At 58.6% G+C, this 56856-nt stretch carries 54 protein-coding genes (1 of these 54 only partly in view); 36 read left to right on the top strand and 18 right to left on the bottom strand.

Annotation, left to right across the window (positions count from 1 at the left end; all coding sequences use genetic code 11):
• The 3 genes in view from G518_RS0121735 to G518_RS0121725 are tightly spaced (at most 32 nt apart) and all read right to left on the bottom strand, a layout consistent with a single transcriptional unit that may run on beyond the window.
• On the bottom strand, positions 1 to 745 hold the 5' portion of the coding sequence (locus tag G518_RS0121735; RefSeq protein WP_028604340.1) for an ABC transporter substrate-binding protein. The gene continues 401 nt to the left of window position 1, outside the view; the window shows 745 of its 1146 coding nt (coding positions 1-745); it begins with the start codon at positions 743 to 745; the stop codon falls past the left edge of the window.
• 32 nt (positions 746 to 777) lie between these two features.
• Complete coding sequence (locus G518_RS0121730; RefSeq protein WP_028604339.1) at positions 778 to 2256, bottom strand: indolepyruvate oxidoreductase subunit beta family protein; 1479 nt, start codon at positions 2254 to 2256, stop codon at positions 778 to 780.
• Positions 2253 to 4373, bottom strand: a complete 2121-nt coding sequence (locus G518_RS0121725) for a thiamine pyrophosphate-dependent enzyme (RefSeq protein WP_028604338.1) — start codon at positions 4371 to 4373, stop codon at positions 2253 to 2255. The genes G518_RS0121730 and G518_RS0121725 overlap by 4 nt, the downstream gene beginning before the upstream one ends.
• 215 nt (positions 4374 to 4588) lie before the next feature.
• Between G518_RS0121725 and G518_RS0121720 the strand changes: the two genes are divergently transcribed.
• Positions 4589 to 5497: a LysR family transcriptional regulator gene (locus G518_RS0121720; protein ID WP_036595587.1), complete on the top strand. Its 909-nt coding sequence runs from the start codon at positions 4589 to 4591 to the stop codon at positions 5495 to 5497.
• A gap of 74 nt (positions 5498 to 5571) precedes the next feature.
• On the opposite strand, the gene G518_RS38700 is transcribed toward G518_RS0121720, so the two are convergent.
• Both G518_RS38700 and G518_RS36305 read right to left on the bottom strand, forming a co-directional pair.
• A complete protein-coding gene (locus G518_RS38700; RefSeq protein WP_051237229.1) occupies positions 5572 to 9057 on the bottom strand; it encodes a Kelch repeat-containing protein in 3486 nt (1161 codons plus the stop codon).
• Positions 9058 to 9300: 243 nt separating this feature from the next.
• Complete coding sequence (locus G518_RS36305; RefSeq protein WP_084652106.1) at positions 9301 to 10677, bottom strand: chloride channel protein; 1377 nt, start codon at positions 10675 to 10677, stop codon at positions 9301 to 9303.
• Positions 10678 to 10913: 236 nt separating this feature from the next.
• Here G518_RS36305 and ssb point away from each other — a divergent pair, with 236 nt between their 5' ends.
• Complete coding sequence (gene ssb / locus G518_RS0121705) at positions 10914 to 11474, top strand: single-stranded DNA-binding protein (protein ID WP_028604336.1); 561 nt, start codon at positions 10914 to 10916, stop codon at positions 11472 to 11474.
• 645 nt (positions 11475 to 12119) lie between these two features.
• Entirely contained in the window at positions 12120 to 12557 is a 438-nt protein-coding gene (locus tag G518_RS0121695) for a hypothetical protein (RefSeq protein ID WP_028604334.1), read from the top strand.
• Positions 12558 to 12899: 342 nt separating this feature from the next.
• On the opposite strand, the gene G518_RS0121690 is transcribed toward G518_RS0121695, so the two are convergent.
• A complete protein-coding gene (locus G518_RS0121690) occupies positions 12900 to 13811 on the bottom strand; it encodes an alpha/beta hydrolase (RefSeq protein ID WP_245598074.1) in 912 nt (303 codons plus the stop codon).
• Positions 13812 to 13955: 144 nt separating this feature from the next.
• Between G518_RS0121690 and G518_RS0121685 the strand changes: the two genes are divergently transcribed.
• Both G518_RS0121685 and G518_RS0121680 read left to right on the top strand, forming a co-directional pair.
• A complete protein-coding gene (locus G518_RS0121685) occupies positions 13956 to 14633 on the top strand; it encodes a pentapeptide repeat-containing protein (protein WP_028604332.1) in 678 nt (225 codons plus the stop codon).
• Between the two features lie 219 nt (positions 14634 to 14852).
• Positions 14853 to 15101, top strand: coding sequence for a hypothetical protein (locus tag G518_RS0121680; protein ID WP_028604331.1), 249 nt, complete (start codon positions 14853 to 14855; stop codon positions 15099 to 15101).
• Positions 15102 to 15289: 188 nt separating this feature from the next.
• Here G518_RS0121680 and G518_RS36300 read toward each other — a convergent pair whose 3' ends face one another.
• Complete coding sequence (locus G518_RS36300) at positions 15290 to 16678, bottom strand: amidase (protein WP_169457987.1); 1389 nt, start codon at positions 16676 to 16678, stop codon at positions 15290 to 15292.
• Positions 16679 to 16785: 107 nt separating this feature from the next.
• Between G518_RS36300 and G518_RS0121670 the strand changes: the two genes are divergently transcribed.
• Together G518_RS0121670 and G518_RS0121665 are read left to right on the top strand one after the other, a co-directional pair.
• A complete protein-coding gene (locus tag G518_RS0121670; protein WP_051237225.1) occupies positions 16786 to 17994 on the top strand; it encodes a 4-oxalomesaconate tautomerase in 1209 nt (402 codons plus the stop codon).
• The gene (locus G518_RS0121665; protein WP_028604329.1) at positions 17973 to 18944 is read left to right on the top strand and encodes a Bug family tripartite tricarboxylate transporter substrate binding protein; all 972 of its coding nucleotides are present in this window, start codon (positions 17973 to 17975) and stop codon (positions 18942 to 18944) included. The genes G518_RS0121670 and G518_RS0121665 overlap by 22 nt, the downstream gene beginning before the upstream one ends.
• A 25-nt stretch (positions 18945 to 18969) precedes the next feature.
• On the opposite strand, the gene G518_RS0121660 is transcribed toward G518_RS0121665, so the two are convergent.
• Complete coding sequence (locus G518_RS0121660) at positions 18970 to 19878, bottom strand: LysR family transcriptional regulator (protein WP_169457986.1); 909 nt, start codon at positions 19876 to 19878, stop codon at positions 18970 to 18972.
• A 185-nt stretch (positions 19879 to 20063) separates the two neighbouring features.
• Here G518_RS0121660 and acuI point away from each other — a divergent pair, with 185 nt between their 5' ends.
• The 4 genes from acuI to G518_RS0121640 all read left to right on the top strand — a co-directional run bounded on the left by acuI (position 20064) and on the right by G518_RS0121640 (position 23432).
• Positions 20064 to 21050, top strand: a complete 987-nt coding sequence (gene acuI, locus G518_RS0121655; protein ID WP_028604327.1) for an acrylyl-CoA reductase (NADPH) — start codon at positions 20064 to 20066, stop codon at positions 21048 to 21050.
• A 46-nt stretch (positions 21051 to 21096) separates the two neighbouring features.
• Positions 21097 to 22014 (top strand): enoyl-CoA hydratase/isomerase family protein, encoded by a 918-nt coding sequence (locus tag G518_RS36295; RefSeq protein ID WP_084652098.1) that lies wholly within the window; start codon positions 21097 to 21099, stop codon positions 22012 to 22014.
• Positions 22015 to 22077: 63 nt separating this feature from the next.
• A complete protein-coding gene (locus tag G518_RS0121645) occupies positions 22078 to 22785 on the top strand; it encodes an SDR family oxidoreductase (RefSeq protein ID WP_028604326.1) in 708 nt (235 codons plus the stop codon).
• Positions 22786 to 22847: 62 nt separating this feature from the next.
• Positions 22848 to 23432 carry a TetR/AcrR family transcriptional regulator gene (locus tag G518_RS0121640; RefSeq protein WP_028604325.1) on the top strand — a complete coding sequence of 195 codons (585 nt, stop codon included), beginning with the start codon at positions 22848 to 22850 and terminating at the stop codon, positions 23430 to 23432.
• A 66-nt stretch (positions 23433 to 23498) separates the two neighbouring features.
• On the opposite strand, the gene G518_RS0121635 is transcribed toward G518_RS0121640, so the two are convergent.
• Positions 23499 to 25118, bottom strand: a complete 1620-nt coding sequence (locus G518_RS0121635) for a 4-hydroxyphenylacetate 3-hydroxylase family protein (protein ID WP_028604324.1) — start codon at positions 25116 to 25118, stop codon at positions 23499 to 23501.
• Positions 25119 to 25190: 72 nt separating this feature from the next.
• Between G518_RS0121635 and G518_RS36290 the strand changes: the two genes are divergently transcribed.
• Positions 25191 to 25880, top strand: coding sequence for a TetR/AcrR family transcriptional regulator (locus G518_RS36290; protein ID WP_084652096.1), 690 nt, complete (start codon positions 25191 to 25193; stop codon positions 25878 to 25880).
• A 514-nt stretch (positions 25881 to 26394) separates the two neighbouring features.
• Here G518_RS36290 and G518_RS0121620 read toward each other — a convergent pair.
• The 4 genes from G518_RS0121620 to G518_RS36285 all read right to left on the bottom strand — a co-directional run bounded on the left by G518_RS0121620 (position 26395) and on the right by G518_RS36285 (position 28341).
• Positions 26395 to 26688, bottom strand: coding sequence for a hypothetical protein (locus tag G518_RS0121620; RefSeq protein WP_028604322.1), 294 nt, complete (start codon positions 26686 to 26688; stop codon positions 26395 to 26397).
• Between the two features lie 101 nt (positions 26689 to 26789).
• Positions 26790 to 27089, bottom strand: a complete 300-nt coding sequence (locus tag G518_RS0121610; protein WP_028604321.1) for a hypothetical protein — start codon at positions 27087 to 27089, stop codon at positions 26790 to 26792.
• 24 nt (positions 27090 to 27113) lie between these two features.
• Positions 27114 to 27362, bottom strand: coding sequence for a hypothetical protein (locus G518_RS0121605; protein WP_028604320.1), 249 nt, complete (start codon positions 27360 to 27362; stop codon positions 27114 to 27116).
• A 16-nt stretch (positions 27363 to 27378) separates the two neighbouring features.
• Complete coding sequence (locus G518_RS36285; protein WP_051237224.1) at positions 27379 to 28341, bottom strand: LysR family transcriptional regulator; 963 nt, start codon at positions 28339 to 28341, stop codon at positions 27379 to 27381.
• Between the two features lie 92 nt (positions 28342 to 28433).
• On the opposite strand from G518_RS36285, the gene G518_RS0121595 reads away from it, so the two are divergent.
• The 7 genes from G518_RS0121595 (at position 28434) to G518_RS0121565 (ending at position 34128) form a co-directional block, all read left to right on the top strand.
• Positions 28434 to 29825, top strand: a complete 1392-nt coding sequence (locus G518_RS0121595; RefSeq protein ID WP_169457985.1) for a carboxylesterase family protein — start codon at positions 28434 to 28436, stop codon at positions 29823 to 29825.
• Between the two features lie 35 nt (positions 29826 to 29860).
• The gene (locus G518_RS0121590; protein WP_028604318.1) at positions 29861 to 30826 is read left to right on the top strand and encodes a Bug family tripartite tricarboxylate transporter substrate binding protein; all 966 of its coding nucleotides are present in this window, start codon (positions 29861 to 29863) and stop codon (positions 30824 to 30826) included.
• Positions 30827 to 30901: 75 nt separating this feature from the next.
• Positions 30902 to 31735, top strand: coding sequence for a VOC family protein (locus G518_RS0121585; RefSeq protein WP_169457984.1), 834 nt, complete (start codon positions 30902 to 30904; stop codon positions 31733 to 31735).
• A gap of 151 nt (positions 31736 to 31886) precedes the next feature.
• Positions 31887 to 32252: a hypothetical protein gene (locus G518_RS0121580; RefSeq protein WP_156909493.1), complete on the top strand. Its 366-nt coding sequence runs from the start codon at positions 31887 to 31889 to the stop codon at positions 32250 to 32252.
• Positions 32253 to 32505: 253 nt separating this feature from the next.
• Positions 32506 to 33027: a signal peptidase II gene (gene lspA, locus G518_RS0121575; protein ID WP_028604315.1), complete on the top strand. Its 522-nt coding sequence runs from the start codon at positions 32506 to 32508 to the stop codon at positions 33025 to 33027.
• A complete protein-coding gene (locus tag G518_RS0121570) occupies positions 33020 to 33472 on the top strand; it encodes a disulfide bond formation protein B (RefSeq protein WP_028604314.1) in 453 nt (150 codons plus the stop codon). Before lspA ends, G518_RS0121570 begins: the two co-directional genes overlap by 8 nt.
• Positions 33469 to 34128, top strand: a complete 660-nt coding sequence (locus tag G518_RS0121565) for a DsbA family protein (protein WP_156909492.1) — start codon at positions 33469 to 33471, stop codon at positions 34126 to 34128. Before G518_RS0121570 ends, G518_RS0121565 begins: the two co-directional genes overlap by 4 nt.
• Before the next feature lie 17 nt (positions 34129 to 34145).
• On the opposite strand, the gene G518_RS36280 is transcribed toward G518_RS0121565, so the two are convergent.
• The 3 genes from G518_RS36280 to G518_RS0121550 form a co-directional block, all read right to left on the bottom strand.
• Positions 34146 to 36467, bottom strand: a complete 2322-nt coding sequence (locus tag G518_RS36280) for a heavy metal translocating P-type ATPase (protein ID WP_084652092.1) — start codon at positions 36465 to 36467, stop codon at positions 34146 to 34148.
• A 134-nt stretch (positions 36468 to 36601) separates the two neighbouring features.
• Positions 36602 to 37414: a M48 family metallopeptidase gene (locus G518_RS0121555; RefSeq protein ID WP_028604312.1), complete on the bottom strand. Its 813-nt coding sequence runs from the start codon at positions 37412 to 37414 to the stop codon at positions 36602 to 36604.
• Between the two features lie 154 nt (positions 37415 to 37568).
• Entirely contained in the window at positions 37569 to 37955 is a 387-nt protein-coding gene (locus G518_RS0121550; RefSeq protein ID WP_028604311.1) for a universal stress protein, read from the bottom strand.
• 216 nt (positions 37956 to 38171) lie between these two features.
• Here G518_RS0121550 and G518_RS36275 point away from each other — a divergent pair, with 216 nt between their 5' ends.
• From G518_RS36275 to G518_RS0121530, 4 genes are all read left to right on the top strand, one after another.
• Entirely contained in the window at positions 38172 to 38705 is a 534-nt protein-coding gene (locus G518_RS36275) for a DUF2325 domain-containing protein (RefSeq protein ID WP_245598072.1), read from the top strand.
• Between the two features lie 31 nt (positions 38706 to 38736).
• Positions 38737 to 39375 carry a superoxide dismutase gene (locus G518_RS0121540; RefSeq protein WP_028604310.1) on the top strand — a complete coding sequence of 213 codons (639 nt, stop codon included), beginning with the start codon at positions 38737 to 38739 and terminating at the stop codon, positions 39373 to 39375.
• 2 nt (positions 39376 to 39377) lie between these two features.
• Positions 39378 to 40313, top strand: coding sequence for a ZIP family metal transporter (locus tag G518_RS0121535; RefSeq protein WP_425414301.1), 936 nt, complete (start codon positions 39378 to 39380; stop codon positions 40311 to 40313).
• A gap of 419 nt (positions 40314 to 40732) precedes the next feature.
• Entirely contained in the window at positions 40733 to 41362 is a 630-nt protein-coding gene (locus tag G518_RS0121530; RefSeq protein ID WP_028604308.1) for a cysteine hydrolase family protein, read from the top strand.
• A 21-nt stretch (positions 41363 to 41383) separates the two neighbouring features.
• Here the strand turns inward: G518_RS0121530 and G518_RS0121525 are convergent, their stop codons facing one another.
• Complete coding sequence (locus G518_RS0121525) at positions 41384 to 42331, bottom strand: LysR family transcriptional regulator (protein ID WP_028604307.1); 948 nt, start codon at positions 42329 to 42331, stop codon at positions 41384 to 41386.
• A 179-nt stretch (positions 42332 to 42510) separates the two neighbouring features.
• Between G518_RS0121525 and G518_RS0121520 the strand changes: the two genes are divergently transcribed.
• The 6 genes from G518_RS0121520 (at position 42511) to trxB (ending at position 47982) form a co-directional block, all read left to right on the top strand.
• On the top strand, positions 42511 to 43629 hold the full coding sequence (locus tag G518_RS0121520) for a hypothetical protein (protein ID WP_028604306.1): 1119 nt from the start codon (positions 42511 to 42513) through the stop codon (positions 43627 to 43629).
• A 42-nt stretch (positions 43630 to 43671) separates the two neighbouring features.
• Positions 43672 to 44253 carry a UGSC family (seleno)protein gene (locus G518_RS0121515; protein WP_028604305.1) on the top strand — a complete coding sequence of 194 codons (582 nt, stop codon included), beginning with the start codon at positions 43672 to 43674 and terminating at the stop codon, positions 44251 to 44253.
• Between the two features lie 26 nt (positions 44254 to 44279).
• A complete protein-coding gene (locus G518_RS0121510; RefSeq protein WP_028604304.1) occupies positions 44280 to 44585 on the top strand; it encodes a thioredoxin family protein in 306 nt (101 codons plus the stop codon).
• A 95-nt stretch (positions 44586 to 44680) separates the two neighbouring features.
• Positions 44681 to 45898, top strand: coding sequence for a CaiB/BaiF CoA transferase family protein (locus tag G518_RS0121505; RefSeq protein WP_028604303.1), 1218 nt, complete (start codon positions 44681 to 44683; stop codon positions 45896 to 45898).
• A gap of 52 nt (positions 45899 to 45950) precedes the next feature.
• On the top strand, positions 45951 to 46961 hold the full coding sequence (locus tag G518_RS0121500) for a Bug family tripartite tricarboxylate transporter substrate binding protein (protein ID WP_028604302.1): 1011 nt from the start codon (positions 45951 to 45953) through the stop codon (positions 46959 to 46961).
• A 10-nt stretch (positions 46962 to 46971) separates the two neighbouring features.
• Positions 46972 to 47982, top strand: a complete 1011-nt coding sequence (trxB, locus tag G518_RS36270; protein WP_051237219.1) for a thioredoxin-disulfide reductase — start codon at positions 46972 to 46974, stop codon at positions 47980 to 47982.
• 63 nt (positions 47983 to 48045) lie between these two features.
• Here the strand turns inward: trxB and G518_RS0121490 are convergent, their stop codons facing one another.
• Complete coding sequence (locus tag G518_RS0121490; RefSeq protein WP_028604301.1) at positions 48046 to 48831, bottom strand: GntR family transcriptional regulator; 786 nt, start codon at positions 48829 to 48831, stop codon at positions 48046 to 48048.
• A gap of 137 nt (positions 48832 to 48968) precedes the next feature.
• Here G518_RS0121490 and G518_RS0121485 point away from each other — a divergent pair, with 137 nt between their 5' ends.
• The 7 genes from G518_RS0121485 (at position 48969) to leuD (ending at position 56477) form a co-directional block, all read left to right on the top strand.
• Positions 48969 to 49973 carry a Bug family tripartite tricarboxylate transporter substrate binding protein gene (locus G518_RS0121485; RefSeq protein WP_051237218.1) on the top strand — a complete coding sequence of 335 codons (1005 nt, stop codon included), beginning with the start codon at positions 48969 to 48971 and terminating at the stop codon, positions 49971 to 49973.
• 29 nt (positions 49974 to 50002) lie between these two features.
• The gene (locus tag G518_RS0121480; protein ID WP_028604299.1) at positions 50003 to 50770 is read left to right on the top strand and encodes a maleate cis-trans isomerase family protein; all 768 of its coding nucleotides are present in this window, start codon (positions 50003 to 50005) and stop codon (positions 50768 to 50770) included.
• A 205-nt stretch (positions 50771 to 50975) separates the two neighbouring features.
• Positions 50976 to 52175 (top strand): FAD-dependent oxidoreductase, encoded by a 1200-nt coding sequence (locus G518_RS0121475; RefSeq protein WP_028604298.1) that lies wholly within the window; start codon positions 50976 to 50978, stop codon positions 52173 to 52175.
• Positions 52176 to 52307: 132 nt separating this feature from the next.
• Complete coding sequence (locus tag G518_RS0121470) at positions 52308 to 53234, top strand: hydroxymethylglutaryl-CoA lyase (protein WP_028604297.1); 927 nt, start codon at positions 52308 to 52310, stop codon at positions 53232 to 53234.
• The gene (locus G518_RS0121465) at positions 53231 to 54424 is read left to right on the top strand and encodes a CaiB/BaiF CoA transferase family protein (protein WP_028604296.1); all 1194 of its coding nucleotides are present in this window, start codon (positions 53231 to 53233) and stop codon (positions 54422 to 54424) included. The genes G518_RS0121470 and G518_RS0121465 overlap by 4 nt, the downstream gene beginning before the upstream one ends.
• On the top strand, positions 54421 to 55857 hold the full coding sequence (locus G518_RS0121460; protein WP_028604295.1) for a 3-isopropylmalate dehydratase large subunit: 1437 nt from the start codon (positions 54421 to 54423) through the stop codon (positions 55855 to 55857). Before G518_RS0121465 ends, G518_RS0121460 begins: the two co-directional genes overlap by 4 nt.
• Positions 55854 to 56477, top strand: a complete 624-nt coding sequence (gene leuD, locus G518_RS0121455; RefSeq protein WP_028604294.1) for a 3-isopropylmalate dehydratase small subunit — start codon at positions 55854 to 55856, stop codon at positions 56475 to 56477. The genes G518_RS0121460 and leuD overlap by 4 nt, the downstream gene beginning before the upstream one ends.
• Positions 56478 to 56856 lie beyond the last annotated feature (379 nt).

Here is a 56856-nt window from a genome sequence, read left to right as displayed (position 1 = left end):
TGGTGTAGAGCGGTTGCTTGATCGCAAGTTGTTGGTAGTTGCGCGCAATGATCGCGGGAGCCTGGCCGGTACCGAAGAGCAAGATAGCCTGTGCAGAAGATGACTTTGCGCGCGTCAACTGCGGCGTCATGTCGGTGTCTTTCTCGCCGTAGGTCTGGTCTTCCACGACCTTCATACCCAGTGCTTCGGCGGCCTTCAGTGTCTCGGTGCGGCCTGATTTTCCGAAGCCGCCGGTGTCAGACAGAAGCGCGAACTGCGTGAAGCCGCGCTTTTTCATGTCTTCCAGCACCTTGTAGGCCGCCATGCGGTCTGAGTGAGGCATCTTGAAGACGAAGGGCTTTACCGGTTCCACGATCACGGAAGCCGCAGCCAGCGAGATGTTGGGGATCTTGGCGGCATCGATCTGCGGCACCATCGCCATGGTTGAGCCGGTGCTTGATGCGCCCAGGATGATGTCCACCTCGTCCTGGATGATCAGTCGGCGCGCAAAGGCATTGGCCTTGTTCGCGTCACTGGCATCGTCGTACAAGACAAGGCTCAGCTTGCGGCCCAGTACGCCACCTTCCGCATTGATCTTGGCCACGTAATACTCCAGCGTCTTCTGCTGGGGATCGCCCAGGAAAGACGCCGGGCCAGTGGCGGACACGATTGCACCGATCTTGATGGGGCCGTCTGCGGCGATCGCAGCAGTAGCCAGGGATGCCAGTGCGATGCCAGCGATGAAGGTTCTGCGATTATTTTTCATGGTTGTCTCCTTTGAATCGTGAGGGTGGGGAACTAGTTGGAAGGCTTTCGTCTGATGATTTGTATAGGTCGCACAATCGGCAGCCCCACAGCCGCTGAGAGTTGGCGGCCTTCTGGGTCGGCCAGCGCGGCCACGCGTGCTGCTTTTACTTTTTCCGCTGAGGCGCCTTCGGCGACCTGCTTCAGGATCAAATCCAGATTGCGGTGGCCTCGGCGGCTGGTCTCGCCATAACCTTTGACAAGATTGCCGCACAGCGCAATCTCAAGTCCCAGAGGGGCGGGCGTGGCGGTTTCCACCGCAGCGAGCCAGAGTTCAATCGCGGCTTGCTCCTCCACATAACGGGACATGTGCCGTCGCAGCGGGCGCAAGCTTCTCAGTCCGCAGAGCATGAGGAAGCCACGAATGGTGTCGGTGCGGATATACATGCCGCGGTGCCACTGACGGCCAGCTGCCTTGCGGCGTAACCACGCCGCCAGCGTGGGGGGCAAAACGGAGGCGATCTCGTCCAGACCTGGTTTAAGAAACTCGGTCATCCGGATGGGTTCTCCCACTCGGGCGCCCACTTCGCGTCGCACACGTTGCAGGCGTTCTCGCCGGGTCTTGAGCTGGGCGACGCGAATGACATCTTCATACGACATCCACAGCGCCAGATACCTGGCGGCTTCAACGGCAGCCGCCAGGCCAGTCTCGGTCCCTTCGGCTTTGCTGACGAGCCGCTGCACACGATCCAGGTAAAAATCGGCGTAGCGCTCGTCCTGAAAATCAGTGGTCAGCGCTACCCCAGCGGTCGCCACTTCATGCAATGCTGGCGGCAGCATGGCGACCCGCGGCGAAACGGCAGGCTTGGCCTGCACCGTGGCATTGAGCTTGTCGGCAGCGGTCAGACGGCCTTGCGCGGCATCGAACCCAGCTGCGAAACCGCGCAGGCTGGCCTCCACAGCCTTGCCGGAGCGGCGGATGGCCTCTTCGCACGCGGTGCGGTCAAAAGGCAGAACACCCGAGCTCGCCATGGCTCCAAACATCACGGTGTTGATGACGGTGCCATTGCTTTGCGCGAGGGTGCGCATGTCGAATATCACGGCGCGGCGGCTGCGTTGGTTCGCTGCATCCACGATGCGGTCACTGTTGTAGCGGCCATCGCCCATGGCAGACTTCTCAGAGACCGCGTACTCTCGGTGCGTGGAGGTCACCAGCGTGGTCCGCTCGGGATCCACATAGCCTGCCTGAATGGAGCGCCCGGCTTCTACGAGTTCGGAGGCGGCCACAAGATCCAGCTGGCCCGGTGTGGGCGTCAGCGACATCACAGGCTCACGGCCGCCCAGTTCATGGCGCGGGCAGGGGTAGATCTCCACGTAGTACGTGGTGGCCCCGGTGCGCTGCGCCACCCCTGGCACGGAAGTGCTTTGCACGGGGTAACCGGCGTGCGTGGCAGCGTCTATCAGCCAATCGGCCAGCACGCCACCGCCTTCACCGCCGAGCGCGGCCACGAGAATGCAAACCGGGCGCGTCATGCCGCAAGCCTCTCAAGTACTGCACCGCGCACGCGCGCCATAAAGCGCTCGAACCGCGTAGCGTTCTGCACCACCTCCGCCTTGTAAAACGAGGGGCACAGCACGGCGGCATGCGCGTTTTCACCGCAGAGTCCACAGCCCACGCATCCGTTGTTTACCGTAGCCACCGGGTCCACGCGCAATGGACTGGGATTGGGCTTGATAGTGAGGGAAGGGCAACCTGATAGGCGGATGCAAGAGTGATCGCCTGTGCACACATCGTCGTCGATGCCGAACCGCGTTCGCACCACGCGCTCGCCGTCTTTCAGCTTTTGCGCCACTTGCGGTTTGGTCCGGCGCTGGCGCTCGAGCTGGCACTCACCATCCGCCAGAATCACCTTTAGCCCGCCTTCGGAAGTGGTCATCGCTTCGCGCAGGGTCTCTACCATTTCTTCAACGCGGTAGCTGCTGACCGTGCGGATCCACTTCACACCCACGCCTCGCATGGCTTTCTCAATGTCGAGGGTCAGTGGCTTTGCGGCTGGATGTGTCGGTGAAGATGGAATGGCCTGTGTACCGGTGGCCGAGGTGTAACCGTTCTTCAGGATGACCAACACGGAGTCCTGCCCGTTGTAGACGGCGTTGACTACGCCGCTGGTGAACCCGTTGTGCCAGAAGCCGCCGTCACCCATGATGCTGATGGTGCGGTTGGGTAGCAGTGCCCCAATGCCTGAAGAGCTGGCCAGGCCCAAGCCATAACCTAACACCGTGCTCCCCACGTTGAACGGAGGCAGTGTGCCGAAGGTATGGCAGCCGATATCGGCATTCACATGCACGTTGCCAATCTCCGTTTGCAACTGTTTGATAGCGGAGAAAACCGGGCGCTCCGGGCAGCCAATACAGAAACCTGGAGGGCGGGTGGGCACTGGAGAACCCAGCGCTTCCTTGGAACGCTCTTTGGCATCTTTCATTGCATTGGCGGCAGCGATGGCCTGGCGCGTATCCAAGCCTTCGGGCGCTGCTTTTTCCAGAAAGCGTGCAATGGCCGGCATCAGGACTTCACCGGTGTATTCACCGGCCATTGGCAGGATGCCTTTGCCGTGCATGATGGTCGCTGCGTTCGCACGGCGCAGCGCGGCTTGCAATGACTCTTCTATGTAATTGGGCTGGCTTTCCTCCACCATCAGTACGGCGCGTTTGCCGCTGCAAAACTCAAGGAACTCATCCGGCACGAGCGGGTACACCACATTGAGCACGTACAGCGGCACACGTGAAACTCCGAATGAATCGGCCAGGCCCAGCTGCTGAAGCGCGCGGATGACACCGTTGTAGAGCCCGCCCTGGACCACGATGCCCACATCACTCAGATCGCCATCGAAGTGCTCATTGAGCTTGTGCTCTCGGATGAACTTCACTGCGGCGGGCCAACGCTCTTCCACCTTTTGACGCTCGTGTTCATAGATGGAAGGAGGAAGGTTGATCCGCGAGTAATCGAAAATCGGCGCTTCAATAGGCGCCCGGGTCGAGATTTTGGGACCTCGGTTGTCCTTGCATTCAAAGGTGCCGTGTACGTGGCAGGCGCGAATGCGCAGTTGCATCATCACGGGGGTATTGCTGGCCTCGGAGAGATCGAAGCTCTGCTCTACCGAATTCACAATCGATGTGAGATTTGGCCGGGGGTCCATGAGCCACATCTGCGACTTCATCGCAAACGCATGGGTGCGCTCCTGGATGATGCTGGAGCCTTCGCCGTAGTCCTCGCCCAGAATGACCAGCGCTCCCCCCTTCACGCCAGCCGAAGCCAGGTTGGAAAGCGCGTCGGAAGCCACGTTGGTACCCACGGTGCTTTTCCAGGTCACAGCGCCACGTACGGGGTAGTTAATAGAGGCGCCCAGCATGGCTGCAGCCCCGGCTTCAGAGGCATTGGCCTCGAAATAGATACCCAAGTCGCCCAACAGGTCGCGCGAATCGCCCAGGACATCAATCAGATGGGAAACCGGTGCGCCCTGATAGCCGCCGATGTAGCTCACACCGGATTGCAGCAGCGCCTTGGTCACAGCCAGAATGCCTTCGCCGTGGAAGGTCTGGCCTTTTCCGAGTGCGAGCGACCGAACCTCTCCGGCAAATGAGCGCTCCATTTTTTTGTCTCCTGCTTTTTATTTCGTGGGTAAAACCTAGAAACGGCAGTTGACCGCTTGTGATCCTCGTGAAAGCCGCATGCGGAGTAGCTTTTTTGCTCCGATGACAACCTGCTCTGGCGCGTCCAACTGTCGTTTCTAGGTTTAAGCGAATGCTATGTTCGACCTTTCATTCTTCCTATCGATACAATGTCTGTTACATATCGATAGAATCTATGAGCGATCAAGCGCCACTCTTTGACCTCAATCTCATTCGCGCTTTCGTGGCCATCTACGAGACCCGCAGCGTGACGCAGGCAGCGGAGCGCCTGGGGCTGACGCAGCCCACCGTGAGCCACGCGCTTTCCCGGTTGCGGCAGTTCTACGGAGATCGGCTATTTGCACGTGGCGCGCATGGGTTGATCCCGTCTGCGGCCGCTGAGCGGCTCTTTGAGCAGGTCAACGTTGCGCTTTCGGCCATAGAGGGCACGTTCGAAGCCCAGCAGGGGTTTGATCCCGGCAGCTCCACGCGGCGCTTTCGCATCGCCACCTCAGACATCGGTGCGCTGTTTTTCATTCCTCCGCTGCTGAGGCACCTTCAGACCGTCGCGCCGAAGCTGCAGGCCGAGTTTGTGCAGCTGTCAGATACCGTGATGGAGGAGCTTTCGACCGGCGCGCTGGACCTTGCCTTGGGAAATCTTCCAAATCTGCACCAACACACGCGGGAAGCCCATGTTTTCACCGAGCGCTACGTCTGCCTCGTATCTGAAGAGCACCCCATGGCGCACGGCATACTGGAACTCGCAGACTTCATGCGGGCGCGCCACGTGATGGTGTCGTCGCCCAACTCGGGGCACGCCCTTATTGAAGGAGCGCTTGCGCAACGCGGCATCCGGCGCAACATCGTGGCGCTGGTGCCTCAGTTTTCAGTTTTGCCCAGTTTGGTGGAAGGCAGCGACCTGATGGTCATCCTGCCGGAGCGCGTAGCCGGGCTCTTTGCCAGCCAGAGAAAGCTTAAGAAAGTCGAAATCCCCGTGGCCTTGCCAGATTTTGAAGTGCGGGTTCACTGGCATGCACGGGCTGAAAGCTCTCCAGCCCATCGCTGGCTGCGTGAAGAGGTGATCAAGACCCTGAGCAAGCTCTGAAGTCCATGCAACAACCTGACTCGCGGTGAGCGAGCCGCGAGCCGGGGGAAGAAACCAGTTGGTTCAGAGCCCCATCACCTCACTCTGTGCGTGCGCAGAGCAAACACAGTAGCCCCCATCAACGCCAGGCACAACAGCAGCTTCTCCCACGCGCCATCAAACAAGGGAACAGCAGCAATTTTTGTGGCCACCAGGTCGACCGGGTTGACCGGGTCCACTGGGATGATGACGGCGGCCTCCACCGTGATGCTGAAAGTCTGCTCCAGCGTCGGAACTGTGGGCCCGGCCTTCAGCAAGGTCACCTCAGGCACCGTGCTGTCAGAGATGGAGACCGTGAAGGTTTGCGTCTCGGTCAGAGTCGGCGTACCGGTGATGAGGATAGAAGCGCCGTCTGGGGACATGGCCGCACTCAGACCAGCAGGTAACTGGCCGGAACTGATAGTGAAGTGGTAGGGCGCAGCGCCTCCCGCAGGTGTGATGCTGGCGCCATAGCTTTGGCCAACTCTGCCGTTGGGTAAGTTCGCGCCCCCTGGCAGGTTCACACTGACCACCGGCGCCACCGGCACCGTGGTGCCGGTATTGGCACCTGGGCCCGCGGTGGTGTTGACCTGCACCGTGAAGTTGTACGGCGTGCCATTGGCCAGCCCGGTGATGGTGCAGGTCGTGGCCGGCGCATCAGGAAGTGCGGCCGAAGTGCTGCAGGTGCCGGCCACCTGCGGCGGGTTTCCGGTGGTGTAAGCCGTCGCGGTGTAACCCGTGACGGTGCTGCCAATCACATGAGCGGGTGCCGTCCAACTGAGGGTGACCTGCCCATCACCGGTGATGAAACTCAAGGAAGTAGGTGCATCAGCCGTGGCGTTGGGTGTGACAGGTGCGCTGAATGGCGAGGCCGCGCCTTCGCCCACTGCGTTGGTCGCGCTGACTGTAAACACGTAGGAGGTGTCGTTGACCAATCCAGTGACAACGCATTGAGGGCTAGCGCAAGACTCTTGGCGTGCGACGATCATCGTATTGGTAGTCGCATAGGCTCTCACCAAATATCCCGTCACCGGAGCACCACCATCATCAGCAGGTGCCGCAAAGCTCACGAGTGCGGCGGCATTGCCTGCCTTGGGTACGACGCTGCCGGGGGCATGCGCGACCAGCGGGCCTTTCATCAACACGGCATTGGAGGCAATTCCATTGACAAAGGCGGTCACTGAATACCAACCCGCATAGGCTTGTAGAGGCTGCAGGGGCAAGGCTGTGGAGGTATATGAAGTTGCCGTAGAGCGAGCAGGGGTCAACCAGCTTACTGCGTCACTATCGAGTCGTCGCAACTGCATCAGGGGCAGATTGCTTGCTGAGGTACTGGCGCTACCACCACTGGCTTCGCTATCACCGTGTAGCAGGATGCCGGCCAGTACGACGCTGCTGCCTGGGGTCAGCACGTTGCCCCCAGGCGCGTTGAGCACGGGGATACGTGCTTGAGGAACATCCGCCGCACTTGAGAAGACTTCCGCAATGTTGACAGGACCTGAGTTGCCGACCCCTCCCGCGAGCAGCACCTTGCCATTGGTTAGTAGCGTGGCCGTATGCCTGTACCTCTCTGTCCTAGAGCTGGAGCTCGCTGCACCCCAGCTATCGCTCGCAGGGTCATACACGCGCGGATAAGGGATCTTATTGGCACTGTCGATTCCCCCCGCGATCAACACCTTACCGTTGGGCAGCAGCGTTGCGGTATGCAGTTGCGAAGCCACCGTCAGATCGGCCGCTGCATTCCAAGCATTGCTCGCCGGGTTATACACCCGCGCACTAGTGAGAGTGCCGTTGTTGCCGACCCCCCCCGCGATCAGTACCTTGCCATTGGGTAGCAGCGTCGCCGTGTGCGCTTGCCGAGCCGTCATCATGCCCCTCGCCGCGCTCCAGCTATTGCTCGCCGGGCTATATAGATCCGCGCTATCGAGATAACCAAGGGAGCTGTTGTCGCCTCCCGCGATCAGCACCTTGCCATTGGGCAGCAGCGTCGCCGTGTGATATGCCCGAGCCTCCGTCAGGTTGCCCGTTGCGCTCCAGCTATTGCTCGCTGGGTCATACACTTCCGCGTTATCGAGATAGCGCGTGCTGATCCCTCCCGCGATCAGCACCTTGCCATTGGGTAGTAGTGTGGCCGTGTGCCTGGACCGAACCGTCGTCATGCTACCGGCTGAGCTCCAGCTGTTGCTAGCCGGGTCATACAACTCCGCACTTGCGAGAATGCCGCCGTTGCCCACTCCCCCCGCGACCAGTACTTTGCCATCGGGCAGCAGCGTCGCAGTGTGCATCTGCCTAGCCGTCGTCAGGCTGCCCGTTGCGCTCCAACTGCTGTTCGCTGGGTCGTAGACCTCCGCACTCGCGAGATAAGGGCCGCTGCCGGACCCCCCCGGAGACCCTCCCGCGACCAGCACCTTGCCATTGGACAGCAGCGTCGCTGTGGGCCAGGACCTAATCGTGAGCATGGTGCCCGCATCGCTCCATTTATTGCTCACTGGGTTACCGTCATACACCTCTGTGCTCGCGAGATAAACCGTGTTGATCCCTCCTGCGATCAGCACCTTGCCATCGGGTAGCAGCGTCGCTGTGTGCGAACCCCTGGCTGCCGACAGGCTTTCCGCTGAAGACCAGTAATTGAGCCATGGAACATACTGCTGAGCGCTTGCGAGGGCCCCGCCACTGCCGAGACCCCCCGCGATCAGCACCCGGCCACTTGGCAGTAGAGTCGCCGTGTGCGAGTACGTGGCCGTCATGCCGGTCGCGGCGCTCCAGCTATTGGCCGCCGGGTCATACACCTGCGCGCTCGCGAGCGCGCCGCCGCTGTCCCGACCTCCTGCGATCAGTACCTTTCCCTCGTGCAGCAGCGTCGCCGTGTGCGAGTACCTGGCGGTCAGATTGCTCGCCTCGCTCCAGCTATTGCTTGCCGGGTCATACACCTGGGCACTCGCCAGAGCATTGCCGTTGGTGTCCTGTCCCCCGGTGATCAGCACCTTGCCATTGGGCAGCAACGTCGCTGTGTGCGCGTACCTGGCCGTCAGGCTGGATGTCGTGCTCCAGCTGTCGCTGGCCGGGTCATACATCTGGGCACTCACCAGGGCATTGCCGTTGGCGCCTTGCCCCCCCGCGACCAGCACCTTGCCACTGGGCAGCAACGTCGCCGTGTGCGAGTACCTAGCCGTCAGGCTGGGGGTCGCGCTCCAGCTGTCGCTGGCCGGGTCATACATCTGGGCACTTGCTAAAGCATTGCCGTGGGCGTCTTGCCCTCCAGCAAGCAGTACCCTGCCATTGGGCAGCAGCGTCGCCGTGTGATATGTCCGAGCCGTTGTCAGCTCGCCCTCAGCGCTCCAGCTATTGCTTGCTGGGTCATACACCTGCAAACTTGTGAGCGCACCGCTGCTGCCGAGGCCCCCCGCGATCAGCACTTTCCCATTGGGCAGCAACGTTGCGGTGTGCGAGTGCCGAGGCGTGGTCAGGTTGCTCGCTGCGTGCCATGTTTGCGCTTGCGCCTGCGCGGCCCACAACGTACAGGCCATCAGCATTACGGCCATGAGTATTTGCTTGTCTGACAAGACAAACTTGCTGAAAACTTCCCAAAGTCGCGGGAGCCTGCCGGTTACATGTTTGCCGAGGCCGGAGCCGGAAACATGAGGGGAGGGAGCAAGTCCTCTTCCACTGAAAAAACTGGCCGATGACATGGATTGTTACTCCCGTACATGAACTGATACCGGAGCCTCCAATCTACCCGATTAATCGTAATAAATCTATTAAATGCGTTTCGCAGGACGCCTTTGTTACATGAGCGGGCTTTTCACTGGATGCTCTGCCTCGCCACGTGGGTCGTGTGGATGCCCGTAATTTCTCGACATGGTGCGCTGCACAATATGCTCTGCGAGCGTGCTGAAGAGCGGCCGGCTGATCATGCGCGACACAAGACTTGCCACCAACGCACTGGACATCAGTCCAAGGACCATGGCGTAGCCGTCGACCATTTCCATCACGATGATCATGGCGGTGATGGGTGTCTGCGTCAGCGCAGCGAGAAAACCCGCCATGCCCAGCGCCATGAGAACCGTGACGTACTCCGGCGCCATCAGGTGGGCGACGTCGTGGCCCAGGCTCGCTCCCATCGCGAGCGCGGGTGAGAACAACCCACCTGGGGCGCCTGACCATACCGTTAGCCACGTGGCGATGAATTTCAGGAAGGTCCACAACAGGGGAATGCCGTTTTCCTCTCCACCGAGGAGTGCCCTGGTATGGTCATGACCACCGCCCGCAGTGGTGCCGTTGGTCAGAAGGCCGATCACGGCGACTGCCAGACCGCACACAGCCGCAAACCTCACCGGCCATTTCCGGCGACAGGCGCAAAAGCGGTCAGGAAGGCCTTTGAAGGATGCGAACAGAAGTCGGGCCAGCAGGCCACCCAAGAGCCCGCAACTCAGAGCCAGCAGCATCCCGGGCACAAAGACGCCCCAGCCCACCCGCTCGATCCGGATGCGTCCGAAATAGGAGAGGTTGCCGAACGCCGCTACACCCACCAGACCAGAAATGACAATTGCGCCCAGCATCAAGCCCGAAGAGCGTGTCTCCAGCTTGCGGGAGAGCTCCTCGATGGCAAATACCACACCACCCAGCGGTGTGTTGAATGCCGCCGCGATGCCTGCCGCACCTCCGGCCACGATGAGTTCCCGGGCCGTGATGCCTGAGCGAGGTGAGAGAAACCTGCGCGCCGAATACATCACCCCGGCCGCAATCTGCACCGAGGGGCCTTGCCTGCCCACGGAAAGGCCTGCTAAAAGAGCGCCCACCACGGCGAGCACTTTGGCCAGAGAGATCTTGAGTGATACCAGGGCAGAGCGCCCTTGAACATCAAAATTGGAGTCCAGTGCGGCCATCACCTGCGGTGGGCCCGATCCTCCGGCACCTGGCATCCAGCGTAATGCCCAGACAACGAGCGCCGTGAGGGCGGGTGTCCACAACAGCGGCCACCACCAGCCTTTGGCAGACATTGCGCCGAACAACTGCGACGCGGCATCCGCCAAAAGGGTGAATAAAACAACCGAGAGGCCCGCCAGCAAAGCGAAAACACCGATCACCAGCCGATCAATCCAGACCCGCGAATCGGTCATCTCATCGCGCACGCGGCGCAGGAAATCCGGTTCACCCTTCATGTAGTTGATTCTGGCACGGCACTTACTGGCACAATCAATAGTGTCGTGAATCAGAAGTTCGCGGGACAAATCCGCCGAGAATCAGCGCCATGCGTCGTCACAACTCCTCGCGATACCACTTGGTATCACTGCTGTTCGCTCCTAGCTTGACGCAGATTTCGACGAATTTTTTTTATCCACGAACTTCCAATCCACGACACTAGTCGTTTTCGTTTTTTCGCGCAGGAATTAAAGTCATGGCATCGGTCAATAAAGTCATTCTCGTCGGCAATCTTGGGCGCGACCCAGAGATGCGCAGCTTTCCCAGCGGCGATCAGGTGGCCAATGTGACGCTGGCCACCACAGACAAGTGGAAAGATAAAGCCAGCGGCGAACAGCGCGAGCACACTGAGTGGCACCGCCTGGTGTTTAACGGCCGTTTAGCTGAAATCGTCGGCCAGTATCTGCGCAAGGGCTCGCAGATCTATGTTGAAGGCAGCATTCGCACCCGCAAATGGCAAGATGCTCAGAGCGGCCAAGAGCGTTACAGCACTGAAGTGCGCGTAGACCAGATGCAGATGCTGGGCAGCCGCCAAGGTATGGGCGCTCCCGGTGGTGGTGGCGACGAAGGCAGCTACGGCGGCGGCGGTGGCGGCTATGGTGGTGGAGACAGTCAAGGCGGAGGTGATTCTTACGACGCACCTCGCCGCGCCGCACCACCCCCACGGCAAGCACCCGCACCTGCACCCCGGGCCCCAGCGCCTGCCGCGAAGCCTTCTTCTGGCTTTGACGACATGGATGACGACATTCCGTTCTAGACTCCACTTTTTTTGGATTCGTAAACAAAAGGCTCGTGGCGCTCATGCCACGGGCCTTTTTTCTTGCTTACAGTTTTTCTGAACGCGGCTAGGATTGTGCTTATCTAATACTTTTTAGAAACGACAACATGTCGCCGCGCTACAGGGTAAGGAATCTTGTCTGCGAGTCCGGGGAGCGACTCCCGCTCTTGCTTGACGGCCCTACCGGGGCACCCCTGTTCGAGCCGACCCTGTTCGTGCTGACTGAACTGCGCGCACTCAATCGGGCGTCCGCCACGTTGGCTCAGGCAACGCGGGTAGTCATGGTTGGCAAGCTGGTTTTGGACCACCTCGGCGTCGACCTTGACGCTCGCTTCGCCGAGGGAAGGATGCTGGAGCTTGGCCAAATTGAGGCGCTCTGCAAACTGTCCGCCCTAAGCCAAGAATCGCTCGATGGCCTGCCCCCACATCGTGACGAGACGTCGCCGCTCCCCGCGAAGGTCGCGTCGCTCGAGCGGGTGCGTATGCGGTCGAAAGGGCACGCTGCCCTGCCGACCGTCAACGCGGAGAACCGCAGGTCGTCGCGCTATGAAGCGCCATGGCATCCGACGCGCCGGACAATCCCAGGGTTAAAGCGCACTTGCCCGCGCCGAAAGTTCCTCGCACATGACCAACTCCGTTCCGAAGCTCGCTGTTGAAGTCGTCTGGTTCGACGACGACATGCTTGAACTCTCGCTGAGCGCCTGCAGCGCCAAATTTTCGGGCGAGACTTCGTTCTATGCCGCGCTTGACGAGCCGGCGAAGTTTGCGCAGCGAATCGAGGGATTCCCTCGTGCGGTGGATGACACAAGAGAATATGAATTCGGCGGCGATGGCCTGCACGGCTACGGTGGTGCGAAGGTGCGTCTGTCCTGCAAGGACGGCAGCGGACATCTGCTCGTGCATGTCACTGTCTACGAGGCTTCCAATGACCAATCTCGGCGTGCTACTCAGTGTGCGACCGTTGAATTCGGCTCGGTTCCGGCAGCCATCGATTCGTTCGTAGAGGGGCTTCGGCGCATGCAAGTGCAGGTCGGCGACGTGGCGGCGTTGCGCCATGCATGACCTGCCCCCCATGCGGAGCGCTGACCTTCAGGAGTCCGTGGCCGTCCCGCTACTACACAGGCAGAATCGTCAACAAGCGGTCGGAAACGACAGACTTGTTAACATTCCTAGGAGCGGCCAGCATAAATGATGCCTTCACTCACTCACATCGATTGAGAAGCTGACAGAAAAAAGTAGATATATCCGTTCTGAAGCCAGACCTCTTTCAAGGTTCCGCAATCAGGCCCTGAGTGTTCGTCACTTGGGGCTTTTTCCTTGGTGCCAGCGTTCCTGAAGGCAAGGGCTTTCTTCCTGCGTTTCAAAAGACGTGTTGGCTCGGAGCCTTGCCAGCGTTAGTCCGCCCTAATCCGCCTTCGGCAGTGACTCCCCGCGCACAAAGGCCACGACGATCGGCAGTATCGGAGCTAACCAGTCCAGGGGCCGGGCCAGGGCGGCGACTGTCGTCACGTGGCCAATGTTGTCAAAGATCCGCATATCCACCTCGGTACCCGCAGCCCGCAACCGGTTCGCCAGGCCGACGGTGTTGCGTTGCGCATCCACCACCGCATCGTTGCGCGCGGCCAGCAGCAGGGTGCGGGGGGCTTTGGCGTTGGCGTAGAAGATGGGCTGGGAACTAGCCGGAGTTTGCGGCCAGCCAAAAGCAACCTGTACCTCGGGGTCGCGAATCGGCAAAAAGTCGTATGGTCCGGCCAGCCCAATCCAGCCTGCAAGGCGATTGGGTGTCAAGCCTAAAGGCGCCAGCCAACGCCGGTCCAGCGCTAGCATGGAGGCGTTGTAAGCTCCGGCGGAATGGCCCATGACCATCACCCGTGCAGGGTCACCTCCCAGGCTGGCTGCATGCGAAAGGGTCCATTGCAGGGCCAACGCGCAATCGCTCAGAAAGCCGTCGTATTGCACGTGGGGACTCAGCCGGTAATCAGCCACCACAGCGATGATGCCGTTAGCTGCCAGGGCTTCGCCCACGAAACGATACTCCGCCCTCTCGCCGCTCGTCCAGTTACCACCGTATAAAAATAGCACCACCGGTGCATTGCCGGGCACCGTGCCGGTGTTTGGCTGGTACACATCCAGCAGATGCCGCGGATCGGGCCCGTAGGGCAAGCCCGTGGAGCCGTGGTAGGAGTCACGGGCCACTAGATGGTTCAGCACCTGAGCACCAGAACAGCCGGACAACAGGGTAGCGATGGCGGAACCGATGCCCATGAGGCCTAGGCGGCGGTTAACAGGTGTGGAAAGTTTAGAAAATATAGGCATGTAGTCCATACGCCATTAAACGGCTTTTGGATTCATATACGTACTTCAACTTGGTGCAACAGCGCTGCACAATAACCTTAAGCGTATGGGCGGTTAGGCGACGGCCTGCCAACGCCGCCGCCGCACCGCTCACAATAGTTCCCAATGATTATTCGCCAAAGTACGCTTACCCGTGATGAGCTCACGCGCCATCTTTCCAGCCCCGAACGCGCCACACAGTTCGAGCAATGCACCTTCGATGGAGAAGACCTTGCCTCGCTGGATTTGAGTGGTCTGCGGTTCACAGCCTGCAGTCTGGCGGGGACATCCCTCACCCGCGCTCGCTTGTCTGACACCAGGTGGGAGAGTTGCCGCCTTGGCAGAGCCGATTTCGCGCTGGCTGACTTGACCGGTGCCAGCTTTGACGCGTGCGACCTGCACATGACCACTTGGCTGCGCGCGAGGATGCCTTCGGTGACCTATACCGACTGCAAATTGGATGGCGCTTTCTTCCGCGAGGCGCAAACGCTCGGCCTGACCCTTCGGCAATGTCGCCTGGTCGGCGCCGATTTGCGAGGCGTATCGTTCCGTAAGCAGCGCTTGGAGGGCTTAGACCTGTCCGGTGCTGATCTTGCGGGGTGCGACTTCAGAGACTCCGTGTTTGAAGGCGGGAGCCTGACGGATGCGAACCTGAAAGCTGCCAAGTTCGATGGTGCCGATCTGCGCGAAGCCAGGCTCGGCAGCATTACCGTACAGGAGCTGGCGCTGGTGTTCAAGGGCGCCACGATCTCCAGCGACCAGGCGCAGCAACTCCTTAACGGCCTGGGTGTGCATGTCGTCTGAGGTGAAGTCCGCCTTGTTGGTCCCTACGTGCACCTGGTATCTCTGGTCGGTGAGGAGATTCAGTGGGCGTATGCTAAGTAGACTAGGGTCCAGCCGTGGGGCGCGGATGTGACCGCAATACCTTGCCATGAAGAGCAGCAAGAGTCTGGGCATGACGTAGTAGGTGAACAGCTACCCCGTGCAGCAGGCTCTGCTGCCGTGACCGAAGAGGAAGCCAATATGAGCAACGCCAACGCGAATCTGCGCGACATCCTCTCCCTCATGCGGGCAGGGCAATGGAATGCTGCGCACGATCGCGTCCAGCACCACGAAGGCCTGCTTGCCGCATGGCTGCATGGCTTGCTTCATCTGCAAGAGGGCGACCTTGAGGACGCGGAAAACTGGTACGACCGGGCAGGACTGCGTTTCCGGCAGCGCGGGACTCTGGAAGAAGAAATGAGCCGCTTGGAGGCTGCTTTGAGTCTCTGATTGTGGAGAGCCAGAGAAATGTGCTCGTTGCTGCTTTTTTGGTTTCTCTGATGACAACGGCTTGTGAACAACCGATTTCGAGCAAGAGGAGAGACTGCTTCAGTCCCTAAGGACTTCCCACTCCTAAGGTGCATTAGTTCGACAACGAGCCCGGTTGTCACTCAATCCATGTCTCCTCTCGGTTAGGGTTAGCGCCCTTGGTTGGCCTGAATTTTCTGTGGCAAGCGCGTCGTAGTGTTGATTTCAACGCTATCTTTCGACGGTCGCTTGTCTAGCAAAGGGTGAAGCAAAGCTCCCATTTGCAACAGGGAAAAATCCTGGCCGTGTTTGCCGACCAGTTGAACTCCCAATGGCAATCCAGTGTTTGAGTAATCCAATGGCAAGTGAAGTGCGGGCCAACCCAATAGCGTCCAGACGCGATTGAATGTGGACTGCCCCGTCGAAGACAGGCCTGCCGGGGCAGGGCCCTCTGCCGAAGGGGTCAGCACACAATCGTAGTCCTTCAGTTTGTCCTGCCACTTAAGCTTGAGTTCATCCGCAAGCGCAAGGGCCCGTTGGTGCTCTTCGTCACTGATCTCCCAGCCCTGCTTCAGAAGCGCCGCGAGAACCGGGCTGAACGCGCTGGGTGAAGCAGACCACTCTGGCAGCAGAGAGCGTGCCATTTCATACTTCATTACGATGCCATGCAACCGGCTTAGCGTTTGAAATTCGTGATCGTGACTCAAATCGCTCACGCTTGCTCCCGCCTGCTGTAGCGTGCGTGCAGCAGATTCAAAGACCTTCTTCGCTTCAGCCTGCAGTGGTCCCAAAGCCTCGCATCGCATGGCCGCAACGTACAGATTACGCGGTGCTAAAAATTTCGGGGCAGCCACCGAGCATCCTGGAACGATGACAGAGGCTGCCAGCGAGGCATCTTCCACGGTACGGGAAAAAAATCCGGGTGTGTCCAGCGTCGGGCTAAGTAACTTGATGCCCCCTGCGTTAACCCGCTTCAATGTCGGCTTGAACCCCACCACGCCACAATAGGCCGCAGGGCGGATGATGGACCCGCCTGTTTGTGTTCCCAAGGCCAGCGGCACGCTACCTGAAGCGACCGCTGCAGCGGAACCGCTTGACGATCCGCCTGGGGTATGGCCTGAGTTCCAAGGGTTTCGTGTGGGACCCGGGAACGCGTAAGCAAACTCCGCCGTCACGGTTTTACCAACGGGAATCGCACCCGCACGACGTAGCAGAGCCACGCAAACTGCATCGTAAGGTGCCTCGCTATGCCCATGCAAAGGGGTGCCACAACCCGTAGGCATACCCGTCACGTCAATAACATCTTTGACCCCAAAGGGCACGCCCGCCAATGGCAAATTCCCGGTGGGGAGGGTATGGGCAATAGCGGTCTTCGAAGCCGATGCCGTGCTCATGAAACTCCAGGCGTGTAAGCCTGGCTCAAGCTCGGCAATACGTGCCCTCGATTGCTGTGCAAATTCTCCAAATGGCGCTTGCCCGGAATTGACAAGTTGGCTGATGGTCCGCGCGTCAGGAAGACGAGTTGGCGCAGGCCGCAATAAATCATGCTTTGTTCCCATGCCGCGAGTTTCTTCCGTTAAGCGCGCTGCGGTATCAATAAATTGGATAACCGGCTTATCCGATTCATTGATTGCTCCCCGCAGTGGCCCCATGAACAATCAGCGACATGACTTCTCAAACCGCTCTCACCCGTCATACGGTGACCAGGGAATCCGATCAGTACAAAGTGCCATGTGTGCTCATGCGGGGAGGAACCTCGAAGGGACCTTTCTTTCTCGATCAAGACCTGCCGCCGCCAGGAACTGAGCGTGACCTGCTTCTACTTCGGGTCATGGGTGCACTCGAACCGCGCCGTATCGACGGTATCGGAGGCATCGATTCACTGACCAACAAGGTCGCGATCATTTCCCGCTCATCCCGGGAAGGGGTTGATGTCGATTACCTTTTTGGCCAGATCTGCGTACACAAAAACACCATCGACTACTCGGTGAACTGCGGCAACATGCTTTCAGCAGTGGGGCCCTTTGCTGTGGATTCAGGTCTGGTACACCCCGGGAAAGACATCACCCGGGTACGCATTTTCAACGTCAACACCGGCAAGCGCATCGATGAGCAGGTCGTGACACTGAACGGCAAAGCCTCCTATCAGGGTAATGCACGCATAGACGGCGTACACGGCTGCGCCGCCCCGGTACTCGTCGAGTTTCTGGACGTCGAGGGTTCAAAGACCGGAGCACTGCTGCCCACGGGGCGTGCTATCGATATGGTTGACGGCGTGCGCATCAGCTGTGTGGATGCAGCAGTACCCATGGCTATTGTGCTGGCGTCAGACCTCGGCATAAGCGGCCACGAGTCGGCAGAGGTGCTTAATGCAAATGCAGTCCTGTGCGCTCGTGTAGAGGAGCTGCGTTGCCAGGCCGGTGCGCTGATGGGCCTAGGCGATGTGTCAAAGCTCGAGATGCCAAAGTTGACACTGGTCGCTGCGCCGCGCCACGGCGGGGTCATCACCGGCAGGTATTTCATGCCTTACACGTGCCACACTTCCTTTGCGGTGACTGGTGCGGTTTGCTTGGGGGCGTCCTGCCTGATCCCAGGCACAGTCGCCAGTGATCTGTTGCGCGAAGTGGGTGGTCCGCCATCCGGCGGTGATCTGAGCATCGAACACCCTGCTGGCCTCATACACGTCAAGGTGAAGATGCGCAGCAGCAGCGCCGACCAACTGCACGTCGCGTCGGCTGCCCTTGTGAGAACCGCACGGCGATTGTTTGCTGGCGAGGTCTATCTGCCCGTCGAAGCGCTATCGGACCTTTCTTCAACTGAAACCTCATTGCCCACTTCTTCAAAGGACTTTCCATGCGCCGCCGAAACCTGCTGACTGCCGCGATTTCAGCGCTGTCCATCCAGTCAACCAGTTGGGCTCAGAGGGCCTATCCGAGCAAGGCGTTGCAACTGGTGGTGCCATTTCCCGCAGGCGGCGGCACGGACATTCTGGCGCGGCACTTGGCCAAACATTTGACAGACGCCTACTCGCAGCCGGTTGTGGTGGAAAACCGAGCCGGCGCTGGTGGTGCTATCGGCGCAGAAGCTGTAACGTTGGCAGCACCCGACGGCTACACCTTACTCATGACTACAGCTGGTGTATCGTCGATCAACCCAGGCTTGTATCCCAAACTGCGGTATGACGCGGAAAAGCAGCTGATCCACATCAGTCGGGTGGCATCTACTGTGTTTGCGCTCATCGTGAATCCGGCAGTGCCCGCCAAGTCCGTGAAGGAACTGGTCCAACTTGCGAAGGCGCAGCCCGGCAAGCTGTCTTATGGGTCAGCCGGTAACGGCGCCGCTGGTCATCTGCCGGCTGAGCTGTTCAACAAGATGGCGGGTGTGAACTTGATGCACGTGCCATACCGCGGCACCAGCCCGGCGATCAATGACCTGATGGGTGGGCAAATCCAAGTCATGTTCGCCATTCTTGGCGCCGCGTTGCCATTCATCCAGAGCGGCAAGGTGAGGGTGCTTGCGACCACAGGCCAGCAACGTTCAGCCGCTCTGCCTGATGTGCCGACCGTCGCAGAATCGGGAGTCCCGGGCTACGTAGCCGACGAGTGGTGGGGAGTTGCAGTTCCAACAGGTACACCCCCTGCCGTTGTCGCACGCCTCAATGAGTCCATTGTGAGCTATGTGAAGGATCCACAGATCAGCAAGAAAATGATCGCCGACGGATTTGAACCGAGCTATGACACTCCCACTGCGTTCGCCAAACTGGTAAGCAATGACAAAGCAAAATGGGGGAGGGTGATCACCGACGCAAACGTCAAACTGGATTAGCCAGCAGCACTAGTGTGAACACGCCTTAGAAACCGCCAATGCGTGCTTTGTCGGTCGACGCCACAAGATGTGCGCGCACACGTGAGACAGCGGGCGGCAGCACGCGAAGCGGGTCAAAGACGACGATCAGCTCCATCGTCATCCATGCATCGCTCAGCTCGACGATCTGTATCCCGCCGAGTGAATCATTTTTGAGCGCCACGATGGGAATCACTGCTACCCCAGTGCCGGCACGCACTAGTGCGAGTACGGCGGCAAAACTGGTAACCAGCGTAGAGATAGAGGGCGAAACAGGAGCAGCCTCAGTCCCCGGTGGCAACCATGCGAGTGCACTGTCTTGCGTGCGCCCAATGTGGGGATAAGCAAGACTTTCCTGGTAGGTGACTGAGCCACGTCCTGTCAATGGATGATCTGCCGGCACAGCAAGTACAAGTGGCGTGGCATGGTAGGGTGAGGATGCAAGAGATGACAGGGGTGCGCTGGCGGCACATATCCCAAGATCGGCACGTCCTTCGGCAACGGCTTCAATGACGTGTGCACTGGTTAGCTCTTCCAGCCGAAGATCGACCTGCGGGTACTGCGCCTTGAAGCTTTCCAGTTCACGCGCCAGCCCGGCAGCGATTCCCGAAGTGTTGGAGGCAATGTGAACAATACCCGCATCGCCTTTCACGTAGGCTTGTAAATCAACCTGAAGCTTGCCAAAAATAGGCATGACCTCATTGATGCGCTGCACTGCGGCGCTGCCGGCTGGCGTCAATCGCACACCCTGAGGCAAACGATCAAACAGTACTACACCAAGTTGTGCTTCGAGCTCCAGCAATCGTTTGCTGACAGCCGAGACAGTGAGGTTGGATTTTTCTGCCGCCTTACTGACACTTCCCGTCTCCGCGACAAACAGCAACATCTGTAGGGAGAGCAGGTCGAAGCGAGTCATCATTTCATTTTAGGTGCATCTTTCATTCTTTGGCCGACGTGACTCGTCATTGAGAGCGAGCGAATATTTTGGAGGTTTTGCATTCACCAGTTTGCATAAGATGACCGGTCATATTAGAATTTGCACCAGCGAATCCTCGCGACGGGTCTTCAGATCGATGTCCGTCAACTCAAAAAGGAACATCCATGGAAACTTTTAAAGGTGTGCGGGTCACTCAACAAGACGGCAAACTCACAGCCGCTGTCACGAACCTGAGCGACGCCGATCTCGACGCGGGCGACGTCACCATTGCCGTCGAATACTCCACCGTCAACTACAAGGACGGTTTGGCAATCACGGGCGCAGGCAACATCATCAAGCGCTTCCCCATGATCCCGGGCATTGACCTGGCGGGCGTGGTGACCGCATCGTCGAATCCGGCATTTCAGACGGGTGACCGAGTGACGCTCAATGGCTTTGAGGCCGGGGTGACTCATAACGGCGGCTACGCACAGCGTGCGCGGGTGCGAGGCGACTGGCTGGTCAAGCTGCCGCCAAACGTGTCGACGCGTCAGGCTGCGGCCATCGGAACCGCTGGCTATGCTGCGATGCTGTGCGTGCTGGCCCTGGAACGCGGGGGTGTTCAGGGGGGTGATGTTGTTGTCACCGGAGCATCAGGTGGCGTGGGTTCGGTAGCTATCGCGCTGCTGGCCAAGGCTGGGTACCGCGTGGTGGCCTCTACCGGGCGCGCTTCAGAAGAACCGTATTTACGTTCACTTGGGGCAGCAGAAATCATTGACCGTGCGACGCTTTCTTCCCCTGCGCAACGCCCGATAGGCGCCGAGCGTTGGGCAGGCGGTGTGGACACGGTCGGCAGTCACACGTTGGTCAACGTGCTGGCACAAACTCGCTACGGGGGCACGGTAGCCGCGGTAGGCCTCGCGCAGGGGCTGGACCTTCCGGCCAGCATGGTGCCTTTCATTATGCGTTCCGTCACCCTGGCCGGTGTCGACACCGTCAATGCGCCTATGAAACTGCGCGAGCAAGCGTGGTCAAGGCTGGCCACGGACCTTGACCCTGCTTTGCTGGAAAGCATGACTACGGTCATAGGCTTGGCTGATGCGCCGGGGCTGGCAGCGCAAGTGCTGAAAGGCGGTGTTCGAGGACGCACGCTTGTGGACGTCAATGCCTGATCTCTACAAGAGTTGCACAAAGCCAAAACAAATGAGAAAGCACCACATGACATCCCGTGCCCGCGTGTTTGCGGCGTTCACTTTCGCAATAGCTGCATTGCTGGGGACCGGCGCCCGCGCACAATCATCGGCTGTACTGCCATCTGGCGCAGTCACAGTAGAGGTCGTCTCCCCGAAGATTCGAAAAGTCACCTTTGCTAATCCACCCGCCAATCTCATAGGCCCCGCCACGGTTTCGAGACTGAGAGACGTAGTGAAGGAGCTCGGTGATGACGACTCGGTGCAGGTCGTGATCTTTGCCAGCGCCACGCCGAAATTCTTCTTTAACCACTTCGATCTGCGCCAAGCGAGCCAGTTTCCCATGGTGCCAGGCGATGACACCACTCCGGCTTGGGTGGATCTGGTGCTGCGTCTGTCGAGGGCGCCATTCGTCAGCATCGCCCAGATCCGCGGGCGCACCCGCGGAGGCGGCAATGAGCTGGCGCTGGCGATGGATCTGCGCTATGCCAGCAGGGAACAAGCCCTATTTTCGCAACCCGAAGTTGGCACCGGTATCGTGCCCGGTGGTGGTGGCTCCGAGCGACTGCCGCGCCTTATCGGCCGGGATCGAGCGCTCGAAGCGATCCTGGGCAGCCAGGATTACGATGCCGATACCGCCGAGCGTTACGGATGGGTCACGCGCACGGTGGCAGATGCAGAGCTTGATCGCGTGGTCGATGCCATGGCGGCCCGGCTGGCATCCTTCGACAGGCCGGCGCTAATGGCTGCCAAGGCTCAAGTCAACCGTGCCACCTTGCCGCCAGACGCAGACCTGCGCGCGGCGTACGCCGAGTACAGCCGTTCCCTTGCGAACCCGGGCTTCCCATCGCGTATGACGCAACTTGGACGCGCCATCGGCGAGAAGGGGTTGGATGTGGAGCTGCGTCTGGGCGATTACCTTGGAGCTATCAAGCCAACCCCATAACCAGGGCAGCGGCGCTCGCCGCTGCGTGTTGCATACCCCTCTACTGAAGTCAAAGGAGTTTCCATGGAGATCAAAGATTCGGTCGTATTCATTACAGGTGCCAACAGGGGACTTGGCGCGACTTTCGCCAGACTGGCGCTTGCCCGGGGCGCACGCAAGGTCTACGCTGCGGCGCGTGACCCGCAAAGCGTCCGGGTTGAAGGGGTTGTCCCGGTTCGTCTGGACGTAACGGACCCGGCTCAGGTCGCCGCTGCTGCGGCGCTCGCGTCCGATGTCACTCTTGTCATCAACAATGCCGCCATCTCGCTGCCAGGCGGAATTGCCACGGCGGCCAACACCCCCATCCTTAAACAGCAGTTCGATACCAATGTGTTTGGAATGCTCGCCGTGGCGCAAGCCTTCGCTCCGGTGTTGAAGCACAACGGAGGAGGCGCGCTCTTGAACATGTTGTCGGCCTTGAGCTGGATGAACGCGCCAGCGCTCAGCGCTTACTGCGTGGCCAAGGCTGCAGCGTGGGGCGTGACGAACGCATTGCGCAGCGAACTCCATGGGCAGGGTACGCTGGTGATCGGTCTACATGCCGGGTTCATCGACACCGACATGGCAAAGGGCTTTGGCGGCCCTAAAGTGACACCAGATGAGGTGGTGGGCCAGGGTTTTGATGCCGTGGAGGCTGGGCAGGAGGAGGTGCTGGCAGATGAGCCTGCGCGGCAGGTCAAGGCTGGCCTTTCGTCGGGCGTTTACCTGCGCGCGGCGGCGTTGGGGGTATAACGCCGCCACTGACAGGTGCACAATCGGCGTTCGCATTTCCTTTCAGCACTATCAGACATCCCATGGCACGGCACAGCGTTCGACAACAGATTGTGGACGCCTCACTCGAGGTGTTTCAGGCCCATGGATACAACGCCACCAGTATCCAGGACCTGACGGATGCCGCGGGCGTGCCCAAAGGCTCGTTCTACAACCACTTCAAGGGCAAAGAGGACCTCGCACTTGAGGCTCTCAAGCTCTACGTGGAGTCGAACGGGATTGATGTGTTGCGCGACGAGCGCTACGCGCCAATAGAGCGGCTGCGTCGGCATTTCCGGGCGAACTGGAAGATCGTCAAAGACCGTGACTACACCGCTGGTTGCTTTCTGGGTACGATGAGCTCAGAGATCGCCGATACCCACGCCACATCGCGCGCTGCGTTCGCCGAGGTATTTGAGGCGTGGAGCCGTGCCATCGCACAAGTGGTGCATCAGGCGCAGGAGAAAGGCGATATCGCCAACACCTCCGACCCGAAACTGTTGGGTCGCTTCATATTGAACGCTTGGCAAGGCGCGCTGGTCCGGATGAAAGTCGCGAAGAACGACGAGCCCTTCAAGGACTTCAGCGCGGTCGTCTTCGACGTGCTTTTGCATGCGCCAGGCAATTGAGCAAAGCACTGCAAGGCGTTCAGGCCTCATTGAACTTGAGAACTAACCGCCCGCTTTCAGCTTGACTTACTCCGGGGCCACCATCGCCTTGGTGCTCACCGGCAGCGGCACCATCACAGGCTGGCCAGGCGTAGTGCAACCCGTGTCGCAGCATCGCCCAGGCTGACGGTTTTGCGTGATGGCGCGTTTCTCGTCATGCAAAACGCCTCGGTCGAGCAGGCGTTCCACCAGTTCCACTTTCGATCCCACGGGGTAGTTGCGCCAGATTTCCTGTTTCATTGCAGCGGGTGAGCCACCTCCATGCAAGCTGATGACTGAGTACCAACCTCCCTGGTAGGACGCGGTCAGGTCTTCAATGAAGCGCGCCGTCTGGATACGCTTTTCATAGGGCACGCTGGTGTTGGCCTGTAGAACTGCTGAGAGCTTGGCGGATGTCGCAGGGTTGTGGTCTTCATCCGGGCCGGGAAGCGCGACGATCAAGCCGCCGGAGACTTCATGCGCAATCCGGTGCATGTCGTAGATCTGCGTGGCGAGCAAGAGTTTGCCAATGTTGCTGAACACAGGGTCGGGCATGAAGGAGCCGCTGTGCTCATCCTTGGTGGCGTACACGCTGGCCGCCACGCCACAAGCATAGAAGCCCTCGGTAATCTTGATGAGCTCGACCATGGGGTCGCGCAGGTTGCTCTTGGTGGCGGGGTCCAGGCCATTGGCTTCGCACATCAGCGCGCCAGCGCCGATGAGAAGATCTCCAAAGCCAGCGCGGGCGGCGATGCAGCTGTGGCGATGGTGGGTTGCGTAGCTGTAGGTGAGCACGTGGCTGTGTTCCCACTCGCCGACGTAGAACACTCGGTCCCATGGCACAAAGACCTTATCGAAGATGACCACGGCGGTAGCCTGGCCGTACTTGCGTGAGAACAGTGCATCGCCATGTTCCAGCTTCTCACCAGGGCGGCCTGCCGGCCTGGAAACCATGGTGATCCCTGGAGCATCCACAGGCACGGCGCAACAGACGGCGAATGCTTCGTCTTCAGGGCCCATGTTGCGGCTGGGCATCACCAGCAGTTCGTGCATGTAGGGGCCGCCGGTCACGATGGCCTTGGTGCCGCTGATCACAATCCCTTTTGCATTGCGCTCGACGACGTGTACGTAGGTATCTGGGTTCGCCTGTTGATGAGGCTTCCTGCTGCGATCACCTTTGGCATCCGTCATGGCCACACCGAGCGACAGGTCGCGGTCTTGCACTTCGGCCAGGTAGGCGGCGAAGCGCTCGCGGTGCTCGGTAGTACCCCTGGCGTCATCGATATGGGCCACGGCCTGATAAAGGCCGTTCATGGCATCGTGCGCCAGATAGCGCTGGGCACATCCGGTCTCCTGGCAAAGCACCCGCACAGCCTCCAGCTTGTTGAGTAGATCGCCTGCTGACTCATTGACATGAAGCATGCGGTTGACCACTTTTCCTCGGAAAGTCTGTGTAGCCAGGGCAATGGGGGCGTATTGGGGGTTCAGGGCAAAGTCGTAGGTGAACGCCAAGGCATTGACCCCAGGCGTGAACGCGGGCTCGTCGGCCACACTGTCTACCAGTCGTCCATCTACATAAACGACAGGCTTATAGCGTCTGAGTGACTCACGGTACTCATCGCCAGTCATGAGCTTGGCCTGTGGGAAAGCGATCGTCGTCTTGTCCATTGTCTTTGTCCTTCTTGTGGGTTTGACAATTTAAACACTGTTCAATTAATTGATCAATAGTAGAATTTGCACATGGCTTTAACCGAAACCTCAGATACCTCGGGCACGCGTGCACCCACTGGCAAGAAGCCTTCGAAAGCGCCGAGTAACGCCAGAGACGAACGGCAAAAGGCCCTCGTGGATGTGCGCCGTGCCCTGGTGCTGGACGCGGCGCGCAAGGTCTTCTTTGAGCGAGGTCTGGAAGGCACCAGCATCAGGGAGATTGCCCAGCAAGCGGGCTATACACCAGGCGCGATCTACAGTTACTTCACCAGCAAGGAAGAGGTCTATGGCGCTCTGCTTGGGGAGTCGCTGGAGCGGTTGAACGAACGTGTCACGGTGGCGGCGTCAAAATCAAGCCGCACAGCGGCCAAGACGACACGAGCCGCCGCTGAAGCCTTTTTTGATTTCTACCGCGAGAACCCCAGGGACCTCGATCTGGGCTTCTATCTGTTTCAGGGAATGCAGCCGCGTGGTTTGACGCCAGCCTTGAATGAAACCCTCAACAAGCGATTGAGAGACTCGCTGCAGCCCATCCAGCAAGGCTTGGAGGCCCTTGGGCTTTCACCAGAGAAAGCCCTAGCGGAGGTCACCGCCTTGTTCGCGTACGCGGTGGGGCTGCTGGTGCTGAGTCATACGGGGCGCATACGCATGTTCAAGCAAGAATCCAGAGAGCTGTATCGGGTGTACCTGGATCGACTACTTAATTTGAACTCGGCGTAACCGTTGCGGCATACCTTCCGCGCGCGACTAGCGCGGATATTTCACGTCGATCCGCTATGCCTCTGCAATGGTTATGAACCCGCAGCGTGACGCTATCCTTTTCAAAAAATCATGCCTGTTGCAATACCCAATGAGAAAAATGGAAATATGGTTCCATCCAACAGGCTGTACTGAATGACGTCGAGCGGGAGCGTTCGAATTACCTGCACCTCGAAGAAAGCAAGTAGAAATCCAACTGTGATCGCGACATAAATTGTCTGGGACGGAATATTTAATAAATATGCCAAAACAAGATATACAGAAAAGCCCAGGATCATCGTTACGAGGGGGATGCAAATCGAGAGGAATCTTTTTTTCATAGTTCCGCAATGGCGGTATTAAATTCTGGACTTGGTCTCATGCTGCTGCTCGGTAAAGTCTCGTACAGCAGCAGAGCATCGTCACGCGGGTGGACGGTGTAGACGCGTCCGTTGAGCACGACGCTAAGGTGACTAACCAGCGCGGATTGGGCCTTCTAAAAATCCTCGGTTCCTTCTACTTCAGGCTCGGGATAAACATTCACCTTGTATCTGAGCTGAAGAGTCTTGATGACCAATTGCACGTGTTCGCACGGTGCAGCGGACTTGATCTGATGCTTCATCGAAGAGAACGTATCCAGAGCCACCTTCTGCTGACCGTCATAGATCCAGAACCAGGAGTCACCTTGCAAGCCTGAATCAATGTGCGCAAAGTGAGCGGACAGGAAGTCCTTTAGTTGACCGTGAAAGTCCCAGTAGTCTTCTGGGTATTCCATTTCAGCAAAGATCATGGTGATGTGGGTTCGCTGGTTCGGATTGGCTGGTACTCAGGTCAACGGTGTCGAACGATGCTTCAGTGCGGTAGAAGGTGCTCAGGGTCGTGACATCTGAATTACTCGCCCCCTGAACCGGGTGAAGCCTTCACCTCAAGCCCCAACGCCGCGAGAGTTTTCGAGAACTCGCTGCCGAGCATTTCATCCGCGGCGCGGATCGCACTCAAACAAACGCGGACATCACCTTGGCTTCCCTCAAGGACAGATTGAGCCAGGTTGTGAGTTGCGTAAGCCAAATGAGCGGCTTGGCGGACTTCCAGGCTGGCCTCGTTATGGCTGCCAAGGTAGCCTGCCAGTAACGAACGGATCTCGCACAAGCTTGCAGCCAGGATCTTCTCTCTATCGGTGGTTGGTTGCATCACAGAAGGACCTTGAGCGGGTTCTTAGGGGCGGAACCGGCGTGCGATGAAAAGTGCGGCGATAGCCCCGATAAAACTCGCCAATGCCAGCAGACTTGCAATGGCGGGTTGCCGGCAACGCGGATTGGGTGAAAACAGTTCATAGGTTCCGGAACACTCGGTAAATGCCATGCTGTACGAGGAAGCAATCCATAGAAAGCTCCACAGCGCAAGCAGCAAGAACAGCACGGCTGCGAGCTTGCAAGCAAATCGGATGAGGGCTCGATTCTTCATGCTTTTGGGAGGCAAGTTAACGACCACTGCTGATCTCCTTGAGTCGATCAAGGAATTTCTTGGTGGTGGGCTCTATCGGTTTGTCAGCATTCAGAAACGCAGAAAGGGGAACGGTTTTCAACGGTAGATCAATTTCCAATGGCCGCAGTCCATACAAGGTCCTGATCCTTGGCAGTACGTAGGCGGGCAAGATGGAGATCATGTCTGTTCGCTCACAGACTGCGAGATTGATGGTGTAGGCGTGTGAGTAGATAACTCGGTTCGGAAGCGAAAGTCCGGCGGCCTCAAGCATAGCTTCCAGCGCTGTCAGCAATATATTGGGCGGTTCGGGGAGAAACCACGGAAACGCCATCAATTGCTCCATGGAGACTGGCCCTCCAATCAGCGGGTGGTCGGCACGCGTGACGAACCTGGGGCCACCATCATCAAGCAGTGGAACGACGGAAATGTTGCCAGGCGGACGCTCTTCGTTCCAGCGCCCCAGCACGATATCCAACTCATTGTCGCGAAGCGAAGCCATGAGATCTTCAATGCCGCCCTGGCGAATCGTGAGGCGCGCCATGGGGGCCAATTTCTGAAAATCGTAGATGCACGAAGACAGTGCATCCCACCAAGCCACGGGCGTGAAGATGCCCACCGTCAGCTTTCCGGACTCTCCCCGCAGAAGCGCGCGAAATTCGTCAGACGCTTGCTTGGTATTCGCCGTGACATTGGCGCTGTACCTGATGATGACTTCACCCACCAGGGTGGGCTTCACTCCATTGGCGGATCGATCGAATAACTTCAGACCCACCAGCTCTTCCGCTTCAGTCAATGTCTTGGAAACTGCTGACTGACTGAGCGCCAGTTCCTGGCTTGCCTTTTGCAGGCTGCCTGCACGGGCAATGGCCAGAACGGCGGAAAGATGCCGCATCTTCAGCCGGCTCACGATTTTTTCATCATCGGGTATGGCCTTGCCCTCGATGTGAACATTCTTCATCTGGTGCTCCCAAAAATTCACTTTACCGTCACGTTAGCACTGTTGAGAATTGGCCTCAGCAAACAGTGAAGGGTACTAGGCAAATGCCAATTGTGGAAACATCGCTCGGTCGAGTTCAAGGGGTCTTGGAGGCAGGGGTTGAAACGTATCGCGGCATTCCTTATGGGGAAGCGATCGGTCCGTTGGGGAGTTTTGGTGCCGTATCGCCGCTCAAGGCTTGGGGCGACATTCTCGATTGCACTCAGCAGCCTGCTGTGTTTCCGCAGCCGGAGAGCCGGCTGGCCTCCATCATGGGCAGAGCCGTAGAAGCGCACGTGCAATCGGATCAGGCGTTCACCTTGAACATCAGCACGCCAGTAGGAGCGAAAGGACTTCCTGTCATCGTGTTTTTACATGGCGGAGGATTCACCTCCGGAGGTGCGGTGCGCTGGTATGACGGCGCTCGGCTGGCCTCCAAAGGAGAAGTCGTCATCGTGACGATGAACTATCGCCTGGGGGCCTGGGGCAATATCGCGAACCCTGAAGTACCCCGAAACAACGCCATCCTCGATGTGTTCACTGGCTTGCGCTGGGTCTCATCAAATATTGCAGCATTCGGCGGCGACTCTTCCAACGTCACGCTGGCGGGGCAATCTGCGGGCGCCTTTTTGACTTTGGCCCTTGCCAAATCTAACGAAGCCAAAGGACTGTTCAAGAGAGTCATCCTGATGAGCTATCCCGGGGAAATCCATTCGTCTCTGGAGGAGGCGCAGGACAGCACGAACGACCTGATGCGCTTACTTGGCGCGAGAGACATCAAAGACCTCGCCTCGGTGAGTTCGGAGAAAATAATTGAAGCCGTGGGGACATTGAGCAAAGGGCGCGCCGTGGCCGGATCCATTTCACCGATCTTTCGGCCGTATGTTGATGAGACGACGCTGATGGCCCCTGTTGACGAGCCGGCGTCCACGCATTGCTCGGAGATGCTGATCGGATTTACTAGAGAAGAGACCGCGGCCTTTTATTGGCGCGCCTCGGAGGACATCAAGAAAGACCCAGAGAGTGTCGTCGCGTGGTACCAAGCCACTCACGGCGAGAGTGCTTCACACACCTACCGGCTGACCGCCTCTCGCAGGCCACGCGCCAATCCGTATACGCAATGGGTTGACGGCATATCGGACGAGCTGTTTGTTGGACCTGCGCTTCGCGTAGCTGACTATGTCGCAGGCCAGGCCTGTGTGTACGCCTACCGGTTCGATCTGCAGACAAGGCAGCCATCGCTGTATGCACCACATTGCCTTGATCTCCCGTTCTTCTTTGACAACCTCGAGCAATGGTCTGACGCACCGATGTTGGAGGGCTTTGACATTGAAGAGTTGAAGCCGTTGGCTGCGCATTTCAGCCACGCGATCCTGAGCTTCGCCAAACGAGGCGTACCGGATGTGGAAGATTGGGCGCCGTATCAGCCCGCACAACCGTTTTTGATGGCTTTTGACCAGATCTGAAGCCTGCTTTTTTCATTCAACTTTAGAGATCCATGATGAACTTTATAAAGAAAGCATTGCTCGTTTTCCTCGCGAGCCTGAGCGTCTCCGTTGCGGCGCAAAGCTATCCAAGTGGCCCTGTGCGCCTTGTGGTCCCATACCCTGCCGGCGGAGGAGTGGATGCCATGGCGCGGGGGGTGGCAGAAAAACTGGGAAAAATGTGGGGCAAGCCGGTGATGGTCGATAACCGGCCGGGTGCCGCCACCATCATTGGCACAGACTATGTGGCCAAGTCTGCTCCTGACGGACTCACCTTGCTGTTCACCAGCGACTCCAGTATTACGAGCAACCCACATCTCTACGCCAAATTGCCTTTTGACGCTTTGAAAGATCTGGAGCCTGTAACCCAGCTCATTGACTTGCCATTGATCGTGGTGGTGAACCCGGCGGTCAAAGCGCGAACCATGTCCGATCTGATTGCGCTGGCCAAAGCACAGCCGGGGAAGCTGAACTACGCGTCATTCGGCCCTGGTAGCCAACCCAATTTGTTGTTTGAAACCTTGCGCCTTCAAACCGGCGCAGCTATTGCGCAGATTCCGTACAAAGGGATTGCCCCGGCCCTGAATGCCACGCTTTCAGGTGAGACAGAAGTGACCCTGGGTGGCGCGAACTGGATAGGTCACTACAAGTCGGGAACGCTGCGTCCGTTGGCTGTAGACCGCACCAAAAGAATCCCCATCATGCCTGATGTCCCCACGTTTTCTGAGGCCGGCTTTCCTGGGTTGAATCTGCGCTCATGGTTCGGTCTGTTTGCGCCTAAAGGCACGCCTCAGGCTACCTTGGAAAAGGTGAGGGCGGATGTGGTCACTATGTTCAAGGACCCAGAATTCATCGCCAAGGAAGTCACAGCGTTTGGATACGCCGAAGTTGGAAGCTCTCCCAAGGATTTCAAAGCCTTCGTGCAGTCAGACTTCGAATACAAAGCGAAGATGATCAAGGCTGCCGACATCAAGGTCGAATAAGACGGAAGTATTTTTAGGAGATTTGGAATGAGTGATCTTTCTCGCGGTGATATAGACAGCATCAACCATGTGGGTGTGGCGGTGCATGATCTGGATGCAGCATCGTCCCTTTACGAGCGCATGGGTTTTACGCTCTCTGAGCTTTCAGTGCACTCCGGTGCATCCAAGGTGGGTGAGCCCGTTCAACTGATGGCCACCGGCAACCGATGCGCTGTGTTTCCCCACAACTATGTGGAGCTTCTCGGCATTGTTAATCCCGGAAAACTCGACTGGGGATGGGGAAAGTTTCTAGACAAATTTCAGGGTGCTCACATCATTTGTTTTGGCTGCCAGAATCCTGAAACTGTTGATCACCGCGCGAAAGCAAGCGGGGTCAATACGTCTGGAGTCGTTCATCTACAGCGTGATGTGGAAACCGCCACAGGAAAACAGACCGCTTCGTTTGAATGCGTGCATCTGGGGAGCGAACCCGAAGGCTTGATGCAGGCGGCCTATCACCGCACTCCAGAGCTGATCCATCAGCCGAGACACCTGCAGCATGCGAACGGGACCATTGGAATATCCAGCATCGTTTTGCAAAGCCTGGATCCGGCAGCAACGGCGGCCAGGTACTCTGTTCTTACAGGGCAGCCTTTTGTCGAGCGGTCGAATTTTTTCGAGATTACCCTCCCCAACCAAAACAGATTGAAATTCGTTGCAGTTGAAGATATGGCGGGCTTCTATCCTGGCTCGCTGTTTCCACCAACCCCCTCTATTGCAGCGGTCGGTTTTTCGGTGAAAAACTTGGATGACACTAACGCCTTTCTGGCGCAAGCCGGATTCCGAGCGAAGCGATTGCTTGATCAAGTCATCGTGCCAGCAGAAGAAGCTCTGGGAGTGGTTCACTTCTTTGAACAGCCGGCCATTTGACCTTGGCTCTTCAGAGCGTGCATTCTGATCTTGGTTCTTGAAGCAAGCTGGGCTCGTGGTCGGGCTGGTGCACCCTCAGCCCTTTCTTTCCCGCGCCTTTAGAATCCTGATGTTCGCAGGTGGATCCTTATCCACCCGGATGCTTGGCTTCATGTACCGTCTCTTCATCGTATTGTTCCTGCTGTTGACTTCCAGCCAGCTCGCTGTTGCGGGCTTGCCTTCGGCTGGCGTTCACACCATGAATATGACGCAAGATGCGCGCATAGGGCATTCCGCGAGCGAGGTGTGCACGGGTGCGGAGAGTGCCCAATCCCTCAGTTCCAGCCATTCGTTGGACTGCCATTCCTCATCCTCCTGCGGCGTGTGCGGCAACTGCCATGCCTGCCAGCAGGCTGCCATTCCAGATGGGCAGTGGCTCCAGAAGGTGGCTGGCCCCGTGCGAGGCGAGTTTTCCTGGCTGACCACCCGTGTCGCCAGTGTTGAACAAGGTCCGATTCTCAAACCTCCAATTCGTTGAGGGCTTTGAAGAATCTCTCTCGATGCTGAGCTGTCTGGTGTCGTGGGGCACCGGGCTTCAGTCTGCGGTGTCGGATGGTTGGCAAATAGCGCTGGTTATTCGCCACTAGACACTGGCCCCGGCCCGATCGCCCAGCCTTCTGCATTGGGTTCTTCAGCCGCTCCTTAATTCCTGTCATTGCTGACCCGTGTAGGCAGGCGCTGCCTTATTGGCGCCGCTGCGCGGCCTGGATTTCAACTTTTTGAGCTGAGCTATGTCTTCTTCAATCCGGCATGGGATCGCGGGCTCTGTCTGCCGTACCTTGCCTCTCCGTGTGATGGCCTATGGCATCGCTTTGGCCATCGTCTTGCTGGATCAAGGCATCAAGTACTGGGTACATGATTTCACCCCGTATGGCTGGCGCCAACCGATCACCCCTTTCTTCAATCTCGTTCACGTGTGGAACTACGGGGCGGCTTTCAGTTTTCTGGCCGACGCTGGCGGCTGGCAACGGGTCTTTTTTGGTGCGATCGCGTTGATCGTTTCGGTATGGATCATCTTTGCCTTGAGAAAACCTCTGCCTTGGCGTGAGTGGCTGGGGTACGTTCTGGTGCTGGGTGGTGCCGTGGGCAATGGGCTGGACCGTGCCATGCGGGGGTATGTTGTCGATTTTCTCGACTTCTACGCCGGCAGTTGGCATTGGCCCGCGTTCAACATCGCAGATATTGGCATTGTGTGTGGCGCTGGTCTTCTAGTTTGGTCAGCCTTTCAGCGCCCTGGAGGCTCCAATGACTAGCCCCTCCGCATCGAATCCGTGCCGCACCTCGGAGCGGCAGTGGCGCTTGCTGCTGGTGAGTTGGCTGATTGCCCTGGTTTCCACCTTGGGGGCGCTTTTCCTGGGTGAAGTGAAGGGCATGGAGCCGTGTGTGCTGTGCTGGTATCAGCGTATTGCCATGTTTCCTCTGGTGCTCATTCTGGGCGTGGCGGCCTACACGCAGGATGCCCGCGGCGTGAAGTACGCGCTGCCCCTTGCGGCGGTGGGATGGCTCATTGCTCTCTACCACTGCCTTCTCTATTCCGGCTTGATTCCCAAAAGCATTCAGCCCTGCGGCAAGGGTGCTTCATGTGCAGAGCAAAAGCTTGAGTTGGTGGGCTTCATCACGATCCCGTTGATGTCCCTCGTGGCGTTTTCAATCATCTTGCTGCTTTTGATGGCCGCAAGGAAAGACACTAAAAAATGATCAATAAGAAACTGACCATCGTTCTCTGCGGCCTTCTGGTGCTTCTGGGGTTTGCTTTTGGCGTATATCGCCATTTCAACCAGCAGGAGCAGGCCTTGACACAGCTCGCAAGCGAGCCCAACTCCGTATTCAACAGGGCGCATTCACCCGTCTATGGCTTCAGGGAGGCCAAAGTCAGAATCGTTGAATTCTTCGATCCCGCTTGCGAAACCTGCCGCGCTTTCTATCCTATTGTGAAAAGCATGGTCGATGGGCAGCGCGGCAAGGTTCAGTTGGTTGTGCGCTATGCACCGCTGCATGAAGGCTCGGATGTGGCGATCAAAATCCTTGAGGCCGCGCGTTTGCAAGGCAAGTTCTGGCCAGTGGTGGAGGCCGCATTACGGGCGCAACCTCAGTGGGCCGCACACCATGCCCCTAACCCTGAACTGATATGGGAATTTGTGGGCGGCACTGGCCTGGATCTGCCCAAGGCCAGAGCGGATGCGGCGTCTCCTGAAGTTCTTGCGGTCCTGAAGCAGGATATTGCAGACGCTAACGAGTTGAAGGTAACCAGGACACCGGGCTTCTTTGTCAATGGCCGGCCCCTCAAAGTGTTTGGAGTGGAGCAACTGAAAGCGTTGGTCGATGAAGAAGTCCAACGCGTGTATCCAAAGTAGCCGCCCAAACCAGAGCCCTAGTTGGCGTGTGCCGGTGGGGCTTGGCCAGGCCCAGCCTCTTTGCCGCCGCGCAGTAGCCGCAATCCATTGGCCACCACCAGCAGGCTGGCACCCATGTCGGCAAAAACCGCCATCCACATGGTGGCGGTCCCAAACACCGCCAGCACAAAAAATACGCTTTTGATACCCAGCGCCAGGCTGATGTTTTGCCAGAGGATGGCGTGGGTGCGTTTGGACAGGCGCACGGTTTCTGCCACCCGCATCAGGTTGTCATTCATGATGACGACATCGGCGGCTTCCATGGCGGTATCGGTCCCTGCACCACCCATGGCAAAGCCTACGTCCGCTTGCGCCAATGCGGGCGCATCGTTGATGCCGTCGCCGGTCATGCCCGTCGGCCCATAGCGTTTCTGCATGTCCTTGATGGCTTGCAGCTTGGCTTCCGGCAGCAGATCACCACGCACATCCACGATGCCTGCCTGACTTCCAATGGCTTGAGCCGTCATGGCGTTATCTCCTGTCAGCATGACCGAGGTCACACCCAACGCCTTAAGGTCTGCAATGGCTTGCCTGGAGCTTTCCTTGATGGTGTCTGCCACCGCAAAGATGCCCAGCACTTGCGTTTCGTTGGCCAGCAGGCTCAGGGTGCGGCCCTGTTGCTCATGTTGTATCAGCTCGGCTTCGAGCTGGGGATCGCTCAATCCGCGCTCAGTGATGAGGCGCAGGTTGCCCAGGAACAGGCGTTCGCCTGCTACCAATCCCTCCGTACCACGACCTGGAAAAGCCTTGAAATCCTCAACTTCTGAAACCTCCATGCCCAGCCCTTGCAGGATAGCTTTGGAGACAGGATGGTCTGACCGGCCCGCCATAGCCGCCGCCTGCGCTTGGACAGCCGCGTCATTGGCATCCCCCCAAGTGCGCCAGGCCACCAGTTTGGGCTTGCCTTCCGTGATGGTGCCGGTTTTGTCCAGTGCAACCGCATTGAGCAAGCGCGCGTTCTCCAGGTAAGTACCCCCTTTGATAAGAATGCCCCGGCGTGCAGCTGCAGACAGGCCGCTCACCACAGTCACAGGTGTGGAGATCACTAGCGCGCATGGGCAGGCAATCACCAGCAAGACCAACGCTTTGTAGAGGGCTTCCAACCAGGTGATGCCCAGAAAGAAGGGTGTCAACACGGCCACGGCTACCGCAATGGCGAACACGGCCGGTGTGTAGATCGCTGCGAAGCGATCTACGAAGCGCTGAGTGGGCGCGCGCGTGCCTTGGGCTTCCTCTACAGCATGGATGATGCGGGCGAGCGTGGTGTTGCCTGCGGCCGATGTGACGCGGAACTCCAACTCCCCCGTCTCATTGATGGTGCCTGCGAACACGGGGTCACCGGCCTGCTTGTCAACGGGAATGCTTTCCCCGGTAATGGGTGCCTGGTTGATGGCGCCCGTGCCTTTGGTGACAATCCCATCTAGCGGAACGCGCTCACCTGGCTTGATACGCACTGTGGCATCCAGAGTCACTTCCGCCACCGGCATCGAAGCCCATGCACCATTGGCGTCTTTTACCAATGCTGTTTCGGGCGCCATGGCCAGCAGTCCCTGGATGGCGTTGCGGGCTCGGTCAACGGCCTTGGCCTCAATCAACTCAGCGATGGCGTACAGGGCCATGACCATGGCGGCTTCTGGCCACTGGCCTATGAGGAATGCACCTGTCACGGCCACGGACATCAGGGCATTGATGTTGAGCTTGCCTCTGAACAGGGCGGCCAGGCCCTTCTTGTAGGTTTCAAGACCTGCTAGACCAATGGCCACCAGCGCCACAGCCATGCCGCCTATCTTCCAGGCGGTGGTCTCCGGTGCAAAGAACGAAATCGTTTCCGCACCAATGGCGAACACCAACGCCACCACCATGCGCCAGATACCACCACTGAAACCATTTGTGTGGTCGTGCTCATCATCATGGTCTTCACCATGGGTGTGTGTTGCGCCGTGGTCATGCGTATGTGCAGTACCTGTGGGCTGCGTGGCCGCTGCATCCGCGCGCACTGGCGTGGGCTCGAACCCGGCCTTCTTGAGCGCCGCCAGCGCACCCGGCAGGGCCTGCTCTGTGGCGTCGATACGTAAGGTCCTGGCGCTCAGGCGAAATACCAGGGCGCGAATGCCCGGCATGGGCTCAAGCAACTGGCGGATTTCAGACTCTTCCACACTGCAGTCCATGGTGGGAATGCGGAAAGTGGTTCCGGCGCCCTGAGGTGAGTTCTTGGGGCTGGCTTTCGGTTTGGAGGGTTCTTCGCATGCCGCCTTGCCGCAGCAGGAGTGTGCAGGAGTGGCTAGGATTTTTTCGTTCATGCCTCTATTTGAAACCCTGTAGTTACTTCAAGGTCAAGAGGTTTCTAAAATTATGTTTTTCGGCAGAGCTGCCTGGGCTGCATATTGCAGGGAACAGAAGAAAACGCGGCGGGCGAGTCTGCAGCCGCGCCGAGCTAGCGTTGGCGTGTTTTCTCGTACAGGCCTTGCACCTTGGGCACATTGGTCTGTAGTTCCTTGATGCGATTCGGCCCGGAGGGGTGCGTGGATAAAAATTTCAAGCCACCTGAATTGCCGGAGGCCTTGCCCATTTTTTGCCATAAGGTGACAGACGCGTTGGGGTTGTAGCCTGCGCGTGCGGCCAATTCCAGGCCCACGAGATCCGCCTCGGTTTCGTCGCTTCGGCTGAATTGCAGTGCGAGGAGCTGGGTGCCTACGCCCGCAGCGGCATTGCCCAACTCCCCTAGGCCGAGCCACTGGGCGCCCAGTGAAAGGCCCATGTTGGTGGCTTGTGTCTTGGCCAGGCGCTCACGGGCATGTTCACGCAAGGCATGTGCCATTTCATGGCCCATGATCATCGCAATCTCATCGTCGGTTAACTTGAGCTCGTCAAGAATGCCCGTGAAGAACGCGATTTTTCCGCCTGGCATGCAAAACGCATTGATCTGCTTGCTGTTGATCAAATTGATTTCCCAGCGCCAATCCTTTGCCCGGTCATTCCATTGCGCGCTCAAGGGCACAATCCGGGCGGCGATAGCGCGCAGACGTTGCAGCTGCGGGTTCCCATCAGCTACCAGCACGCCCTTGGATTTGGCCTCTGCAAGCAGTTTCTTGTATTGCGCAATCGCTGCAGCTTCCAGCTCAGCAGCGGGCACCAAGCGCCGCATGGCAGAGGGCTTGCCTACATCCACCTGCGCCTGAGCGGATTCAGCGAAGCACAGGCACGACGCTCCTGCGGTGAGAAAAAAATTGCGGCGGTGAACACTCATGTTGGGTTTCATGCCGCCATTAAAAACTATGGAGCCACTTCATAGTCAAGTGGATTGGCGCTGCGATCTGAAATAGCGACCGAAGGCGCTGTTCAACCCGGTCAATCCAGGCAATCCAGGTAATCAGCATACCAACCAGACCGAATCTTCGCGATTAAGGCGCCTTGACCGCCAGCACGGGGCAGGACACGTTCAGCAGGATGTCTTGAGCCATGCTGCCCAGCAGAAGTTTGCCCACTGGCGAGCGCTTGCGCAGGCCGATGACCAAGACCGATACCTCCAGTTCGTCGACCAGGTCCTCGATTTCTTCGATAGTGCTTTTACCGCGAACGAAGTGCTTGAGTTCCGCCTGGATAGGCAGCTTGGAGAGCCGCTCTGCCACGCGTTCGCCTTCATAGCCGTCAATGATCGATTCGTCGCGGCCGCCCGCTCCCGCGTTCACGACGACTAGGCGCTCATTGCGGCGCGTGGCGATTTCTATGCCTTTTTCCAAGGCGGCCAAGCCTTCGGGACGGGTGACGTAGGCGACGAGGATGGTCATGCGGTGTCTCTCATAGGTGGAGTTGTCGGACGGGAAAGCGGCGTGCGCTTTTGTAAGCATAGCTCGGTGCTTCGCGCTTGGCGAGCGCCGGAGTAGTAGATCTTGAACACCTTGTGCGGGTGTGGTTAATTAAATGCGAATGGTTCTCATTTAATATAAACTTAATCCACTTTAGCTGCCCGAAATGCATGGTGTCAAAACTTGGAGACCGAGCGTGTGAGACCGTACCCTGACAAAGACTTTGATGCGATGGCGCGGGAACACAGCGTGCTGCTGCGCCAGTATGGCGCGCTGCAACGGCGCTGCGGCCATCAGGTGCTTGCGCAGGCGCAAGAGATTGAGCGCCTGCAACAGCAGCAGGTGCGCCTGCGAGCCTCGCTCATCGTGCGAGATAGCGTCTTGGCCTGGGAACGAGAAGACCGCCGCAAGTTGCTGGATGCCATGGCCCTTCGGCCGGAGGATGAGATCGAAGCGGAGCATGAGCGGGATTCCACGCTCATGCACCTTCATGGTCATGAGTCTGATGCCGACTGGCTGGAGCACAGCTTGCGCTGCGCTGATCTGGTGGTTTGCCAGACCGGTTGCATCAGCCATGGCGCTTACTGGCGCGTGGAAGACCACTGCAAGCGCACCGGCAAGACCTGCGTACTGGTGGAGCAGCCCGGCGCGCTGCGCATTGTGCGCATACATCCATCTGAGCAGCCGGACGATTTCGCTCCGTTGCAAGCCCCCATGCCAGCAGGGCGTTAAGTTTTTCTTGATATCTACAGCCTCAATACACATGTCCTATACATTGCCCCCTCTCGACTACGCCTTCGACGCTCTTGAGCCTCACATTGATGCGCAGACCATGGAGATTCACCATACGAAGCATCATCAAGCTTATGTGAACAACCTGAACGCAGCTTTGGAGGGCACTCCCTTCGCTGAACTGTCGCTAGACGAGCTGATCGCGCAGGTCGAAACCCTGCCTGAAAAACTGCGCGCACCTGTGCGCAACAACGGCGGCGGGCATGCCAACCACAGTCTCTTCTGGCGTGTGATGTCGCCCCAAGGTGGTGGGGCACCTAGCGGTGATCTCGCCCGTGCCATCGATGCAGATCTGGGCGGCCTGGACGCCTTCAAAGCCGCCTTTACGCAAGCGGCACTGAGCCGCTTCGGCAGCGGTTGGGCGTGGCTTGCCATGAGCCCCCAAGGAAAGCTCAGCGTGGAAAGCAGCGCCAACCAGGACAACCCCGCCATGCGTGGCATAGGTTCTGGGAATACAGGAATTCTGGGGCTGGATGTATGGGAGCACGCCTACTATCTGAAGTATCAAAATCGGCGTCCTGAGTACATCGCTGCGTTCTACAACGTCATTGATTGGGATGAAGTCGCCCGTCGATACGCAGACGCACGAAAAGCCGCGACCGGCGGGTAAAAATGGCCGAAGCTTCGCCCACACCTGCCACACTGTCATCGCGTATGCGCCAAGGGTGGCCGCAGCGAGCGGTGCGGCTGCGAACCCTGATTGGCCTCGTCATTTACGCCATCGGGGTGCCTGTACTTTGCGTGATGGTCTGGAATGGCCTGCTCACCCAGCCAGCCGTCCGGGGTGCATTTCTTGCGGGTTCTGCCGCTGCATTGGCCACCGCGCTTGGCACCTTGCCAGTGCTGTTCGCGCAACGGCCTTCCGAGCGCACGCAAGACACGCTGTTTGGATTTGGCGCGGGTGTCATGCTCGCTGCCTGCGCGTTTTCTCTCGTGATCCCGGGCTTGCAGGCCGCGCGCGAATCGAACGTATGGGGTGGTGGAGGTTGGGGCGCGGGTGCGGTGATTGGCACGGCCATCTTGCTGGGTGGCGCAGCGATGCTGGCCCTGGACCGTATGCTTCCGCACGAGCACTTCATCAAAGGCCGTGAAGGTGCGGAGGCGACCAAGCTGCGCCGCACTTGGCTCTTTGTCATCGCCATCATGCTGCACAACGTGCCAGAAGGATTGGCTATTGGCGTGGGCTATGGCGCCAATGAAGGGCTGATGGCCCATGCGCTGGCCATCGGCATCACGATACAAGACGTTCCTGAGGGTTTCATCGTGGCGGCTGCGCTGTTGGCGGCTGGCTACCCGCGTGGGTTTGCAGTGTTGCTGGGCGCAGCGTCAGGCCTGGTAGAGCCAGTGGGCGCTGTGATTGGCGCCACCATCATGAGCTACGCAGGGGCCTTGCCTTGGGGATTGGGGCTGGCTGCCGGAGCCATGCTGTTTGTGGTCAGCCACGAAATCATCCCTGAATCTCACCGGAAAGGCCATGAGGTGTTTGCCACGGCAGGATTGATGGCGGGATTCGTGCTGATGATGGTACTTGACACCGCACTCGCATGAGCTGATGCGTACTCATGAGGTTTGAATTTCACTCGCCGTGAAAAAGGCCTAGGCCCTTTGACAACCGCAAAAAATACGTTCGCGTTGAGGTTCTACGGTTCTCGTCAAACGCTAAGACGATTTCGATTGATAAATACCGTTCGGGCTGAGCCTGTCGAAGCCGTGCGTGGCGCTTCGACCCCTCGACGGGCTCAGGACAGGCCAAGCTCAGCCCGAACGGTTAACACGTCACCGTGCAGGATTGATAATGTTTCATTGATATCATAATCAGACTGAATTGGACAGCTGCAGAGCTTGTAGCGCCAAAAGCGGAAATGGTCCACTGCGGTCCGTTAGCTACCGGCAATTTCCAAGCCTCTCACGGTTCCATAAGGGTTCTGCGAAGCTATCAGCGGTGAAATGCTGTTTTTGGGATTATTTTGAGCAAAGAAAAGACCATCGTACCGGCCAGGACTGCTCTGGTCATCATTGACCTGCAGAACGATTTCCTGCATCCGCAAGGCACCTATACCCGCGGAGGCGACTCCAATCCACCGGCACTATTGCTGCCGGAGCGTGTGGCTGAGGTAGCGAGGGCGCTCAAGTCTGCCGGCGGTATGGTGGCCACGAGTCAGTTCACGCTCTGGACTGATGCACAAGGTGAGCCGATGGTGTCTCCACATCTCAAGGCGCTTCGCCCCTATTTGAGCAAAGGCGACTTCGCTGCTGGCAGTTGGGGCCACGCGAACGTGGATGCCCTGAAAGGCCTGGTTGATGTGACCGTCAACAAGGTCGCCTACTCAGCGTTTTTCAATACCCAATTGGACTGGGTCCTCCGCCGCGCAGGCATAGATACCGTAGCCGTTTGTGGCATCGTGACCAATGGCGGTGTCGCGAGCACGGTACGAGATGCCCACATGCGGGACTACCACACCATCGTCCTGGACAACGGTTGCGCAGCCTTCGGTGAAGAGCGGCACAAAACCTCGCTGGCGGATATGCGCAATGTGGCAGAAGTGATGAGTTGCGCCGATTTCATCGGGCTAGTCGCTGCTCCGCTTCCTGGCTGATGCAAGCTGTTGGGATGATGATCAACTCTGCGCGCGTGAACCGCGGGGCTTAGTCTCTTTGACGTGTTTCCAATCCGCCTGCAGGTGTGAGAGAAACCCGCGGGCACTCGGGGTGAGTGTTCTGTCCTTGAGGAGGATGACCCCGATCGTTCTGCTTAACTTGGGTTGCATAAGCGGCCGGGTCACCAAATCGGCGTGAAGGGCTGCGGGAACTGCTCCACTGGGGACTATAGCGATACCCACACCGGCATATACACACTGAACCAAGGTCGCGAAGTGATTGACCGTAACGGCATGGGAAAGGGTCACTCCGATCACCGAGGCATGGCTGTCCAGAAGTCGACGAGTCTGCGCCTCTTTGGGCAGTGAAATGAGCGGGAAGCTACGCAGGTCGTCTAAGTTGATCTTGCTTTGCTTGGCCAGCGGATGTTTGCTGGGCATGACTACATGAAAGACCTCGTGGCTTAGCGAGATCGTGCTGAACTCGCTTGCGACATCGTCAATGTAGGTCACGCCAAGGTCGCTGCTTCCACTTCTGACGTCGTCAGACACGGTGCCGTGGACGCCCTCTCGAACCTGGAGCTCGATTTTCGGTTTCACTTGCCGATATCCCGCAATGATGCGCGGTAGCTGCGTGTAGGCAACCGACATCACCGTGGAGACGGTGACTATGCCGCGTTGCTCGTCGGTGATCTCACGCATATTGCCGAACGAGATCCGAAGGTCGGCGAGCACCCTTGTGGCCAGTGAAATGAATTCCTGACCGGCAGGTGTTACCTCCACGCGCCGGGTGGAGCGCCGGAAAAGCTCCAGGCCCACAGCCTTCTCCACGCGCTGCACGGTGCGGGTCAAGGCAGGCTGCGAGACGTTCAAAGTGATAGCCGCGGACATGAAGCTGCCGCACTCGGCAATTGCGCAGATGGCCTGCAGCTCTCTCGAGCTCAGGTCCGGAAGAATCTCGGTGGCCATCGTCTTCTCCAATCTTCAACCCACGCTCTCAGAGAGAAAAGCGCGCAGGGTCACGCAATTATGCAGAAAGTGGAATCATTTAGAGAAATAGATTGATCTTGTAATGAATGGGGCATCTCTCCTATGCTTTAGCGCAAGACACCTAGTCGCCATCTCATCGCTATCAATAGGAGACACGGATGAACGCCGTATTGCAAACGCCAGCCTCAGTCGTAAGCCACGTTCCAGCGAGCGTGGACTTGGTCGAGTATTACTACGAACGGGGCTTCAGCGACGGCTTGCCCGTTGTTCCTCCCACTCAGGAAAAGATCGATGAGGTCGTCGCACGCCTTGGGGGCGACCCGTCCTTCGTCGAAGCACGCATTGCCCCTCGCTGGGGGGATCTCACCCGTGAAGTGCTGGCCATCAACATGGTGATGGCTGGTTGCAAGCCCGAGTACGCTCCCGTAGTGCTGGCCGCGGTGCGGGCCGTTACTCAGCAAGCTTTCAACCTGAATGGTGTGCAAGCGACCACGCACGTCGCCTCGCCTCTTCTCATCGTGAATGGCCCGATAGCGCGTGAGATCGGAATGAATGGGGGTGTGAACGCATTCGGTTCCGGCAACCGAGCCAACGCCACCATTGGCCGGGCGTTGCGGCTGATCATGCTCAACGTCGGTGGTGGCTGGCCTGGCGACCTGGACAAGAGCACGCTGGGACACCCAGGCAAATACACGTACTGTGTCTGCGAGAACGAAGCGCAGAGCCCATTAGCGCCTTACCACGTGGAGCATGGCTATAAGCCTGAAGACTCGACCGTGTTCGCCATGGCTGCCGAGGCGCCGCACAGTGTCACGAACCACATCTCCAACGACCCGGAGGGCATTCTGGACACCATGTGCTCGGCCATGAGCACCATTGCTTCCAACAGCGCTGTCTTGGGGGGCCACATTGCCGTTGTCCTCGGTCTTGAGCATGCAGAGACCATCGGTAAGCGCGGTTGGTCACGCGCCGACATTCGAAACTACCTCTTTGCGAACCACGGCAATCGCTTCATCGACCTGGCGTACGGACATCGCTACGGCAAGGTCTACAACCGCAACTTGCCGAAGTATTACAAGCGCGAAGACAACACACGTATTCCCATCATTCACAGCCCGGATCACATTCACCTCTTCGTGATGGGTGGCGAAGCGGGCCGCTTCTCGGTGCTGATTCCTGGATGGGGCCACATGAGCACCCCGGTGCTTCAGCCGATTGAAGGCAGCAGCGCCAACGACAACGGAGCTGATTGCGTTGGTGGCGCTTGTGCCCTCTGAGAAGGCGTGAGCGGAATATTCCAGAAAACTTAGGAGAGAACCATGTTGATGAAAGCTGATCCCAGCAAGGTAGCTGTTTACGACCCGCGCGGCGCGCTTCGGTTCGAAAACGTCCCAACGTCCGCGCGTAAGAAGGACCTCAAGAAACTTCGTCTGGGCATTCTGGATAACTCGAAATGGAACGCCAACAAGCTGCTGCGAGGAGCCGCTGCAGCGCTTGGCGAAGACATCGAGTTCGCTGCGGTGAACTACTACGTAAAACATAGCTTCTCCAAAGATGCCGCGCCCGAACTCATCGAGAAGATCGCCAGTGAAAATGACGTGGTCCTCACCGCTATCGGCGACTGTGGTTCGTGCTGCTCAGCGTGCGTGAGGGACTCCATCGCACTGGAGAAGCTTGGCATTCCCAGCGCGGTCATCATCACGACCGAGTTCGTGCGTGAGACCGAACTCACCCGCCAGGCCGTGGGCATGAAGACCCTTGAGCCGGTGGTGATTACCCATCCGGTCAGCTCGATCACTGCTGAAGAGGTGGCGCAGCGGGTCGCGCAGATCAGAGAGCAGGCCCAGAAGGTCTGGCTGGGCACTCAGCCTCCGCTGCAAATCAAGGTTGACCTTCAGTGATGGGTGCGGCGATAGGAGAGATGTCCATGACGGATATCGGCGTGTTGGTAGCGCGTTCCACAACGCCCGTACTTGTCGACTGCTTTACTCCAGGGTGTGGGCCTTGCGCTGCGCTTGCCCCCATTCTGGACACGCTCGCTGATGAACTGAAAGAGCAATTGGCTGTGGAGAAGATCGACGTTGGTGCGAATCCGGAGGTGGCCAAGCTGTATGGCGTTCGAGGCGTGCCCACGCTGCTGCTCTTCAAGGATGGAAAACACGTTGCCAGCAGGACTGGGGCGGCTTCTCGAACGCAGCTGATTACGTGGCTATCAGCCCATGGGGCTGTATAGCGATTTGGCGCGGTTGCCGTGCAGAAATTTGTCGTTAGCGCGCCCTGCAAGGCTGCGCAGGACGACGTGACACTCTTTTATCAAAGCGGGCAGAAATGGGTGCGTTGTCACATCTCAAAGTGCTGGATCTTTCACGGGTGCTCGCAGGTCCTTGGGCAAGTCAGGTCATGGCAGATCTGGGTGCAGATGTCATCAAGGTTGAACGCCCGGGATCGGGCGATGACACGCGCAGCTGGGGCCCTCCTTGGGTCAGCGACCCGCAGTGGGGCGAGGTGCCGCAGTCTGCCTATTTCGTGAGTGCCAATCGGAACAAGCGCTCCGTCGCCATTGATTTCACTGATCCAGAGGGGCAACGAGTCGTTGCGGCGCTTGCTCGCAAGTGCGACGTGCTGATTGAGAACTTCAAGGTCGGTGGTCTTCGCGCTTATGGGCTCGACTACGAAACTTTGAGTCAAAAGCACCCCGGGCTCGTGTACTGCTCCATTACCGGTTTTGGCCAGAGCGGCCCTTACGCCAACCGGCCTGGATACGACTTCCTCATTCAGGGGATGGGCGGTTTGATGAGCATCACAGGTCGGCCAGACAGCGAAGAGGGTGCCGGCCCACTGAAGGTGGGTGTCGCCCTGACGGATATCTTGACTGGCCTCTACGCTACCGTTGGAATTCAAGCCGCCCTCTCTCACAGGGAGAAAACAGGCGAGGGGCAGCATGTAGACGTATCCCTGCTGGATGTCCAGGTGGCTTGCCTGGCCAACCAGGCCATGAATTTTCTTGCCAGCGGAGTCCAGCCACAGCGTCTGGGAAATGCCCATCCCAATATCGTCCCATACCAGGACTTCGAAACTCAGGATGGGCACATCATCATCACCGTGGGCAACGATGGCCAGTTCCGTCGGCTGTGCGAGGTGCTTGACATGGCCTCCTGGGCGGATGACCCCCGGTTTGCCACCAATACTGCCCGATTGGCATCAAGAGATGAGCTGATTCCCCTCATCAAGGCCCAGATCAAAAAACTGCCCAGCGCCTATTGGCTGGAAAGGCTGGAGGCTCAGTCCGTTCCCTGCGGACCCATCAATGAACTCGCTGACGTCTTCGCAGACCACCACGTTCTTCATCGAGGCATGAAGATCCCGCTGCCTAGTGGAGCTGAGGGCAGTGTCAGCATGGTGGGAAGTCCATTGAAGCTCTCACGGACCCCTGTCGAGTACCGGACAGCACCACCAGCGCTTGGCGCAGATACGGAGAAGGTCTTGCACGAGTGGCTCGGCTCTGGTGAGGCTGGTGTCACCGAGTTATCCAGAGGTCACGTCTAAAAAAGAAGCGAAAACAACGTTCCGACGTTTTCAACAACAACCAGGAGACAAAATGAACCACCATAAACAATGGCCCCAATCCGGTGCCTGGGACCGACGTCGTTTCATGATTGCGATGTCCGGCACCGTAGCCGCCGGATTGCCGAGTGGAGCTTGGGCGCAGGACGACTTTCCGTCCAAGCCGATTCGAATCATGGTGCCGTTTCCTGCGGGCGGCCCCACAGATATCGTGGCCCGTGTCGTCGGGCAGGCCCTCTCGGAGCGGCTGCGTCAGACGGTGACTATCGAGAATCGCCCAGGTGCAAGCGGCATGATTGGTGCCGATGCCGTGGCGAAAGCAGCGCCTGATGGGTACACCTTGCTGATCAACGTCTCCGGGCATCTTGTCAACCCTGCGTTGTTCTCCAAGATGCCCCATGACCCGCTCAAGGACTTCCAGCCTATAACCAACGTCGCTACGACGCCGATTCAGCTCGTCATCAGCGCTGATTCGCCAGTACGCTCATTTGATGATCTGTTGAAGCTCGTCCGCTCGCAGCCAGGAAAGCACTCATTTGCTTCTTCGAGCAACGGTACACCTGGTCATCTGACGGGTGAGCTCCTGAAGACGGTCGCCAAGCTCGACGTTCTGCATGTCCCCTACAAAGGCAGTGCGCCGGCGTTGACAGATGTCATGGGGGGGCAAGTTACCTACATGTTGGACTCCATGCCGTCGTCCATCGCCCTCGTAAAGAGCGGAAGGCTTCGCTCACTTGCCGTGACCTCGCCACGTCGGGTTGACGTGCTTCCTGACGTGCCCACCTTTGCAGAGTTGAACTATCCAGGCGTTAACCTGTCCTCCTGGTACGGTCTCTGGGGGCCAGCGAAGTTGCCGCGGGCTGTGACAGCCAGGATCTACGCGGAGGTCAAAGAGGTACTGGCTATGCCAGACGTGCGAAAGCGCATCACCGACGTGCTGGCTGAGCCGGTGGGCGACACCCCAGAGCAGTTCAGTGCCTTCTGCGCATCCGAGGCACAACGCTACGCAGGTATCGTGCGCGCCGCCGGTATCCGCCTTGAATGACACCGGCTCCATGACCGCCAGACACGCCAAGGTTCTGATTCTGGGCTCCGGGCCTGCGGGCTATACGGCCGGGGTCTATGCGGCACGTGCCAACCTGCAGCCCATGCTCATCACGGGAATGGCGCAAGGTGGCCAACTCATGACCACCACAGAGGTGGATAACTGGCCTGCCGATGTGCATGGCGTGCAGGGCCCTGAGCTAATGCAGCGCTTTCAAGCCCATGCCGAGCGCTTTAACATCGAGGTGGTCTTTGATCACATCCACCGCGTGGAGCTCGGCAGTAGGCCCTTCAGGCTGTTTGGCGATAACAACTCCTACACCTGTGACGCCTTGGTCATTGCAACGGGGGCGTCCGCCAAATATCTTGGACTGCCTTCTGAGCAGGAGTTTATGGGAAGAGGCGTTTCCGGCTGTGCCACCTGCGATGGGTTTTTCTACCGAAACGAAGATGTCTGTGTTGTGGGAGGAGGCAATACAGCGGTCCAGGAAGCCTTGCACTTATCAAACATCGCCCGGAGCGTGACACTCATTCACCGGAGGGAGGTGTTCCGGGCGGAGCCCATCTTGCTGGACAAAATGTACGAGCGCGTGCGTACCGGGAACTTGCGGCTTAAGCTGAATACCACGCTCGACAACGTCCTGGGCGACGGTGGGGGTGTTACAGGGGTTCGTCTGCTTCATTTGCCCGATGGCCAAACCGAGGATATCGCGCTGCGCGGCTGTTTCATTGCAATAGGCCACAGTCCCAACACTGCGATCTTCGACGGCCAACTGACCATGAAGAACGGCTACATCACGACTCGATCAGGGAGCAACGGGTTTGCAACCATGACGAGCGTCCCGGGCGTCTTCGCCGCCGGAGATGTTCAGGACAATGTGTATCGGCAAGCCATCACCAGTGCGGGATCTGGCTGCATGGCCGCGTTGGATGCGCAGAGCTTTTTGGAGCAGTACGGCGTTGCCACATTCAACTCAACTCAGGTAGCCGAAGCTGCAGTGTCTGAGCGGATGCTCACATAAGCCATTCATGCGGAGCTTGGCCTGTCCTGAGCACGTCGAAGGGTCGAAGCGTCGCTTTAAGGCTCACTGGATTCGTGCGTTGAGTTCGCGGCTGATCCATACGCTGGTGGTGTCCGCCTCCTCCGCACGGGACAAGCTCATTTCGTACTCGTAGCGATCCGGGCGGTACAGCCCTTGGAGCCATTGAACGGGTCGAGCCGTCTTGTCTAGCACCACGCGGTTGACCGCGAGCAGCGCCGTACCCACTGGCACTGCCAAGTGCCTGGCGACAACGCTGTCAGCCTGCTTCGCTGAAATGGTTTGGGTGGCTGTGGCAATCTCCACTCCGGCCTCCGCCATCAAGGTGAGAATGGGTTTGCGCTCCAGCTTGGCTTTGGTGAGCCCAGGAAAAACAGCGGACGGCAACCAGGTCACGATATAGGAGACCGGTCCATCCGTCGTGCTGCGCAGTCTCACGACTCTCAGCACTGCGGTGCCAGGATCTACCTGAAGCGCAGCAGCTACCAGCTCTGTGGCCGGCAGGCGTGCGTGTTCCAACACCTTGACCGTGGTGCTCCGGCTCATGTCCACCAGGTTATCCAGTAGATGGGGCGGGGCCGACACAGAAGCGCCTTTGCCGGGGGCTCCCTGGGCGTCCAACCGCCGCGTACCACGCCCAGCCGTTCTTTCGATCAAGCCCTCGGCAGCCAGGTTTCCCAGGGCCTTGCGAATAGTGACCCTGGAAACCTCGAATTCGTTGGAAAATTCCATTTCGCCTGGAAGCCCGTCGTTGTAGATTCCCTCAAGGAGTCGCTCCTTCAGCACCAGGTATACGCGGTGGTACTTCGGCAAAGGCATGGAAATTTGCATGACCGGTATTTTATTTGTATGATGGTAAATACATTAAGACAAATCGTGCAGAGCGATCTTGATGGTCCCGGCAGTTGAGCAGGTTCTGAAAGGCTCGGCTGTCAATTCGAATTCAACCACGACAGGGTAAACGATTCATGTTCTCCTCACCATGCCTGCGGGCTAATCTGAGCCGTACGTGGCGTTCCGCCGCGCTTGTTCTAGTCTCTGCACTGGTGCCCATCAGCAGTGCCCTGGCGGCTGACCCCTACCCGAACAAGCCGGTCAAGATGATCGTTCCGTTCTCGCCCGGGGGCACCGGCGACATCGTGGGGCGCTTGATGGGCACCAAAATGGCTGAGGGCCTGGGCCAAAGCGTTGTTGTGGAAAACCGAGGCGGCGGGGCTTCCATTATTGGAACCGACACAGGATCGAAAGCGCCAGCCGACGGCTACACGCTGACCATCTCGAACGGCGCCGCCATTACCACCGCGCCGCTCATTGGTCAGAGGCTGGCTTACAAGCCCATGGACGACTTCGTTCACGTGTTTCTGATTGCAAGCTTCCCGAATATGCTGGTCGTGCGCGCGGATCATCCGGCCAAAACGCTGGCGCAGTTCATCGAATTTGCACGTAAAGAACCCAAAGGGGTGAGCTGGGGTTCTGCGGGTGTGGGTTCCGCCGGCTTTTTGGCCGGTGAGCTTTTGCAGCAGCAGGCACAATTTCGCATGGTCCATGTGCCCTATAAGGGAACAGGCCCGGCATTGACCGACCTGGTGGGCGGCACTATTGGTGCCATGTTGACAAGCCCCGCAGTGGCGGCCACGCAGATTTCTGCCGGGAAGCTCAAGGCGTTGGCGGTGAGCAGTGCTCAGCGAATGACGGATTATCCGGACGTTCCCACCATGAACGAAACCTACCCAGGAACCGTGGGCGATGCCTGGTTCGGCATATCTGTGCCGGCAAAAACACCCGCTGACGTGATTGAGCGGATTCGCGCTGAAGCGGTGAAAGCGCTGGCAAGCCCTGAGGTGCGGGCGCAGCTTTTGAAGTCTGGTGTGCAGCCCCTGGGTCTCGGCCCCAAAGAATTTGACGGCTATCTCCGCAAAGAGATTGTCAAATGGACGGCTGTTCTCAAGGACAAAAACATCACCGTCGATTGATGGTGTGAAGGAAACTGAGGAGCTGAACCATGAGCGTTGAATATGCCCCGAAGGGGTTGATCGGGCTGCTGACGCCCCAGGCCAATACAACCGTTGAGCCGGAGTTCTCAATCCTGCTGCCGCCGGGCTATGCACATATCAATGCTCGGCTCGTCAGTAACAAGGGAACCATTGAAGAGCGCTTGCTGGATTACCTTGACGTGGCTGAACAGGTGTCCGGCCAGTTTGCCAACGCGCCCATTCAGGCGCTGGCTTTGGGGTGCACCGGTGCCTCGTATCTCGCGGGGCGCGAGAACGAGGAGCGCTTGCTGGAGCGCCTGGGGGTAGCCAGGGGTGTGACGGCTTACACAGCGGCGACTGCGCTGGTGGATTGTCTGGCTCAGATGGGCGCGAAACGCATTGCCTTGGCAACGCCCTATCCTGAAGCGCTGACTCAAAAAAGCGTGACGTACTGGGAGTCGCATGGCTTGAGCGTGGTGAAGGCGGCATCGACCATGAACGACGCGTCTACCAACTTCCATCCAATCTATTCCCTGAGCGCTGCTCAAGCAGGGGGTGTTCTGGGTGAACTGGGCTCATTGAGTGGGGTGGACGCGGTCGTCATGCTGGGAACGGGCATGCCCACGTTGGCGCCTTTGCTGGATGCCAATCGCGCAGGCCAAGGGGTTCCTGTTCTCTCATGCATGTTCTGCCTGGCCTGGAAGGCGGTGGAACTAGTGAATCCTGGCGAGTACTCCATTCAAAGCTGGCTCCAGGGTGAGCACTGGGGGCAACGCCTGGAATCGTTGCGACGTTGAGCTGAGAACGCAGCGGGTCTCCTGTATCGCGAAGATTTTCCCTTTCAATTCCCGTTCGGGCTGGCCCTGAACTTGTTGAAGGGGCGAAGCCTTGCGCGGCGTTTTGGCCCGCATGTGGGATCGGTGTAGGTCAAGCCCAGGAGTTGGCCATTGAAACATTTGTTGGTGTAGTGCAGATAACGTACCTCATAGATCAAGAATCAAGATGAAATCTCAACGCGTGATCATCGTCGGAGGCGGCCCCGTGGGCCTCACGGCGGCCATTCTTCTAGGTCACTACGGCATTGAATGCCTGGTGTTGGAGGCCGACACCGAAGTCCCGCGCGATTTGCGCGCGTCCACATTCCATCCGCCCACGCTCGATATGCTCGACCGATTCGGCATCACTCAGCGACTGATCGACGCTGGCTTGGTGGCTCCGACCTGGCAGGTGCGTTGGCACACCACAGGTGAATTCGCAGAGTTCGATCTTGGGGTACTGAAGGCGCACACCGCCCACCCGTACCGCCTGCAATGCGAGCAATGGCGTTTGGCTGAGTTCCAGTTGGAATACATCCAGAACAAGCTACCCGGTATTGAAGTGCTGCGCGGGCATCGTGTGCAGAGCTTTTCGCAGAACGAAGACGGTGTCGAGGTCATTGCACAAGACCCGGCTGGGGAGCAGCATTCTTTCTCGGGCGCCTACCTGATTGCTGCAGATGGCGCCAGGAGCGTGATCCGCACGCAGCTGGGGCTCACGTTTGAAGGCCACACCTTTCCTGAAACCACGGTGCTGGCCACCACGAGGTTTCCCTTTCACGACCACCTTCCAAACCTCTCCTATATCAACTATTGCTGGAAAGAGTCGGGCACCTTCAGCTTGCTGCGCTTGAAGGATTTGTGGCGGGCCAGCCTCTATCCGAGGGACGGTGAGTCTGATGAGGAAGCGGTGACGCCAGCCTCGGTGCAGTCCAAGCTCCAGGAAATTTTCCCAACAGCCGAGCCGTACGAAATTCTGGAGATCAGACCTTACAGGATTCATCAGCGCGTGGTGAATGGCTACGTTCATGGGCGCGTGGTGCTTGCCGGCGATGCTGCGCACATCAACAGCCCGAGCGGTGGCATGGGCATGAACGGCGGCATTCATGATGCGTTCAACCTGACCGACAAGCTGAACCGGATTTACGCTGGCGAAGGCGTGGAGCTTCTTCAGTTGTACGAGCGTCAGCGCAGGCCGATAGCGATCAAGCACGTGCTCGAACAGTCTGGCCGGAACCGCGCGCGTATGCAGGAGCGGGACACGGAAAAGCGCAGGCGCTCCTTGACTGAGCTGCAGCGCAAGGCGTCTGATGAAGCGCTGGCGACAGCGTATCTGCTGGAGACTTCGATGATCAGTAGCCTGCGCGAATCCGAAGCGATCGAGTAATCAGGTTTCGAGAGATGGGGCGATCCGTTTCGCCCCCGCATTGTCTGGGGCAGATGCTTTCTACCAGCACTTGCCCTAAGGGATAGAAAATCAGGAGACTGTCATGAGATTCATCGACACCGGAGAGCGGGCATGAGCAAAGCCATCCTCGTGAGCGAAGTCGGCCCGCGCGATGGGCTGCAAAGCATTGAACGCATCATGGGCACCTCTGAGAAGAAGGCGTGGATCAACGCCTTGTTCGAAGCGGGCGTCCGAGAAATTGAAGTGGGGTCATTCGTTCCGGCTCACGTGCTTCCCCAGTTGGCTGATACGGCCGAACTGGTCGCGTACGCCAAAACCTTGCCGGGGCTTGCTGTGGCGGCGCTGGTGCCGAATCTGAAAGGCGCTCAAGCGGCCGTGAAGGCAGGAGCGCACAAGATCTCAATTCCCTTTTCTTGCAGCGAGACCCACAGCCTGAAGAACGTGCGGCGCACGCATGAGCAAATGATTCAGGAAGTGCAGGCCATTGGCGCACTTCTGAAGACCTTGCCTGAAGGGGAGCGGCCTCACTTCGAAGGCAGTCTCTCCACGGCCTTTGGTTGCACGATGGAAGGCGAGGTCTCGGAAGACAAAGTGATGGATCTGGCTCAGATCCTGATCGAAGCCGGTTGCGACGAAGTAGGCCTATCAGACACCACAGGCTACGCCAACCCCGCGCAAGTCCGGCGCATGATTCGCAAAGTTCACGCACGCGTGGGGGCTGACCGGCTCACTGGGATTCATCTTCACAATACCCGTGGCCTGGGATTGGCCAATGCCCTCGCCGCAATCGACGAAGGCTTAACAACCATCGACTCATCTCAGGGCGGCTTGGGCGGGTGCCCGTTTGCGCCAGGGGCCAGCGGCAACATCGTCACGGAAGACCTGGTGTTCATGTTGGAAGCCATGGGCTTCTCAACCGGCATTGATTACGAAGGCCTCCTGCGTGCGCGCCAGCTGCTCGGCGATGCCCTTCCGGGCGAGCCGCTCTACGGCATGGTGCCGCTGGCAGGCCTACCTAAAAACTTCAAGACATCATGAATCTCAATACCGATCTCCCCTTGAGCGGCCTCATGGTGGTCGAGTTCACGCATATGGTGATGGGCCCCAGCATGGGCCTGATCCTTGCAGATCTTGGCGCCGAAGTGATCAAGATCGAGCCCCTGGAAGGCGATAACACCCGCCGCCTGACAGGTTCTGGGGCGGGCTACTTTCCCATGTACAACCGCAACAAGGCCAGCCTGGCCCTGGACGTGAAGTCCGAGGCAGGGCGTGATGCCGCCCTGCGTTTGCTGAACAAGGCCGATATCGTTCTTGAGAATTTCCGGCCTGGTGCCATGGATGCGCTGGGGCTTGGGTATGAGAAAGTCTCTGTCAGCAACCCAGGGGTTATCTATTGCTCCGGCAAGGGGTTTCTGAGCGGGCCTTATGCGCATCGCACGGCACTCGATGAAGTGGCTCAGATGATGGGCGGCCTGGCCTATATGACAGGCTTACCCGACAAGCCCATGCGCGCAGGCGCATCAGTCATCGATGTCATGGGAGGCATGTTTGGGGTCATTGGCATCATGGCCGCCTTGGAGCAGCGCCACCGTACCGGCCAAGGCCAACTGGTGACCACAGCCTTATATGAAACCACGGCGTTTCTGGTGGGGCAGCACATGGCGCAGTTCGCGGTCACTGGCAAGCCTGCGCCACCGATGACGCAACGCCAGTCCGCCTGGGCGGTCTATGACATCTTTGAGACCAAAGACCAGAGCAAGGTGTTCGTTGCGGTTGTGACCGACACCCAATGGCGAGGCTTTTGCGCGGCCTTCGGTCTTGATGAGTTGGGCACTGACCCAACGCTGCAGAAAAACAATGATCGCGTCCGGCAGAAAGACCGCTACATCTCCCTGCTCCGGGAGCGGTTGGGTTCCTTTGGCAAGGAGGAGCTCATGCAGAAGCTCGAAGCCATTGGTCTGCCCTTCGCGCCGGTCGCAAAACCGGAAGACCTGTTTGAGGACCCCCATCTGAAGGCCGGTGGTTTGGTGAACATCACGCTGCCCAGCGGTGAGAGCACCAGCTTGCCTGGGCTTCCCATTTCAATGGGGGACCGCCGTATGGGCGTGCGCCGTGATGTGCCTGCTATCGGCGAAGGTGGTGCGCAAGCGCTGTTAGACGCCGGAATATCCAAGGAGCATTTGCAGGCGATGCAGGATGCTGGCGTATTGCGGATTGCCGACCAATGACCGGTTTATCTCCGCAGTCATTGTTCGAGAAGATCTGGTCACGCCGCCGCATTGATGATCTCAATGCGGATGGAAGCCTGGCTTTGATGCACATTGACCGCGTCATGCTTCACGAACGGATGGGTGGCGTGGCTTTGAAGTCTCTTGCGGGACGACAACTGCCCGTGAGGAGCCCGCAACAGGTTTTTGCCACGATCGATCACATTGCCGATACGCGGCCAGGGCGAACGGAAGACTCCACGCTGATGCCAGGTGGAGCGGAATTCATACGCGTTACGCGGGATGAATCTCACAAGGCGGGTATTCACTTCTTCGATATCAATGACCCGAATCAAGGCATTGTTCACGTGATCTCGCCTGAGCAAGGCATCGTCTTGCCAGGCATCACACTGGTATGCCCTGACAGCCACACATGCACACAGGGCGCTTTCGGTGCGCTCGCATGGGGTATAGGTTCGTCCGAGGCCGAACACGCTTTGGCCACGCGCACTCTGCGCGTCAGAAAGCCCCGCTCCATGCGCGTGCTGGTTAATGGGCGCTTGTCTGAAGGCGTGAGCGCCAAGGATGTGGCGCTGGCGCTGATTGCGCGTTATGGTGCAGACGGGGCTCAGCGGTGTGTCGTGGAGTTTGACGGCCCCGCGATTCGTGAAATGTCCATCGAAGCGCGGCAGACTTTGTGCAATATGGCGGTGGAGTTCTCGGCATTTACCGCTTTGATCGCGCCTGACGAAAAGGTGTTTGATATGCTGCGCGGCCGTCCGTTTGCGCCAGCAGGCGCGCAATGGGACGAGGCACTGGCTTCCTGGCGCACCTTGAAGAGCGATGAAGGTGCGAGCTTCGATGTCGAGTTGGAGATGGACGCGTCAGAGCTGGCTCCTATGGTGACTTGGGGAACGAGTCCTCAACACGCCTGTGGTGTTGATGGCTTTGTGCCTGACCCGGATACCGGAGCGGATACGAATTCCCTTGAAGCCACGGGCCGCGCCCTCTCGTATATGGGCTTACAGCCCGGGGACAGGCTCGCTGAGCTACCCATTCAAGCGGCGTTCATCGGCTCTTGCACCAATGGCCGCTTGTCGGACCTGCAGGTCGCTGCTGAGGTATTGCGCGGACGGCGCGTGGCGCCTCACATCCGCGCGATCTGTGTCCCAGGATCCACCAGCGTCAAGCGAGAGGCCGAGGCTTTGGGGTTGGACCGGGTATTCACGGACGCCGGGTTTGAATGGCGGGAGTCAGGATGCTCCATGTGCTTTTTTTCGGGCGGTGAAAGCTTCGGGGTAGCTGAACGCGTGATCAGCACCACCAATCGAAATTTTGAAGGCAGGCAAGGTCCGCAGACCCGAACCCATCTGGCAAGCCCTGCGACGGTGGCCGCTTCCGCCTTGAGTGGATGCATTGCTGATCCGAGGCCTTTCCTGAAGGGGCAGCGATGAAGCCTTTCGACCGACACATAGGGGTCGCCGCGGCCCTGCTTAAGCCCAGCATTGATACCGACGCGATCATTCCTTCACGTGAAATCAAGACCGTAGGGAAAGACGGGCTAGCAGAAGGCCTCTTCGCCAACTGGCGTTATCGCGACGTCGCGGCGCGCGAACCGGATCCGGATTTCGTTTTGAATAGGCCCGAGCAGATCGGCACAACGATTTTGCTGGCTGGCCCTAATTTTGGATGCGGCTCTTCTCGCGAGCATGCGGCCTGGGCTTTGGCGGAGTGGGGCGTGCGAGCCGTCATAGCGCCAAGCTTCGGCGCCATTTTCTTCGCGAACTGCATTCGCAATGGCTTGCTGCCGGTGGTGCTGGCAGAACCGGAAATCAAGGCGCTCGCTGATTCAGTGGCACCTGACCCGCAAGTGAATAAGATCACTCTGGATCTGACGCGGCGAGAGCTGCTCGGGCCTGGGGGCGTGTCATACGCGATCACTCTGGGCGACGAGGAACGGGGCCAGTTGTTATCTGGGCTTGACCCCATCAGCAAGACCCTGCAGGAGCATGCGGCGCAGATCGATGCGTTCGAGGTTGGAGATCGAGTTAATCTACCCTGGATGTACTCCTAGAGCGAGCTCGAATTACTCCCTCGCCCGTATGCGGGAGAGGGCAGGGGTGAGGGCAAGCGGCCGTTGATTGAAGCGCGTCGCTTTGATTGCTGTCGGCGCTCCTGATTGAGTTACGAAGCCGAGCGCAGCAATGGCCCGAATTAGGCTCCCCACCCCTTAAGGCCGTGCCGAGGAGCGCAGGTCAAGGGGCCGGCCATCCAGGGGCGGGCAAGAGCACGGAAAGATGCTCTTGCTTCGTGGACTAGCTTGCGGCAGTTGTTTGAACGTAGTGAGCGAAGCGAAAGAAGTGAGTTCTGCCGCACCGCCCCTTGACTGAGCACCGGAGGGTGCCCGGAGCGCAGCGCAGGGACACGGACTTGGGGTCGCATTTCTTTGGTTC

The sequence above is a fragment of the Ottowia thiooxydans DSM 14619 genome (genome assembly GCF_000422885.1).
GTDB classification, from domain to species: domain Bacteria; phylum Pseudomonadota; class Gammaproteobacteria; order Burkholderiales; family Burkholderiaceae_C; genus Ottowia; species Ottowia thiooxydans.
This window is presented reverse-complemented; position numbering and strand designations above follow the sequence as displayed.

Coding starts and splice junctions, on each gene's coding strand:
- G518_RS0121730 (WP_028604339.1), bottom strand. CDS start 2,256: ATGACGCGCCCGGTTTGCATTCTCGTGGCCGCGCTCGGCGGTGAAGGC.
- G518_RS0121725 (WP_028604338.1), bottom strand. CDS start 4,373: ATGGAGCGCTCATTTGCCGGAGAGGTTCGGTCGCTCGCACTCGGAAAA.
- G518_RS0121720 (WP_036595587.1), top strand. CDS start 4,589: ATGAGCGATCAAGCGCCACTCTTTGACCTCAATCTCATTCGCGCTTTC.
- G518_RS38700 (WP_051237229.1), bottom strand. CDS start 9,057: ATGGCCGTAATGCTGATGGCCTGTACGTTGTGGGCCGCGCAGGCGCAA.
- G518_RS36305 (WP_084652106.1), bottom strand. CDS start 10,677: ATGAAGGGTGAACCGGATTTCCTGCGCCGCGTGCGCGATGAGATGACC.
- ssb (WP_028604336.1), top strand. CDS start 10,914: ATGGCATCGGTCAATAAAGTCATTCTCGTCGGCAATCTTGGGCGCGAC.
- G518_RS0121695 (WP_028604334.1), top strand. CDS start 12,120: ATGACCAACTCCGTTCCGAAGCTCGCTGTTGAAGTCGTCTGGTTCGAC.
- G518_RS0121690 (WP_245598074.1), bottom strand. CDS start 13,811: ATGCCTATATTTTCTAAACTTTCCACACCTGTTAACCGCCGCCTAGGC.
- G518_RS0121685 (WP_028604332.1), top strand. CDS start 13,956: ATGATTATTCGCCAAAGTACGCTTACCCGTGATGAGCTCACGCGCCAT.
- G518_RS0121680 (WP_028604331.1), top strand. CDS start 14,853: ATGAGCAACGCCAACGCGAATCTGCGCGACATCCTCTCCCTCATGCGG.
- G518_RS36300 (WP_169457987.1), bottom strand. CDS start 16,678: ATGGGAACAAAGCATGATTTATTGCGGCCTGCGCCAACTCGTCTTCCT.
- G518_RS0121670 (WP_051237225.1), top strand. CDS start 16,786: ATGACTTCTCAAACCGCTCTCACCCGTCATACGGTGACCAGGGAATCC.
- G518_RS0121665 (WP_028604329.1), top strand. CDS start 17,973: ATGCGCCGCCGAAACCTGCTGACTGCCGCGATTTCAGCGCTGTCCATC.
- G518_RS0121660 (WP_169457986.1), bottom strand. CDS start 19,878: ATGACTCGCTTCGACCTGCTCTCCCTACAGATGTTGCTGTTTGTCGCG.
- acuI (WP_028604327.1), top strand. CDS start 20,064: ATGGAAACTTTTAAAGGTGTGCGGGTCACTCAACAAGACGGCAAACTC.
- G518_RS36295 (WP_084652098.1), top strand. CDS start 21,097: ATGACATCCCGTGCCCGCGTGTTTGCGGCGTTCACTTTCGCAATAGCT.
- G518_RS0121645 (WP_028604326.1), top strand. CDS start 22,078: ATGGAGATCAAAGATTCGGTCGTATTCATTACAGGTGCCAACAGGGGA.
- G518_RS0121640 (WP_028604325.1), top strand. CDS start 22,848: ATGGCACGGCACAGCGTTCGACAACAGATTGTGGACGCCTCACTCGAG.
- G518_RS0121635 (WP_028604324.1), bottom strand. CDS start 25,118: ATGGACAAGACGACGATCGCTTTCCCACAGGCCAAGCTCATGACTGGC.
- G518_RS36290 (WP_084652096.1), top strand. CDS start 25,191: ATGGCTTTAACCGAAACCTCAGATACCTCGGGCACGCGTGCACCCACT.
- G518_RS0121620 (WP_028604322.1), bottom strand. CDS start 26,688: ATGATCTTTGCTGAAATGGAATACCCAGAAGACTACTGGGACTTTCAC.
- G518_RS0121610 (WP_028604321.1), bottom strand. CDS start 27,089: ATGCAACCAACCACCGATAGAGAGAAGATCCTGGCTGCAAGCTTGTGC.
- G518_RS0121605 (WP_028604320.1), bottom strand. CDS start 27,362: ATGAAGAATCGAGCCCTCATCCGATTTGCTTGCAAGCTCGCAGCCGTG.
- G518_RS36285 (WP_051237224.1), bottom strand. CDS start 28,341: ATGAAGAATGTTCACATCGAGGGCAAGGCCATACCCGATGATGAAAAA.
- G518_RS0121590 (WP_028604318.1), top strand. CDS start 29,861: ATGAACTTTATAAAGAAAGCATTGCTCGTTTTCCTCGCGAGCCTGAGC.
- G518_RS0121580 (WP_156909493.1), top strand. CDS start 31,887: ATGTACCGTCTCTTCATCGTATTGTTCCTGCTGTTGACTTCCAGCCAG.
- lspA (WP_028604315.1), top strand. CDS start 32,506: ATGTCTTCTTCAATCCGGCATGGGATCGCGGGCTCTGTCTGCCGTACC.
- G518_RS0121570 (WP_028604314.1), top strand. CDS start 33,020: ATGACTAGCCCCTCCGCATCGAATCCGTGCCGCACCTCGGAGCGGCAG.
- G518_RS0121565 (WP_156909492.1), top strand. CDS start 33,469: ATGATCAATAAGAAACTGACCATCGTTCTCTGCGGCCTTCTGGTGCTT.
- G518_RS36280 (WP_084652092.1), bottom strand. CDS start 36,467: ATGAACGAAAAAATCCTAGCCACTCCTGCACACTCCTGCTGCGGCAAG.
- G518_RS0121555 (WP_028604312.1), bottom strand. CDS start 37,414: ATGAGTGTTCACCGCCGCAATTTTTTTCTCACCGCAGGAGCGTCGTGC.
- G518_RS0121550 (WP_028604311.1), bottom strand. CDS start 37,955: ATGACCATCCTCGTCGCCTACGTCACCCGTCCCGAAGGCTTGGCCGCC.
- G518_RS0121540 (WP_028604310.1), top strand. CDS start 38,737: ATGTCCTATACATTGCCCCCTCTCGACTACGCCTTCGACGCTCTTGAG.
- G518_RS0121535 (WP_425414301.1), top strand. CDS start 39,378: ATGGCCGAAGCTTCGCCCACACCTGCCACACTGTCATCGCGTATGCGC.
- G518_RS0121525 (WP_028604307.1), bottom strand. CDS start 42,331: ATGGCCACCGAGATTCTTCCGGACCTGAGCTCGAGAGAGCTGCAGGCC.
- G518_RS0121520 (WP_028604306.1), top strand. CDS start 42,511: ATGAACGCCGTATTGCAAACGCCAGCCTCAGTCGTAAGCCACGTTCCA.
- G518_RS0121515 (WP_028604305.1), top strand. CDS start 43,672: ATGTTGATGAAAGCTGATCCCAGCAAGGTAGCTGTTTACGACCCGCGC.
- G518_RS0121510 (WP_028604304.1), top strand. CDS start 44,280: ATGACGGATATCGGCGTGTTGGTAGCGCGTTCCACAACGCCCGTACTT.
- G518_RS0121505 (WP_028604303.1), top strand. CDS start 44,681: ATGGGTGCGTTGTCACATCTCAAAGTGCTGGATCTTTCACGGGTGCTC.
- G518_RS0121500 (WP_028604302.1), top strand. CDS start 45,951: ATGAACCACCATAAACAATGGCCCCAATCCGGTGCCTGGGACCGACGT.
- trxB (WP_051237219.1), top strand. CDS start 46,972: ATGACCGCCAGACACGCCAAGGTTCTGATTCTGGGCTCCGGGCCTGCG.
- G518_RS0121490 (WP_028604301.1), bottom strand. CDS start 48,831: ATGCAAATTTCCATGCCTTTGCCGAAGTACCACCGCGTATACCTGGTG.
- G518_RS0121485 (WP_051237218.1), top strand. CDS start 48,969: ATGTTCTCCTCACCATGCCTGCGGGCTAATCTGAGCCGTACGTGGCGT.
- G518_RS0121480 (WP_028604299.1), top strand. CDS start 50,003: ATGAGCGTTGAATATGCCCCGAAGGGGTTGATCGGGCTGCTGACGCCC.
- G518_RS0121475 (WP_028604298.1), top strand. CDS start 50,976: ATGAAATCTCAACGCGTGATCATCGTCGGAGGCGGCCCCGTGGGCCTC.
- G518_RS0121470 (WP_028604297.1), top strand. CDS start 52,308: ATGAGCAAAGCCATCCTCGTGAGCGAAGTCGGCCCGCGCGATGGGCTG.
- G518_RS0121465 (WP_028604296.1), top strand. CDS start 53,231: ATGAATCTCAATACCGATCTCCCCTTGAGCGGCCTCATGGTGGTCGAG.
- G518_RS0121460 (WP_028604295.1), top strand. CDS start 54,421: ATGACCGGTTTATCTCCGCAGTCATTGTTCGAGAAGATCTGGTCACGC.
- leuD (WP_028604294.1), top strand. CDS start 55,854: ATGAAGCCTTTCGACCGACACATAGGGGTCGCCGCGGCCCTGCTTAAG.